This window comes from Streptomyces sp. NPDC087422 (assembly GCF_044744145.1).
Taxonomy (GTDB): Bacteria; Actinomycetota; Actinomycetes; order Streptomycetales; family Streptomycetaceae; genus Actinacidiphila.
In genome coordinates this window covers 1-57,671 of record NZ_JBIUXT010000004.1, presented here as the reverse complement: position 1 = coordinate 57,671, position 57,671 = coordinate 1, and the positions used below count along the sequence as shown (strand labels likewise).

The window sequence follows — 57,671 nt, the reverse complement described above, 5'->3', positions numbered from 1 at the left end:
GGACAAGCTGACCTTCCGCACGTCGCTGGTGCCGACCCTCAACCGGCGCAGCACGGACCTGGACGCCGTCCGCACCTGGTGCGGGACACAGGACTTCACGGCGAAGGGCGGCACGAAGTGAGCGGCGCCGCTTCGCGAAAGGGCGGCCGTACGCGGGCCGGTGCCGTGCTGGCCGCCTGCGCGATCGCCGGGGCGCTGGTGACCGGCTGCGGACACTCCGGCCGTACGTCCGCACCGGCGTCGTCGGCGGACACCTCGGCGGGCGCATCCGCGGGCGCGGGCAGCGACTCCTCCGCGCCCTCGGACTCCGAACTCGCCCGTATGCGCAAGCTGGTGGACGACGCGGATTCCGCCGCCGCGGCGGCGGAATCCGACGCGGCGGCCGACAAGTGACCCTGCCGCCGAGCTACTTGGCGTCCGCGTAGCACGCCACCGCGTGCGTCTCCAGCGGGAACGGCACCGGGGCGGAGCCGAAGACCAGGCGGCGGGCCTCGTCACCGGCCGCCGTCACCGCCGCCTCGACGGCGGGCGCGAGCTCGGTCGGGGCGTGCACGATCACCTCGTCGTGCTGGAAGAAGACCAGTTGGGGCTCCGGCCCGATCGCGGTCAGCCGGCGGCGCAGCGAGGCCAGCATGGCCAAGGCCCAGTCGGAGGCGCTGGCCTGGATGAGGAAATTGCGCGTGAAGCGGCCCCAGGACCGGGCCGCGCGGCGGTCGGGGGACGCACCGTCGCCGGGGTCGGCGCTCTCGTCGAGGAACCGGTCGGCGGACGGCGCGGGCGACGTACGGCCCAGCCGCGACCGTACGATCCCGCCCGCCTCGCCCGTTCTGGCCGCGGCCTCCACCAGGGCCAGGGCGGCGGGGAAACGGCGGCGCATCACCGCGAGGAGCTGACCCGCCTCGCCGCTGGTCTGCCCGTACATCGCGGCGAGCAGCGCGATCTTGGCGCGCGGCCGGTCGCCGCCGAAGGCGTTCCGCGCCAGGGCCGCGTACAGATCGCCCTCCGCGGCAGCCGCCGCGAGCCCGGCGTCACCGGACATCGCGGCCAGCACCCGCGGCTCCAGCTGCCCGGCGTCGGCGACCACCAGTCGGTGCCCGGGGTCGGCGACGACCGCGGAGCGCAGCAGCCGCGGGATCTGAAGGGCGCCGCCGCCACGTGTCGCCCACCGGCCCGACACCACGCCGCCCACCACGTATTCGGCGCGGAAGCGGCCGTCGCGCACCCAGCTCTCGCGCCAGGCCCAGCCGTGCGCGGCGTGAATCCGGGACAGTTCCTTGTAGCGCAGCAGCAGCCCGGCCGCCGGATGCCCGACCTCGCGCAGCTCGTGCGATCGGGTCGACGTCAGATGCACGCCGACGCGGGCGAAGGCGGGCAGCATCTGGGCAGGGGAGTCGGGGTTGACCGGACGTCCGAGCGCGTCCTGGATACGGGCGGCCAACTCGCCCAGCAGCGCGGGCCGTGCGCCACCCGCGGGGCGCGGGCCGAGCAGCCCGGTCAGCAGCTCGTCGTGCACCTCGGCGCTCCACGGCAGCCCGTCCCGGCCCATCTCGACCGCGGCGAGCGCGCCCGCGGACTCCGCCGCGCACAGCAGCCGGATCCGGTCGGGGTGCTCGCTCGCGGCGATCCGCCGCTGCTGCGCCGCGTGCACCTCGACCAGCGCGGCCAACGGGTCGAGATCCCGCGGGAGATGACGCCGGTCGGCGGCGAACAGCACCGGCTGGTCGTCCGCGCCGGGCTCCGGGGCGTCCTCGGGCTCGGGCAGCCCGTGCAGCCGCGCCCACGCCGCCCCCAGAGACCGGGGCCTGCGGTGCCTGCCCTCCTGCCCGAGCAGCAGCGACTCGACGAGCTTCACGTCATGGCAGCGCGCGGTGCGCACCGACCCCCGGTCGAGCAGCCACGGATACACCTCGTCGGTCGCCGCCCAGACCCAGCGCGGCGCCTGCTCGGCCTCCCGCCGCGCGACCTCAGCGGCCAGGTCCCGTACGACATCGACCTCCCCGACCGCCGTCCCGTCCTCCCCGAGCGCGCGCAGCCGCCCGCCCGACCCCACCGGGTCGGGCACGGCGGCGATCCGCGCGACGGCGGCGATGGCTGTACCCACCATCGGAGCCTAGACGCGACCACTGACAATGCCCTGGAGGGCGGGCCCGCGGACGGTGTCGCGCACGGGCCCGGCCGCGTTACCCCGGCGGGCCGACGACACGGCGGCGCAAGGGCCGCGCTCCGGCCCGGCGGCGAATCCTTCTCGCCGCGGGCCGGGGGCGCGGCCCCGGATGTCCCTCGCTGTCGCGTCGGTGGCGGGCGGGCCCGTCAGGAGCTCTGCTGGGCCTCCTCGACCGACTTGCGCACCTCGTCCATATCGAGGGCGCGGGCCTGCGCGATGACGTCCTCCAGGGCGGGCTCGGGCAGCGCTCCCGGCTGCGCGAAGACCGCGACCTTGTCACGGACGATCATCAGGGTCGGGATCGACTGGATCTGGAAGGCCGCGGCCAGCTCGGGCTGCGCCTCCGTGTCGACCTTCGCGAAGACCAGGTCCTGGTGCTTCTCGGACGACTTGTCGTAGACCGGTGCGAACATCCGGCACGGCCCGCACCAGGCGGCCCAGAAGTCGATGAGGACGAAATCGTGCGACGACACGACCTCGTCGAAATTCTCCTTGGTCAGCTCCACAGTGCTCATGCCCCCACAACGGGCGGCGCCCGCCGGAAATTCCTGCCGTCGCCGCGGGTGCCACGGACCCCGGAGAGTTCACTCATACGAGTGGTGCGGACGGGGTGTGCAGTGGCGTCCGACCCGTCGGAGTCGTTGGTCGGGCTATGGCAGCAACGCAGTGGATTCCGCAGGACGACGGCGCCGACGGCGCGGGCGACGGTCACCAGCCATGGCGCTATTCCCGTGCCGGAACGGTTCTGCAGAGCACGGAGGCACCGGTCTTCGCGGAACTCGCCGACCAGTGGCGGTCCGCGGGCCGCATGGTGCCGGGCCAGAAGGACACGGAGTGGGCCGAACTGGTCGGCCGCATCCCCCGTCTGACCGGCGTCTGACGACGGGTCCCGGTCCCGGCCCGGACTCCGGCCCCGGCCCAGGCTCCGGCCGAGGCCCGGGTCTCCGCTGAGGGCGGCGTCGGCGGTCATCCGCCCGTGAGAGGCGACCGCGCGCCGTCACGGCAGCGGCTGGGGCGGCGGCGGTCCCTGGTAGGTGCCGCTGGGGCGCATCCGCAGCGGGCGCTCCTGGTACTCCTCCAGGGCGTGCGCGATCCAGCCCGCCGTGCGCGCCACGGAGAAGACCGTCTCGCCCGCCTCCGCGGGCATCGCGGCGGAGACCGAGAGCACCGCGAGGGCCAGGTCGACGTTGGGGTGCAGCGGGGTGTGGCGGGCGGCCGTCGCCGCCAGGTCGCGGGCCGCGGCCAGGGCGTCGGAGGCGGCGGGCACCTGCCCGAGCAGGTGGAAGAGCAGCCGGGCGCGCGGGTCCTCGCCCTGGTAGAGGCGGTGCCCGAGGCCGGGGATCCGCTGACCGGCGCGCAGTTGCTCGGCGACGACGGGACCCGCGCCGCCGCGCTCCAGCACCTCGGCGAGCGTCCGGTGGGCCAGGGCGCTGGCCTGTCCGTGCAGCGGCCCGTCCAGCGCGCCGAGGCCGGCGGACACCACCGCGTAGGGGTGCGCGCGGGCCGAGGCGGCGACCCGCGCGGCCAGCGTCGAGGCGGCCAGGTCGTGGTCGACGAGCAGCGCGAGCGCCGCGTCCAGCACCCGCAGCGCCGCCTCGTCGGCGGGCCGCTCGGTCAGCCGCGACCACAGCCGCCAGGCCAGCCCGCCCTCTCCCGAATGCGGCCGGCCGAGCGGCGGCAGCGCGCCGACCAGGGTCGGGATCAGGCTGCGCGCCGTGCCCAGCACGGCCTCCTCCGACAGGTCGAAGCGCAGCGGATCCGCGGTGGCCGCCGCGATGACCGCGACCCGCAGCCGGTCCATCGGCCCGCAGCCCGCGGGCAGCGCGTCGCCCGCGCTGCGGGCCGCCTTCAGCAGCGGCTCGGGCGCGGTGAAGCGGACCCCGCGCCGCAGCACCCCGGTCCACAGCCACTCGGCGACCTCCTCGAAGCCGTACGCCGTGGCCAGCCCGGTCGCGTCGACCCCGCGGAAGTAGAGGCCGTCGTCCTCGATCAAAGTGACGCCGGTACGGATACGGACCCAGGCGCCGTTTCCGCCCCCGCCGCCCCCGCCGCCCCCGCCGCCCCCGCCGCCCCCGCCGCCCCCGCTGTCCGAGGGCCCGTCGGCACCGGCCGCCGCGGGCCGTGCGCGCCGGGCCAGGGCCTCGACCTCGTCCGGGTCGAAGGTGCTGCCCCTGCCGCCCTCGGCCCGTCGGCTGGCGAGCAGGCCGCGGCTGACATACGCGTACAGCGTCTCCGGCTTCACGCCGAGCCGCCGGGCGGCCTCCCGGGTGCTGATCCGGTCCGCCGGTTGATCCGTCATGGCCTCACCGTATCCATAGGGCTCAGCTCATTCACATTGATTCAATCAACATTGACAGAGTTTAAATCAATCATGGAGAGTCGAGTCAATACCCAAGGAGGACACGATGCCGACCACCGAGCAGAACGCCCCGATCGACGTACCCCGCGGTCTCAAGGGCGTGATCGTCACCGACACATCCGTCGGCGACGTCCGCGGGCTCGAAGGCTTCTACCACTACCGCGAGTACTCCGCCGTGGAGCTGGCCGAGAGCCGCGGCTTCGAGGACGTCTGGCACCTGATGTTCCACGGCGCGCTGCCCGACGCGGCCGAGCGCGCCGCGTTCACCGCGCGGACCGCCGCCCTGCGGCACCTGCCCGCCGACGTGGCGGACGCGCTCCCGGCCATCGCCCGCGCCAGCGCGCTGTCGGGACCGCTCGCGGGGCTGCGCACCGCGCTGTCGCTGACCGGCGCCTCGGCCGGATTCCGCCCGCTGTACGACCTCACGCCCGACCGCCGCCGCGCCGACGCGCTGGCCGCCTGCGCGGTGGTGCCCACCCTGCTCACCGCGCTGCACCGGCTCGCCCAGGGCCTGGAGCCGGTCGAGCCGCGCGACGACCTGCCGTACGCGGCGAATTACCTCTACATGCTGACCGGCGAGGAGCCGGAGCCCGTACGCGCCCGCGCCGTCGAGCGCTATCTGATCTCGACCGTCGACCACGGCTTCAACGCCTCGACGTTCACCGCCCGCGTGATCGCCTCGACGGGGGCGGACCTGGCCGCTTGTCTGGTGGGCGCGATCGGCGCGCTGTCCGGGCCGCTGCACGGCGGCGCGCCCAGCCGCGCGCTCGACACGCTCGACGCGATCGGCACGCCCGACCGGATCGACGGCTGGCTGCGGGAGCACATCGGTGCGGGCGAGCGGATCATGGGCTTCGGCCACCCCGTGTACCGCACCGAGGACCCGCGCTCGCGGATGCTCAAGGGCATCGCGCAGAGCTTCGGCGGCGACCTGGTGGACTTCGCGGTGGAGGTGGAGGCCCGCGCGGAGGCGCTGCTCGCCGAGCTGAAGCCCGGCCGCGAGCTGCACATCAACGTCGAGTTCTTCGCGGGCGTCGTGATGGAGCTCTGCGGGCTGCCGCGCGAGATGTTCACGCCCACCTTCGCCGCCGCCCGCGTCGTCGGCTGGAGCGCCAACATCCTGGAGCAGGCCGAGGACAGCAAGATCATCCGGCCGTCCGCGCGGTACGTCGGCCCGCCGCCGCCCGTGCCGGTGCCCGCCGCCTGAGCAGACCGGCGGGGATGGCGGTGCCTGTGGTGGAGTGCGCGACGGAACGCGTTGCGGCGTGCCCAAGCGGTGTGCCCAAGCGGTGTGTCCAAGCGGTGTGCGACATACCAACCAGTCGGTAATATCGGCGGAGCGGACACCGGGACACACCGGCGGACGCCAGGAAAGCACCCGCAGGGTGCGCCCCACCACGCTGAGGAGCCGACGTGCGCGCGATCCAGATCACCGAATTCGGCGGTCCCGAGGTGCTGCGGGAGACCGAGCTGCCCGACCCCGTGGCAGGCCCGGGCCAGCTCCTCGTGGACGTCGACTCCGCCGGGATCAACTACGCCGACACGCACACCGTCGAGGACTCCTACCTCTCGCGCTCCACGCTCCCGATGGTCCCCGGCGCCGAGGTGGTCGGCCGCACCGCGGAGGGCCGCCGGGTCGTCGCCCTCACCGACAACGGCGGCTACGCCCAGAAGGCCGTCGTCCAGGAGTACCTGGCCCACGACGTGCCCGACGAGGTCACCGACGGGCAGGTGCTCGCCCTGGTCGTCCAGGGCCTCACCGCCTGGCACCTGCTGCGCACCTCCGGACGCCTGGCCGAGGGCGAGAGCGTCGTGGTGCACGCGGCCGCCGGCGGTATGGGCTTGCTCGCCGTCCAGCTCGCCAAGACCTTCGGCGCGGGCCGGGTGATCGCCACCGCCTCGTCCGAGGACAAGCGGGACCTCGCGCTTGAACTCGGCGCCGACGTCGCCGTCGACTCCGGCCCCGAGAACCTGAAGGACCGTCTCGTCGAGGCGAACGGCGGCAAGAAGGTCGACATCGTGCTGGAGATGACCGGGGGCCCGGTCTTCGACGCCTCGCTCGCCGCGCTCGCGCCGTTCGGCCGCCTCGTCACGTACGGTCTGGCCTCCAGGACGCCCCCGACACCGGTCCAGGCCGCACAGCTCATGGCCCGCTCCCGCGCGGTCGTCGGCTTCTGGCTGACGCACTGCCTCGGCCGTCCGGGGATGTACCGCGAGCCGATGGCCGAGCTGCTGGAGATGACCGCGGCGGGCCGCCTCGTACCCCGGCTCGGCGGGATCTATCCGCTGTCCGAGGCGGTCAGGGCCCATGAGGAGCTGCGGGCCCGGCAAACCTTCGGCAAATTGGTGCTCGATGTGAGGGCCTGAGCGGAACCGACGGGCTCGTCGTAGTCGTTGAACAGGTGCACACTCGACAACGAGGTACGACGGACCGCCGCCAGTGGTCCGCGCCCCGCATGTCTCGGGAGGGGCCATGGACCGCAACCGCTTCGCGCCCGACCGGGGGCTGACCACGCGCATGGTGGTCACGATGTTCCTGATCGGTCTGCTCTATGTCGTCTTCGTCGGCGCGCTGCTGGCGCTGCTGCGCGGATCCTGGCCGCTGATCCTCGTGATCGCCGGAATTCTCTTCATCGCGCAGTTCTGGTTCAGCGACCGCATCGCCGCCTTCAGCATGGGCGCCAAGGAGGTCACGCCCGAACAGGCGCCGGAGCTGCACGGCGTCGTGGACCGCATCTGCGCGCTCGCCGACATGCCCAAGCCCAAGGTCGCCATCGCCGATTCCGACGTGCCGAACGCGTTCGCCACCGGTCGCAACAAGAAGAACACCACGGTGTGCGCCACGACCGGGCTGCTGCGCCGCCTGGAGCCGGACGAGCTGGAGGGCGTCATCGCCCACGAGTTGTCCCACGTCGCCCACAAGGACGTCGCGGTCATGACGATCGCCTCCTTCCTCGGCATCCTCGCCGGTGTCATCACCCGGATCGGTCTCTACGGCGGCTTCCGCCGGGCGCGCGACCCCGGCACCGCCGTGCTCGCCGTGGCGATCCCGCTGGTCAGCGCGGTCGTCTACGCCATCAGCTTCCTGCTCACCCGGATGCTGTCGCGCTACCGCGAGCTGTCCGCCGACCGCAGCGCCGCGCTGCTCACCGGCCGCCCCTCCTCGCTGGCCTCCGCGCTCACCAAGGTCACCGGGCAGATCGGCGCGATCCCCACCAAGGACCTCCGCAAGGCGGAGCCCTTCAACGCCTTCTACTTCGCGCCCGCGCTGAGCGCGAAGGGCGGAGGCTCCGCCTTCTCGAAGCTGCTGTCCACCCACCCCTCCCTTGAGCAGCGGCTGGAGCAACTCAGCCGCATCACTCTCGAACTGGACCGCCACTGATGGGTCTGCTGGACGTCATCCTCGGCCGCAGCAAGCCGGTCAAACCCGACCTCGATCAGCTCTTCGGCCTCACCTCGGCCGCCATCACCCTCGAAGCGGCGAGCGAGCTGCGGCCCACCGGCCTCGGCTCGGTCTGCTTCGCGGCCGTCGAGGGCGGCGCCTTCGCCGAGATCCAGCAGGACCTGCGGGCCCTGGTCGGCGCGGAGGCCAGCCAGGACTCGTACGGCTACACCTGGCTGCTGGCCCGCAAGGACCCCGCCGAGATGACCGACCTCGTCACCGATCTGCACGCGATCAACTCCGCCCTGGAGGAACGCGGCTTCGGCCCGCAACTGCTCTGCTCGCTGCTCGGTTTCAAGGACCCCGCGGGCCGCTCGGTGGCGCTGGTCTACCTCTACAAGCGCGGCTCCTTCTACCCCTTCGCCCCGCTGCCCGGCGAGAAGCGGGACAACGCGCTGGAACTCCAGGTCAGAGCCCTGGTCACCAATGACCTCCGGCTGGAGGACGACCTGTCGCGCTGGTTCCCCGTCTGGGGCGCGCCGGGCCTGTGACCGCTCCGTACGCCCTGTTTGCGGCGCGCCCGCCCTACGCTGGGTGCTAATCGAACCCTCTGGAAGGCACACACGCATGACGTCTTACGACCCCGCCGCGGTGAAGGTCAGCCCCGAGAAGTGGGTGGCCGACCAGGCCCGCCGCTACGAGGAGTCCAACGGCACCGAGGGCACCGACCTCAACGGCTCGCCCTGCCTGCTCCTCGACTACCAGGGCCGTCGCAGCGGCGCGTGGCTGCGTACCGTACTGATCTACGGCCGGGACGGCGACGACTACCTGATCGTCGCCTCCAAGGGCGGCGCCCCCGAGCACCCCCTGTGGTACCTGAGCGTCCGCGACAACCCCGAGGTCCACCTGCGGGTGCTCGGCGAGCGCTTCGCCGCCCGCGCCGAGACGCTGTCGCCGCAGGACAAGGCCCGGGTGTGGCCGCACCTGCTCGATGTGTACGCGCCGTACGCCGACTACCAGGAGAAGACCGACCGGGACATTCCCGTGGTGCGGCTCCGCCGGATCTGACGACATGTCGATCTGACGATCTGACGACGGGTAAGGGGCGACCACCCAGGTGGTCGCCCCTTACCCGTGCCGCCCGAGGGCTCGGCTCACCGAGCCGCCTCGCGCCGCCGGACGGCGAAGCTCAGGACCGCCAGCACCAGTTCGAGGCCGAGCAGGAACACCAGCCCCATCCGGAAGGCGTGCGGGTAACCGCCGGGCGCGCCGTCGCCGACCGCGCCGTAGAAGATGATGCCGATCAGGGCGATGCCGAGCGCGCCGCCGATCTGCTGCGTGGTGGCCACCACGCCGGAGGCCGAGCCGACGAGCCGGGGCGGGACGGTGGCCAGCGCGTCGTGGGTGAGCGGGGCGATCACCATGCCCATCCCGACGCCGTCCATGACGAGCCCCGGCACCAGCTCCCACAGGCTGCCGGTGGTCCCGGAGCGGTGCGCCGCCTCCCACAGCAGACCGAGCCCCGCGGCCATCGCCAGCGCTCCGGCCGGGACCGTACGGCCGCCGAGCCTGGCCGCGATGCGGTGCGCGTTCGTCGAGGTCAGCAGGTAGCCGCCGCCGATCGCCAGGAAGACCGTGCCCGAGTGCAGGGCGTTCAGGCCGCGGCCCGCCTGGAGGTACAGGGCGAGGATCAGGAAGAACGAGCCCTGCCCGCTCCAGAAGACGAACTGCGCGAGGGAGCCGGGACCGAAACCGCGCTGCCGGAACAGGTCCGTGTTCAGCACCGGGTCGCCGCCTCGGCGGCCGAGCCGGTCCTGGTGGCGGACGAAGACGGTGACGAGCACGGCGGACGCGGCCAGGCACAGCCAGGTCCACAGCGGCCAGCCCGCCGCACGCCCCTGGATCAGCGGCAGCACGAGCGCGACGACAGCGGCGGTGGACAGCGCCACGCCGGTGAGGTCCAGCCGGGGCCGTTGCGGCGCCCTCGACTCGGCCAGGGCGCGCGGCACCAGCGCCAGGGCGAGCAGCCCGACCGGGAGGTTGATCAGGAAGCAGGCCCGCCAGCCGAGGCCGAGCACGTCGGCCTTGATCAGCAGACCGCCGATGAGCTGCCCGAAGACCGCGCCGACGCCCATCGTCAGCCCGTACATGCTGAAGGCGCGGGCCTGCGCCTTGCCGGTGTAGGCGGTCTGGAGGATCGACAGCACCTGCGGGCTCATCAGCGCGGCCGACAGGCCCTGGAGGGCCCGCGCCGCCACCAGCGTCCCTGCGGTGGGCGCGAATCCGCACGCCGCCGAGGTGGCGGTGAACAGCGCGAGCCCGACAGTGAACATCCGTCTGCGGCCGAAGACGTCACCGAGCCGGCCCGCCGTGATCAGCCCGGTGGCCACGGCCAGGCCGAAGCCCGCCACCACCCACTGGATCGACGCGGTGCCCGCGTGCAGGTCGCTCTGCACGGAAGGGATCGCCACATTCACGATGAAGATGTCGAGCGCGATCATGAAGGTCGCGGCCAGCAGGAGCAGCAGGCCGAGGTCTGGCCGCTTGCTGACCGGCGAGCCGTCGCGGCTCGCGGGCGGGGACGCGGCGGTGGTGGCCGAGGCCATGACGGAACTCCTGTCGCAGGGGGACGGATGTCCGGGGCGATGACGGGGTACGGGTGCGGCTCAGTGGTGACGGGGTACGGGGTACGGGGTACGGGCGGGGCCCTGCGCGGGCCGCACCCGTACCCCGTGGAGCGGCGCTCAGGCGCCGGCCGGGACCTTGTCGAGGAAGCCCTGGACGCTGTGCACCAGGCCGTCCTCGCCGATCGCGGCCACGTCGAAGCCGACCACCAGCGACTCGCCGCCCGCCGGGCCCAGCTCCCACGTGAAGCGGGCGATGTGGTGGTGCGCGTCGACCGGGCCCAGGGTGAACACGAAGCCGGGGAACTGCGCCTGCACGGCGCCGACCACCGCGTCGAAGGCGTCCCGCCCGGTGACGTCGGCCAGCGGGTCGGTGTAGCGGCCGTCGGCGGCGAAGACCTCGTCGATCAGGCGGCGCCGGGCGGCCGGGTCGGTCTCGTTCCAGGCGGCGATGTAGCGCTGGACCAGGTACAGGGTGTCGCTCATGGCTGGTGTCTCCCTACGTTGTCCGGCGCCGGGTGGCGCCGTGTTCTCGCAGGTCAAGACGGTACGGACGGGACCGCGTCCGCGAATCAGTCATCGTTGGGTACTTGTGCGGCCGGTTGTACGTCACGACCGGTCGCCATGACGTACACCCCCCGCGGGCCGGGGTCCGAACCGGCGTCTCGCACCGCCTCCCGTAGGCGTCTCGGCCAATCCGTGGTGGCGTTGCGCACCGGCCGTGAGCGCCGGGAGTGCCGGGAGCACCGGCCTGCGGCACCGTCCCCCGGAGCAGCCCGCACGTTCGGCGCCGGTGCGCGGTCCGCGAAGGCGGGACCGCGCACCGGGGGGAAGAGGTCACCTCGTGGCGTCGAGCCGGACCTTCAGCGCGTCCAGCGTGTCCGCGATGCGCGGGGAGCCGCAGTGCCGGGACAGCCGGGCCGCCTCGCGGCCCAGCGTGCGCGCGCCCTCCAGGTCACCGGTCAGGGCGCGGGCGGTGGCGGCGCGCGCCGAGTACAGGCAGCGGTCGCGTACGTACGAGGCGTCCTGCATCGCCAGCGCCTGCTCCAACAGGGGCCTGGCCTCGTGCGCGTGGCCCAGGTCGAGCAGCGACTGACCGGTCTGCGCGGCCAGTTCGGCCGCGTCGAACCAGTAGAGCCACGACGGCCCCGACTCCCGCTCCGCCAGGTCCAGTTGGCGCTCCGCCTCGGAGACCGCGCGCCGTGAGGCGCCGTCGGCGCCGACCGCGGCGTGCGCCCGGCTCAGCCTGCTGGCGGCCAGCGCCCGGACGGCCGGGGGAGTGCCGCCCGCCGCCCGTACCCCCGCCTCCGCCGCGGCCACCGCGTCCCGCGGCTGACCCGCGATCACCGCGTGCAGCGCGAGGCCGCCCCACAGCGCGACGGCCAGAGGGCGGTCACCCGCGCTGTGGGCGAGCCGCAGACCGGTCAGATAGTGCCGCTGCGCCGCCCCGAGCCGGCCGGTGTCGGTGGCCGCCCAGCCGCCGAGCTGCGCCAGGTCGGCGGCGACCCGCAAGAGCCGTGTCCCGTGGGCCCGTTCGTGCTGCCCCCGGTGCAACAGGCCGCGCACCATGCGCAGATCGGCCTCGACCCGGTGCCGTACGGCCGCGCCGCCGAGCCGGTCGTCGAGCTTGCGCAGCCCCAGCACGCCGGCTTCGAGCCAGTCGATCACCGGGCCGTCCACGACGGCCGCGGCCACCGCTTTGTCGACGGCGTCGTCGCGGAACGCGGCCGCGGCGCTCGCCTGTCGCGGCACACGTCCCGAGCGGGTGCCGGGCACCGGTTCGTCCCACCGCTCGGCCATGGCGGCCGACGCCGACCCGCGTCCCGCCGCGGGCGAGGGCGACCCGCGTCCCGCCGCGGCCGAGGGCGAACCCGCCTTCTTGTCCACGGCACGTGAACCCATGGAACCCATCGCGCCCGCCGCGCCGCCCGAGCCCGCGGAACCGGTGGCGCCCGTCGTGCCCTCCGCGCCCGCCGCGTCCCAGTCCGCGATGGCGTCGAGCAGCGCCTGCTCGTCCGCGATGGGGAAGCCGCGCGGGTCGCTCGCGCCGTTGTCGAGCAGCGCGGTGAGCGCGGTGAAACTGCCCTCGACCGTCCACGGCAGCCCGTCCGGCATGCCGCCGTGCGCCGGGAGCCAGCGCGGCCAGGGCCTCAACTCCAGTTCCCTGGAGGGGATTCCGAGCGCGCGGGCCAGCGCGCGCTGGCTGTCGGCCTCCGGCACGACCCCCCAGTGCTCCCAGCGCCAGACCTTCTCGCGGCGGGCCGCCATCGGCACCCCGAGGATCCGCGCGTTGTCGGCTATGACCCGTGCCAGGTCCTGGTAGCTCCACCCGTGTCTTCGCCGTACATAGGCGAGCGGGTGGGTGGAGGCTGCCGCACTCTGTCGTTCCCCCGCGTCCGCACCGCTCACGCTCCCGCCGTCCATGTCACCTGGTCCCCACCGCGCGATGCCGACACACCTTGATCGGCCTCTCGAATATCAGGTGTCCGGCCGATCGCGCAGCCGAACCAGCGCATCCATCCCGATCCGTGTCCCAAACCCCCGTCACCATACGGGACTACAGCGAGACAACAGGTCCGGGCTTGATGCCACCCCGTGCCGACCGGTTGGCTGTGCGTGATCACATGACGTTACGCACGCCGTGGAGGGCTGCCCGCGGATGACCCCACCGCCGCCACCCTTCCGCTTCTCGCGTGGCAAGGACGACGTGGCTTTCGACCCCGCTCTCGGTGACGAGGAGCTGGTCGCGGCTCGTGCTGCCCTGGCCCACGGCCGCTGGGCGGAGACCCGTGACCTGCTGAGCCGTACCGGGGACAACTGGGACCGCCGAGGACATCGGCTGGTCGTCCTCGGCGAGGGCAAGAGCGCCGCCGCCTGGGCGGGCGAGTGGCAACTCGCCGAGCCCGAGAGCACGGACGCCGCCGCGCTGGCCGCGTTCGCGGCCGTCTTCCGCGCGGTCGCGGGCAAGCAGAGCGCCGAGTCGGCGCGCGAACTCTGCCTGCGCGCGGCCCGGATGACCCCGCGCGATCCGTCGCCGTGGCTCGCCCTGCTGGTGCTCGCCCGCCGCACCGGCACCGACGACGAGCAGGTGCGCGCCTTCGACCAGGCGCGCGGCCGGCACCGCGGCCACCACCACGCCCACCACCTGATGACGCAGTGCCTGGCGGAGCGTCAGAAGACCGACGGCGAGGACCCGTTCCACGAGGTGTACGAATTCGCCGAGTGGGCCGCGGACGAGGCGGGACGCGGATCGCCGCTGGCCGTACTGCCGTTGGTCGCGCTGGTGGAGCGCTACCGGGTGCTCGCGTCGGCCGACGTCCTGCCCGACGTCCCCAACGGCCTTCCGTACTGGGTCAGTCCGCGCGCCCGGCAGAGCGTGCGCATGGCCTTCGACTGGTGGCTCGAATGGCAGGGCTACGACCACTCGCGGTTGCTGCTCGACCTGAACTACCTTGCGTACGGCAAATTCCACGCGGGCGACACGGTGGAAGCCGCCGCCCTGTTCAACCGGATCGGGTCGGAGGCGACACGCACCCCGTGGTCGTATCCCGACCGCGACCCGAAGAAGGCGTTCCGCGCGGCGCGCAACTACGCGCTCGGCTTCGGTTCCGCCTAGGCCCCCACGGTCGTACTCACCCAGCAGGACACGCAGTTGGAACCACGCACGAAGAACCATGTTCGAAGACCGATCCAGTAAGACCCGAACCACGGACCACCGGAAGGACACCGCAGCATGCTGACGGGCAGTACAAGCGAGATCAGCACGTTCAAGGGCGAGCAACGCGCACTGCGCGCGGACCGGATCGGCGCACCGGCCCTCCTGCTCTCGGTCCTCGCCGCGACCGCGCCCCTGATGGTGGTGGCCGGTGTGGTGCCGACCACCTTCGCCACCATGGGTGTCGTCGGGGTGCCGCTGCTGTTCGTCATCGTCGGCCTCGTGCTGATCCTCTTCAGCTTCGGCTACGCCGAGATGAGCCGCCATGTGCACAACGCGGGCGCGCTGTACGCGTACATATCCAGGGGCCTGGGCGGCACCATGGGCGCCTGCGCCTCGTACGTCGCCCTGTTCGCGTACAGCATCATGCAGGTCGGTCTCTACGGGATCTTCGGCTACGAGATCTCCAGCCAGATCGCCCAGCACTGGAACCACAACGTGGCCTGGTGGATCCCGGCGCTCGGCGGAGTCGCGATCACCGCGATCTTCGGTGCGCTGAAGATCGACCTGAACGCGAAGACGCTCGGTGTGCTGCTGCTGGTCGAGACGCTGCTGACCGTCGTCTTCGACATCAGCTTCCTGTCCGACCCCGGCCCGCAGGGCGTCTCGGTGCACGCCTTCGACCCCAGCACGCTCAGCGGCGCGGGTCTGGGCACCGCCCTGTGCTTCACCATCGCCGGCTTCGTCGGCTTCGAACAGGCCCCGGTCTACGCCGAGGAGACCAGCGACGCCCAACGCGTCGTGTCCAAGGTGATGTTCACCGCGATCGGCTTCGCCACTCTCTTCTTCGCCTTCAGCGCCTGGGCGATCACCGTCGGCACCGGCCCCGACCACGTCGTGGGCGCCGCACAGGAGCAGGGTCCGAACCTGATCTTCTCGCTGAACCAGGCCCGGCTGGGCACCGCGTTCACCGACACCCTGAACATCTTCTTCATCACCGGCATCTTCGCCTCGATGCTGAGCTTCCACAACGTCGTCGCCCGCTACGCGTTCGCGATGGGCCGCGACGGTCTGCTGCCCTCGGCGGTCGGCCGTACCTCGAAGTCCAGCGGCGCCCCCGCCGTCGGCTCCTTCCTCCAGTCGATCGTCGCGCTGGCCGTCGTCGTGGCCTTCGCCGCCACCGACAACGGGAAGTTCGACCCGAAGTTCGGCCCGGACCCGACGGCCCCCGTGCTGCGCATGTTCACCTGGGCGGGCAACGTCGGCGCGCTCGGCATCGTGCTGCTGATGGCCACCGCGGCCATCGCCGTCATCGCCTTCTTCGTCAAGCGCGGCGCCGCCGGTGTGCAGGCATGGCGGCTGGTCACCTCGGCCGTCGCCGCTCTCGGGCTGCTGACCATCGCCGTCTACTCGGTGAAGGACTTCTCGGTGCTGCTGGGCGCCAACCCCGGCCACGGGCTGCGCTGGCTGCTGCCCGGCATCATCGCTCTGGCCGCCGCCATCGGACTGGTCTACGGTCTGATACTGCGCGCCAAGCGGCCCGAGGTGCACGCCAGGATCGGCCAGGGCAACGAGGCGTTCCAACTGGAGAAGGCCGCCGCGCAAGCGTCCTCCTGACCATCTCGCCAGGTCTCACCGCGACGGCCCGCCACACCCCACAGGGTGCGGCGGGCCGCCCGTTTTTTCCGGACCCATGTCCCGAACTCCCCGCCCCCGCAGCGTTCCTGTTTTGCCGTCAGGAGGCCCCATGACCGCGTCGGCCGCCACCACCACTCCGCATCCGCTCGACCCGCTGACCGCCGACGAGATCGACACGGCCCGCGCCGTACTGGAGGCGGAGGGCCTGGTGTCCGACGCCACCCGCTTCCCGCTCGTCCTGCCCGACGAGCCCGACCGGCACGCCGCGCTCGCCCACCGCGACGGCGACGCCTTCACCCGCCGGGTGCGTGTCACGCTGCTCGACTCCGCCACCGGCCGCGCCGCCGAGGCCCTGGTCGATGTCACCTCGCGCCTGCTGCTCGCCCACCGCGACCTGGACCCGGCCGCCGACGGCCAACCGCCGCTGCTGTTCGAGGAGTACGAGACCTGCGACGAGATCGTCAAGGCCGACCCCGCCTGGCGCGCGGCGATGGCCGAGCGCGGCGTCACCGACACCTCGCTGGTGATCGCGGCGCCGCTGGCCGCGGGCAACTTCGGCATCGCCTCCGAGACCGGCCGCCGCATGCTGCGCTCGCTGACCTTCCTGCGCTGCGACGAGAGCGACAACCCGTTCGCCCACCCGGTCGGCGGCCTGGTCGCGGAGGTCGACCTGATCGAGCGGCGCGTCGTACGCCTCATCGACACCGGCGCCGTCCCCACGCCCACCCAATGCGGGCGCTACGAGGCCGAGTTCAACGGACCGGCCCGCACCGACCTGCGCCCGCTGGAGATCGGCCAGCCGGAGGGACCGTCCTTCACGCTCGAAGGCCCGGTGCTGAGCTGGCAGAACTGGCGGCTGCGGCTGGACTTCAACGCCCGTGAGGGCTTGGTGCTGCACCGGATCACCCACCGCGACGGCGACCGCGACCGGCTCGTCCTGCACCGCGCCTCGATCGCCGAGATGGCCGTGCCGTACGCGGAGCCCGACGCGGCCCGCAACTGGGTCTGCTACCTGGACGCGGGCGAGTACCTGCTCGGCCGCAACGCCAACGCGCTGCGCCTGGGCTGCGACTGCCTCGGCGAGATCGCGTACGTGGACGCCGTGCTGGCCGACGACCTCGGCCGCCCCGAGACGCTGAGCAACGCGATCTGCGTCCACGAGGAGGACGCGGGGCTGCTGTGGAAGCACACCAACATCTTCGACAACTTCGCGGTGGACAGCCGCCGTTCGCGCCGCCTGGTGATCTCGTACATCGCCACCCTCGGCAACTACGACTACGGCTTCTACTGGTATCTCCACCAGGACGGCACGATCGCCTTCGAGGCCAAGGCCACCGGGCTCGTGCAGACGTCGGCCGCCGTGCCGGGGGAGAGCTCGCAGCACGCCACCGAGATCGCGCCGGGGCTGCTCGCGCCGTACCACCAGCATCTGTTCTGCGCCCGGCTCGACGTGGCGGTGGACGGCCCGGCCAACACGGTCGAGGAAGTGGACGTCGTACGGCTGCCGATGGGCCCGGACAATCCGAACGGCAACGCCTTCACCACGCGCGCCACCGTGGTGGCCGACAGCGGTGACGCGGGCCGGGTCGCCGACCCGGCGGCCGGGCGGCGCTGGCGGATCAGCAACCCCGGCTCGCTCAACCGGATGGGCCGCCCGGTCGCGTACACCCTGCTGCCCGACGCGGGACCGACGCTGCTCGCGCAGCCCGGCTCACCGGTCGCGGAGCGCGTCACGTACGCGACCAAGCACCTGTGGGTGACCCGCTACCGCCCCGAGCGGCACTATCCGGACGGCGACTACCCCAACCAGCACCGGGGCGGGGCCGGTGTCGGGCAGTGGTCGCGGCCGGGCGAGGCGCTGGAGGACACCGACCTCACGCTGTGGCACTCCTTCGGGCCGACGCATCTGCCGCGCCTGGAGGACTGGCCGGTGATGCCGGTGGACACCTGCGGTTTCACGCTGAGACCGACCGGCTTCTTCGACCGCAACCCCACGCTCGACCTGCCCCGGGAGAGCGGACGCGGCTCCGGCGGCCACTGCCACCTGTGACGCCGCACGCGACGGCGACCGCCGACGGCGGGACCAGCGGCGGGACCGGAGACGGAACCGAAGGCGGGACCGGAGACGGAACAGAAGGCGAGTGAACCGGCTGAGCGAGCGCTCAGTCAGCTCTTGCCAAGACTGGAACACGTTCCTAGCATCATTGATGTGACATCAGAATTGTCAAACCGGGGCGCGGCGCCCGACGGCCCGCTGGCGGGCGTGCGTGTCGTCGAACTGGCCGGGATCGGTCCGGGACCGTTCGCCGCGATGCTCCTCGCCGACCTCGGCGCCGATGTCGTACGGGTGGACCGGCCGGGCGGCGCGGGCCTCGGCGTCGCGCCCGAGCACGACCTCACCAACCGCAACAAGCGCTCGGTGCTGGTCGACCTCAAGGCGGACCGGGGACCCGCGACCGTGCTCGACCTGGCCGCGCGCGCCGACATCCTCATCGAGGGCTACCGGCCGGGCGTCGCCGAGCGGCTGGGCGTCGGCCCCGACGCGTGCCTGGCCCGCAATCCGCGGCTCGTCTACGGCCGGATGACCGGCTGGGGCCAGAGCGGCCCGCTCGCCGACACCGCGGGCCACGACATCGCCTACCTCGCCGTGACCGGCGCGCTCGGCATGACGGGACCGGCCGACGGACCGCCGGTCGCGCCCGCCAACCTCCTCGGCGACTACGCGGGCGGCTCCCTCTACCTGGTCACCGGCGTCCTCGCCGCCCTCCACCACGCCCGCGCGCACGGCGAGGGACAAGTCGTGGACGCCGCGATCGTCGACGGCGTCGCGCACCTCACCACGATGATCCACGCCATCCTCGCCACCGGCCGCTGGCAGGACAGGCGCGGCGCCAACCTCCTGGACGGCGGCACCCCCTTCTACGGCGTCTACGAGACCTCCGACGGCCGGTACATGGCGGTCGGCGCCCTGGAACAGCGCTTCTACGACGAATTCGTCCGGCTGCTGGAACTGGCGCCGCGGGACGCGGCCCTGCGCACGGAACCCGGCCGCTGGCACGACCTGCGCGCCGCCCTCGCGGCCCGCTTCCGCACCCGCACCCGCGACGAGTGGACACGCGTCTTCGACGGGACGGACGCGTGCGTGGCGCCCGTACTCTCGTTGGGTGAGGCCCCGCACCACCCGCACCTGGCCGCCCGCGGCACCTTCACCGAGGCGGCCGGGACCGTGCAGCCCGCGCCCGCGCCGCGCCTGTCCGCGACACCGGGCACCCTGCGCCGGCCGCCCGCGCCGCCCGGCGCGCACACCGCGGAGGTCGCCCGCGACTGGGACGCCCCCGCACTGCTGGACTGAGACCCGTACGGCAGCACCTCCCGGACACCGCGCCGGACCAGGACACCCCGCCCCACCCTCCAGAAAGGCACGACGTTGAGCACCGAGGCCTACGTCTACGACGCCGTACGCACCCCGCGCGGGCGCGGAAAGGCGAACGGATCCCTGCACGGCACCAAGCCGATCGACCTCGTCGTCGGCCTCATCCACGAACTGCGGCGCCGCTTCCCGACCCTGGACCCGGCCGCCGTCGACGACATCGTGCTCGGCGTCGTCAGCCCGATCGGCGACCAGGGCTCGGACATCGCGCGGATCGCGGCCATCGCCGCGGGCCTGCCCGACACCGTCGCGGGCGTCCAGGAGAACCGCTTCTGCGCCTCCGGGCTCGAAGCGGTCAACCTGGCGGCGGCCAAGGTGCGTTCCGGCTGGGAGGACCTGATCCTCGCGGGCGGCGTCGAGTCCATGTCGCGCGTCGCGATGGGCTCGGACGGCGGCGCCTGGGCCATGGACCCCATGACCTCGTACGAGACCGGCTTCGTGCCGCAGGGCGTCGGCGCCGACCTGATCGCCACCCTCGGCGGCTGGACCAGGCACGACGTGGACTCCTTCGCCGCGCTCTCCCAGGAACGCGCCGCGGAGGCGTGGAAGCAGGGCTACTTCGCCCGCTCCGTCGTGCCCGTGCTCGACCGCAACGGCCTCACCGTCCTGGACCACGACGAGTTCATCCGCCCCGGCACCACCCCTGAGACCCTCGCCAAGCTCAAGCCGTCCTTCGCCGACATCGGCGACCTGGGCGGCTTCGACGCCGTGGCGCTCCAGAAGTACCACTGGGTCGAGGCCATCGACCACGTCCACCACGCGGGCAACTCCTCCGGCATCGTGGACGGCGCCGCGCTCGTCGCCATCGGCAACCGCGAGATCGGCGAGCGCTACGGCCTCACCCCCCGCGCCCGGATCGTCTCGGCCGCCGTCTCCGGCTCCGAGCCGACCATCATGCTGACCGGCCCCGCCCCCGCCTCCCGCAAGGCCCTCGCCAAGGCCGGGCTGACCATCGACGACATCGACCTGATCGAGATGAACGAGGCGTTCGCCGCCGTCGTGCTGCGCTTCGCCTCCGACATGGGCGTCAGCATCGACAAGGTCAACGTCAACGGCGGCGCCATCGCGCTCGGCCACCCGCTCGGCGCGACCGGCGCGATGATCCTCGGCACCCTCATCGACGAACTGGAGCGCCGCGACCAGCGGTACGGGCTCGCCACCCTCTGCGTCGGCGGCGGCATGGGCGTCGCCACCGTCGTCGAACGTCTCTGACCCCTGCCCCCTCACGTGCCCCCTCACGGATCCAACGGAGCCCGAAGACCATGAGCGAGTCCACCACCATCCGCTGGGAGCAGGACACCGACGGCATCGTCACCCTGGTCCTGGACGACCCCGCGCAGTCCGCGAACACCATGAACGCGGCCTTCGCCGATTCCCTCGACGCCACCCTCGACCGCCTCGAAGCCGAACTCGACGGCGTGCGCGGCATCATCGTCACCTCCGCGAAGAAGACCTTCTTCGCGGGCGGCGACCTGCGCGACCTGATCCGCGCCACCCCGGAGAACGCGGCCGACGTCCTCGCCGGATCGCTGCGCATCAAGCGCCGCCTGCGCCGCCTGGAAACCCTCGGCAAGCCGGTCGTCGCGGCCATCAACGGAGCGGCGCTCGGCGGCGGTTACGAGATCGCGCTGGCCTGCCACCACCGCATCGCGCTCGACACGCCCGGCACCAAGATCGGCCTGCCCGAGGTGACGCTCGGCCTGCTGCCCGGCGGCGGCGGAGTCGTCCGCACCGTCCGGCTGCTCGGCATCGCCGACGCGCTGCTGAAGGTCCTGCTCCAAGGCCGGCAGTACGCGCCGCAGCGCGCTCTGGAGGCCGGTCTCATCCACGAGGTCGCCACCGACCGGGACGCCATGCTGGCGAGCGCGCGGGCGTACGTCCTGGCCCACCCCGACGCCCGGCAGCCCTGGGACACCCCCGGCTACAAGATTCCCGGCGGCACCCCGAAGAGTCCCGCCTTCGCGGCGAATCTGCCGGCCTTCCCCGCCAATCTGCGCAAGCAGCTCGCGGGCGCGCCCTACCCGGCGCCGCTGGCGATCCTGTCCGCCGCCGTCGAGGGCTCGCAGGTCGACATCGACACCGCCACCCTCATCGAGGCCCGCTACTTCACCGAGCTGGCCTGCGGCCGGACCTCGAAGAACATGATCCAGGCGTTCTTCTTCGACATGCAGGCCGTCAACTCCGGCGCCAGCCGCCCCGAGGGCTTCCCGGCCCGGCCGGTCACCAAGGTCGCCGTCCTCGGCGCGGGCATGATGGGCGCGGGCATCGCGTACTCCTGCGCGCGCGCCGGAATCGACGTCGTCCTCAAGGACGTCACCGCGGAGGCCGCCGAGCGCGGCAAGGCGTACTCCGTGACGCTGCTCGACAAGGCGCTGGCCAAGGGCCGCACCACCCCGCACAAGCGGGACGCGCTGCTCGCCCGGATCACCCCGACCGCCGACCCGGCGGACCTGGCGGGCTGTGACGCCGTCATCGAGGCGGTCTTCGAGGACGCCACGCTCAAGCACAAGGTCTTCCAGGAGATCGAGCACATCGTGGCGCCCGACGCGCTGCTCTGCTCCAACACCTCCACGCTGCCCATCTCGGCGCTCGCCGAAGGCGTGCGGCGGCAGGACGACTTCATCGGCCTGCACTTCTTCTCGCCGGTCGACAAGATGCCGCTGGTGGAGATCATCAGGGGCGAGCGGACCGGCGACGAGGCGCTGGCCCGCGCCTTCGACCTGGTGCGGCAGATCCGCAAGACGCCGATCGTCGTCAACGACTCGCGCGGCTTCTTCACCTCCCGCGTCATCGGCCACTTCATCAACGAGGGCGTCGCCATGGTCGGCGAGGGCGTCGCGGCGGCCTCCGTCGAACAGGCCGCGGCCCAGGCGGGCTACCCCGCCAAGGTGCTGTCGCTCCTCGACGAGCTGACGCTCACCCTGCCGCGCAAGATCCGCCGCGAGACGCGTACCGCGATCGAGGCGGAGGGCGGCCAGTGGCAGGAGCACCCGGCCGAGCGGGTCATCGACCGCATGGTGGACGAGTTCGAGCGGACCGGGCGCAGCGGCGGCGCGGGCTTCTACGACTACGCGGACGGCCGCCGTACCCGGCTGTGGCCCGGTCTTGCGGAGCATTTCGGTAAACCCGGCATCGAGATCCCGATGCGGGACATGCAGGAGCGGATGCTCTTCGCGGAGTCGCTGGACACGGTCCGGCTGCTCGAAGAGGGCGTCCTCACCTCGGTCGCCGACGCCAACATCGGCTCCATCCTCGGCATCGGCTTCCCCGCCTGGACCGGCGGCGTCCTTCAGTACATCAACGGCTACGAGGGCGGCGTCGCGGGCTTCACCGCCCGCGCGCGCGAACTGGCCGACACCTATGGCGAGCGTTTCGCACCGCCCGCGCTGCTGGTGGCGAAGGCCGAGAGCGGGGAGACGTTCACGGACGGGCGCTGAGGTGCAGGCGCTCAGGCGCTACGGGGAACGCTGCGGGTTCTGCTCGGGGTCCGGCTTCGGCGAGGGCACCGGCCAGGCCCGCAGCTCCTCCTTCAGCGACCGCTGAAAGGCGGTGACCAGCGCCTGTACGACCAGCGGCTGCATCTGGGCCGACAGCGACCGCATCCGCTCCGGGCGGTCCGGCTCCCCCACCTCGTCCAGGAAGATCCGGCCCAGCTCGTGGGCGGCGGCCCGCGCGTGCTCCAGCATCACCTCGCGCGCGGCCAGGACCGTCTCCACGGGGAAGGGCACGTCCAGCAGCCGCACCCCCAGGTGCAGGATGCCCGGATCCACCCGGAAGGCGTCGGGGTCGTCGGTGCGCTCCAGCACGTTCATGGCCGCGAGCCGGTCCAGGTCCGCGTCGTCCAGCGGGCGCCCCGCGCGGCGTTCGAGCCGCTCCCGGTCGATCTCCTGGCTGCCCTCCGGCAGCCAGGACGCCACCAGGGCGCGGTGGATCGCCAGGTCGTGGGCGCTGATGTCGGCGGGGAGCTGCTGGAGATAGCGCTCGATCGCCGCCAGGGTGAGGCCCTGGTGCCGCAACTCCTCGATCAGCGCCAGCCGGGACAGGTGCGCGGAGTCGTATCGGCCCACCCGGCGCGGACCGATGTCGGGCGGCGGGAGCAGGCTGCGGGCGCTGTAGAAGCGGACGGTGCGCACCGTCACCCCGGCGCGGGCGGCCAGCTCGTCGATGGTGAGAGCGGTCTGGGGCACCTGGACAGTATCGCTGTCGCACCAGTGCTGTGAAAGTCCTCGCACGCCGTACGGCGGACGCCTCCGCCCGGCCCCGAGCCTCGTACGCTGGCCCGCGTGCGCCTGTTCCCGCCGCCGCGCGCGGCCCTGCCGATCCTGCTCGCGTGCTCCTTGGCGTGCTGCCTGTCGTGCTCCGGCGGCGGCACGGCGGCCCCCGACCGTACGGCCCCCGACCGTACGGGCCACGCCTCGGGCTCCGCCGACGTCGGGGCGCCCGGCGTCGGCGACCGGCTCTTCCCGCGGGCGGGCAACGGCGGATACGACGTCACGCACTACGCCCTTGACCTCGCGTACGACCCCGGCTCAGGAAAGCTGCGCGGCACGGCGGTCGTCACCGCCACCGCCACCCAGCCGCTCGCGCGCTTCGACCTCGACCTGGCGGGGTTCACCGTCACCCGCGTGACCGTCGACGGGCGGAGCGCCGCCGTGGACCGCGCGGACAGCGAGCTGAGGGTCACGCCCCCGACGCCGCTGCGCGACGGCGCGCGCTTCGAGACGACCGTGACGTACGAAGGCGTCCCGCCGACCCTCACCGACCCGGACGGCTCGCACGAGGGCTGGTTCCGTACCGACGACGGCGCGCTCGCCCTGGGCGAACCGGTCGGCGCCATGGCCTGGTTCCCTTCGAACAACCATCCCTCGGACAAGGCCGCCTACGACATCACCGTCACCGTCCCCCACGGTCTCACCGCCGTGTCCAACGGCGAACTGGTCGACAGCGCCGACCGCGGCGGCGAGACCGCGTTCCACTGGCGCGCCAAGGAGCCGATGGCGACGTATCTGGCCACCGTCGCCATCGGGCACTTCGACATCACGCGGTCCCGTACCGGTGGCGGGGTGCCGGTCTACGTGGCAGTCGACCCGCGCTCCGACGACCCGACGACGGCGGCGGCACTGCGCCGTATCCCGGAGATCGTGGACTGGGAGAGCGGGCTGTTCGGGCCCTATCCCTTCTCGTCCGTCGGCGCGATCGTCGACCACCTGCCGAGCGGGCGGGTCGGGTACGCGCTGGAGGCCCAGACGAAGCCGGTCTTCCCCGGCGACGGCGAGCCGGGCGACCCCGCCGTGCCGCTGGACACCCTCGTCCACGAACTGTCCCACCAGTGGTTCGGCGACTCCGTCACGCCCGCCGCCTGGCAGGACATGTGGCTCAACGAGGGCTTCGCGACCTACGCCGAGTGGCTGTGGCAGGAGCACGAGGGCGGGCGCACCGTCGAGCGGAGCGCCGCAGCGGCCCTGGCCGACCCCGCCAACAGCGCCTTCCCGCCCGGCGCGCCGCCCGGCCCCGACCGCATCTCCGACGCCCCCGTGTACGGCGGCGGCGCCCTCGTCCTCTACCAACTCCGCGAAGCCCTCGGCCCGACCGCCTTCGCCACCCTCCTCCGCACCTGGCCCGCCGCCCGCCGCCACGGCAACGCCACCACCGCCGACTTCACCGCCTTCTGCCAACGCCTCACCCCCCACGACCTCACCCCGCTGTTCACCGCCTGGCTCCACACCACCCACCACCCGTCGTCGCTTTAAGCGCGGGCGCGTTGTCAGTGGTCGCGCTTACCGTGGCGGCATGGGGGAGATCACGTATGTGCGGGGAGACGCCACCGCACCACAGGGCAAGGGCGTCAAAGTCATCGCGCATGTCTGCAACGACCTGGGCGGCTGGGGCAAGGGCTTCGTCGTCGCCGTGTCGCGCCGCTGGCCGGAGCCCGAGGCCGCCTACCGGCGCTGGCACCGCGAGCGGGCGCGCAACGACTTCGGCCTCGGCGCACTCCAGTTGGTGCGGGTCGGCAGCTATGTGTGGGTGGCCAACCTGATCGGCCAGCGCGGCATGCGCACCGGCAGCAAGGGTGTGCCGGTGCGGTACGAGGCGATCGACGCCGCCCTGGCGGCGCTCGGCGACCGGGCGTTGGAGCTGGGCGCCTCCGTGCACATGCCGAGGATCGGCTGCGGTCTGGCAGGCGGGCGGTGGGCGCGGGTCGAGCCGCTGGTGACCGCGCGGCTCGTGGAACGCGGGGTGGCCGTCACGGTCTACGACCGTGACGGCTGAGCCGCCGGGGGTGCGGAAGGGGGGCGGCGGTGGGAAGTTCAGACGGCGGGGGAGCGCAGGGGGGCGCCCACGGAGTGCATGTGGGACAGGGCCTGGACGTAGGAGTCGATCAGGCCGGTCTCGGTGTAGGGGATGGACAGACGGCGGCAGTGGGCGCGCACCAGCGGCTGGGCGAGGCGCAGGTGCGGGCGGGGGAGGCTGGGGAAGAGGTGGTGTTCGACCTGGTAGTTGAGCCCGCCGAGGAACCAGTCGGTGAGCGGATTGCCGCGCACATTGCGGGAGGTGAGCACCTGACGGCGTAGATGACCCCAGCGCGAGCCCTCCTCGGGCATCTCCATGCCCTTGTGGTTGGGCGCGAAGGCACAGCCCAGGTGGAGCCCGAACAGCGCGTGGTGCACGAGGGCGAACACGACCGCCTGCCACACCGGCATCGCGAACAGCAGCAGCGCCGCGTAACCCGCCAGGTGGGCCACCAGCAGCGAGCCCTCGACCAGCCGTTGCCGCGGCTCCTGCCGCTTCAGCTCCTGGAGACTCGCCACCTTCAGGGCCAGCCCCTCCAGCAGCAGCATCGGGAAGAACAGCCGCGCCTGATGACGGGTCAGGAAGCGCGCGAAACCCTCCCGCTCGACCGCCTGCGCCTGCGTCCACACCAGCGCGCCGACCTCGACGTCCGGATCCTTGCCCACGTGGTTCGGATTGGCGTGGTGCCGATTGTGCTTGTCGGTCCACCAGCCCGCGCCCATGCCCAGCAGCAGGTTGCCGTGGACGAGCCCGATCAGCCGGTTCGTACGACGGCTCTCGGCGATCTGGTGGTGCCCGGCGTCGTGCCCGATGAACGCGGTACGCGCCCCCAGCACCGCCGCGGGCAGAGCGAGCGCCACCACCCACCACGAACCCGTCCCGCCGACCAGCACCACCGCCGACCACACCGCGGCGACGGCCACGAGATTCAGCGCGATCGACTTCGCGTAGTGGTCCACGCGCCGCCGCAGCAGCCCGGCCGCCTTGACCTCGCGCAGCAGCGGCGCGAAATCACTGCCCGATCCCGATCCCGATCCTGGTCCCGCCCCCGTACCGGCGTCCGCCCCCGTACCGGCGTCCGCCCCCGTACCGGCGGAGTCCGCGTCCGGGCCCGCCGTCCCGTCGGACCGCCGTCCCGGCGCGTCGATGATCGTGCTGGTCGCTGTAGCCATGGGCGCTCCTCGGGGTCCGGCGATGGCCGGTTCGACGTCCGGTGTCTGGCCTGACCGGCCACACCTCGACGCTATGGACTGCCACTGATCCCCGACCATGGCGCCATCACCCGGTTCCCCGGGGTGGCAGACCCCGGAAAAACCTGGGGATAACCCCACCTACGCGCTGCCAGGATGTCCGGCGTGACGACGAACAACACGCACGCGACCGACTGGGCGGTCGCGCCTGTACCCATCACCGGCCCCGAGGCGGCGACGCTGCTGCGCCGCTACTACACCGAGCTGGTCAGCCGCTTTTACGACCGTCCGACGGACGACGCCGAGGTCTCCGCCGTGCTCGCGGAGGAGCCCAGCGACGATCTCGTGCCACCCACCGGAGAATTCCTCGCCGTCCGGCTCGCCGGCGCTCCTGCCCGCGGCGTACCGGTCGGCTGTGTGGGCCTGCGCGTCCTCGACGCGCACACCATGGAGCTGACCCGGATGTATGTCGGCCCCGAAGCCCGCGGCCAGGGCGTCGCGGGCCTGCTCATCGGCGCCGCGGAAACCCTCGCCCGCGGCACCTTCCACGCGGACACGATCCGCCTGGACACGCGCGAGGACCTGGTGGAGGCCCGTGCGCTGTACGCCAAGCACGGCTACAGGGAGATCGCCCGCTACAACACGAGCCCATACGCGGACCACTGGTTCGAAAAGCGGCTGCGGTGAGCTGATTCGGCGGGGACAGGGCCTGGTGCGGGGGCCACTGTCAACAGCCTCACCGCACCCGCACAACGAGCCGGAACCGCGCATCGTTCCCGCCGCCCGCGGCCGGTCGCGGGCGGGTGACGTCTAACATGCTAGTGAACAGCCGAGCACACGAGGAGCGAGATCATCAGCGGTAACGGATCGGTCGAGCGCAGGATCGCCGAGGAACTGGGCGTACGCGAAGGGCAGGTGCGCTCCGCCGTCGAACTGCTCGACGGCGGAGCGACCGTGCCGTTCATCGCGCGGTACCGCAAGGAAGCCACCGGCACCCTGGACGACGCGCAACTGCGCGCTCTCGAGGAGCGGTTGCGCTACCTGCGCGAGCTGGACGAACGGCGCGCGGCCGTCCTGGAGTCCATCGAGTCCCAGGGCAAGCTGGACGACGCGCTGAAGGCGCAGATCATGGCCGCCGACTCCAAGGCGCGCCTGGAGGACATCTACCTGCCCTTCAAGCCCAAGCGCCGCACCAAGGCCCAGATCGCCCGCGAGGCGGGTCTGGAACCGCTGGCCGACCTGCTGCTGGCCGATCCGGAGACCGACCCGCAGGCCGAGGCCGCGAAGTACGTCTCCTCCGACAAGGGCGTGGAGGACCCGGCGGCGGCGCTCGAGGGCGCGCGCTCCATCCTCACCGAGCGCTTCTCCGAGGACGCCGACCTGGTCGGCGAGCTGCGCACCCGGATGTGGACGCGCGGCAGGCTCGTCGCGAAGGTGCGCGAGGGCAAGGAGGAGCCGGGCGCCAAATTCTCCGACTACTTCGACTTCGCCGAGCCCTTCACCAAGCTCCCCTCGCACCGCGTGCTGGCCATGCTCCGCGGCGAGAAGGAGGAGATCCTCGACCTCACCCTGGAGCCGGAGGAGCCCACCGAGGGACCGTCCAGCTTCGAGCGGCGGATCGCGCAGAACTTCGACATCGCCGACCGCGGACGCCCCGCCGACAAATGGCTCGGCGACACCGTGCGCTGGGCCTGGCGCACCCGCTTCCTGGTCCGCCTCGGGATCGACCTGCGCGTCCAGCTCCGCCAGGAGGCCGAGGACGAGGCGGTCCGGGTCTTCGCCGCGAATCTCCGCGACCTGCTCCTCGCCGCGCCCGCGGGCACCCGCGCCACCATGGGCCTGGACCCCGGCCTGCGCACGGGCGTCAAGGTCGCCGTGGTCGACGACACCGGCAAGGTGGTCGCCACCGACACGATCTACCCGCACGTGCCGCGCAACAAGTGGGACGAGTCGCTGGCCACCCTCGCCCGGCTCGCGAAGGCCCACCGCGTCGACCTGATCGCGATCGGCAACGGCACGGCCTCCCGCGAGACCGACAAGCTCGCCGCCGACCTGATCAAGCTGCACCCCGATCTGAAGCTCACCAAGGCCGTCGTCTCCGAGGCGGGCGCCTCGGTCTACTCCGCCTCGGCCTACGCCTCCGCCGAACTCCCCGAGCTCGACGTGTCCCTGCGCGGCGCCGTCTCCATCGCCCGCCGCCTCCAGGACCCGCTCGCCGAACTGGTGAAGATCGACCCGCGCTCGATCGGCGTCGGCCAGTACCAGCACGACCTGTCGGAGCTGAAGCTCTCCCGCTCCCTGGACGCGGTCGTCGAGGACTGCGTCAACGGCGTCGGCGTGGACGTCAACACCGCGTCCGTACCGCTGCTGCGCCGCGTCTCGGGCATCACCGAGGGCCTGGCGGGCAACATCGTCGCCCACCGCGACGCCAACGGCCCCTTCCGTACCCGCAAGGACCTCAAGGGGGTCGCGCGGCTCGGCCCGAAGGCGTACGAGCAGTGCGCGGGCTTCCTGCGGATCGTGGACGGCGACGACCCGCTGGACGCCTCCAGCGTGCACCCCGAGTCGTATCCGGTGGTGCGGCGGATCAGCGGCACCGCGAAGACCGACATCAAGTCGCTGATCGGCAACGGCCCGGTGCTGCGGACGCTGCGCCCGCAGGACTTCGTGGACGACTCCTTCGGTCTGCCGACCGTCACCGACATCCTCGCCGAGCTGGAGAAGCCGGGCCGCGACCCGCGTCCGGCCTTCAAGACCGCCACCTTCAAGGACGGCGTCGAGGAGATGAAGGACCTCAGGCCGGGGATGATCCTCGAAGGCGTCGTCACCAATGTCGCCGCCTTCGGCGCCTTCGTGGACGTCGGCGTCCACCAGGACGGCCTGGTCCATGTCTCCGCGCTCTCCGACACCTTCGTGTCCGACCCGCGCGAGGTCGTCAAGCCCGGTGACATCGTCCGCGTGAAGGTGCTGGACGTCGACCTGCCGCGCAAGCGGATCGCGCTGACGCTGCGCCTGGACGACGAGCCGGGCGCCGGGCGCCAACAGCGCGGCGGCGGGGCCGGTGGCGGCGGCGAGCGCCGCAGCGGACCGCCCCGGCAGGGCGGCGGCCAGGGCCAGAACCGACAGGGCGGCCAGGGCCAGAACCGACAGGGCGGCCAGGGTCAGAACCGGCAAGGCGGCGGCCAGGGCAGGCAGGGCCAGGGCGGCGGCCAGGGCCAGGGCGGCGGACGCCGCGGCGGCGGTCAACAGCCCGCGCCCGGCGGCGCGATGGCCGACGCCCTGCGCAGGGCGGGCCTGACCGGCAACAAGTAGCCGACGACGTACGACCGTTGAGGCGGCGGGGCCAGCACCTCCGCACACCCCCCTGCCGCCTCAGCCGTCCCAGGACCTTGCGTACGCCCCCTGTTGACGTGGCCTGGTCAGGCGCTAGCCTCTGGCGTGCTCTCCCTCACGCGGGCTGCCCGCTTCCAGTGGATATCCGTGGTGGTGGCGGTACTCGCCGCCCTGGCCGCCGTACTCACCGCTCCGTCCTCCGCGTACGCCGGTACCCCCGGCGGCGCAGGAGGCGGAACCGTACGGCACGGTCTCAGCCAACCCGACTACTCCTACGCCAACGCGATCCGCGAGGCCGTCTGGGTGGACACCGGTCTCGACGGTGACGGCGACGGCCGCACCGACCGGGTCGCGGTGGACATCGTCCGCCCCTCGGAGCCCGCCGCCGCCGGGCGCAAGGTCCCCGTGATCATGGACGCGAGCCCGTACTACTCCTGCTGCGGACGCGGCAACGAGAGCCAGCTCAAGACCTATGACGCCAACGGGAACATCGTCCAGGCCCCGCTGTTCTACGACAACTACTTCGTGCCCCGCGGCTACGCGACCGTCCTGGTCGACCTCGCGGGCACCGACCGCTCCGACGGCTGCGTGGACGTCGGCGGCCCCTCCGACGTGCGGTCCGCGAAGGCCGTCGTCGACTGGCTCAACGGCCGCGCCCGCGGCTACAGCGCCCGCTCCGGCGGCCGCGCGGTCTCCGCGGGCTGGACCAACGGCAACGTCGGCATGATCGGCAAGAGCTGGGACGGCACCATCGCCAACGGCGTCGCCGCCACCGGGGTGCGCGGCCTGAAGACCATCGTGCCGATCAGCTCCATCTCCTCCTGGTACGACTACTACTTCCACCAGGGCGCGGCGCTCCAGGACGGCCCCGAGTGGCTGTCGGACTACGTCGAGAGCGACAGCGCGCACGCCAACTGCGCCGCCGCCCAGCAGAAGATCATCGACGGCTCGCCGCGCAGCGGGGACTGGACGCCGTTCTGGACCGCGCGGGACTACGTGAAGGACGCGGGCAAGGTACGGGCCAGCGTCTTCGCCGTGCAGGGCATGCAGGACCTCAACGTCCGCACCAAGCACTTCGGCCAGTGGTGGCAGGCGCTCGCCGCGCACGGCGTCGAGCGCAAGGTGTGGCTGTCGCAGACCGGCCACGTCGACCCCTTCGACTACCGGCGCACCGACTGGGTCCCCACCCTCCAGCGCTGGTTCGACCACTATCTGCTGGGCGTCGACAACGGCATCCAGCGGCAGCCGATGGCCGACATCGAGCGCACCGTCGACCACTGGACCACCGACCGCGTGTGGCCGCCCGCCACGACCCGCACCACCTCGCTCAGCCTGAGCCAGACGGCCACCGACGGCCTGGGCACGCTCGGCACCCGGCACGCCGGGCCCGGCAGCACCGAGTCGTTCACCGACGACCCGAATCTGTGGGAGGAGGACTGGGCGGCGGCGGCCGACACCGCGACCGCGGCCAAGACCGTCTTCACCACCGGGACGCTCGCCAAGGACCTGCGGCTGTCCGGCGGCGGCACCTTCACCGTGACCGCCACCTCGTCCACCACCAGCGCGCACCTGTCGGCGGTCCTGGTCGACCTCGGGCCGGCCACCATCCGTGACTTCCTCGGCAACGGCGAGGGCATCGCCACCCTGGCCACCCGCTCCTGCTACGGGGAGAGCACCGCGGGCGACAGCGCCTGCTACCTCGACACCGCCGCCGACACCACGACCGTCGACCACACGGTCTTCAGCCGCGGCTGGGCCGACCTCGGGCACTACGCGTCGCTCTCCCACGGCGTGCCGCTCACCCCGGGCAAGCCGTACACCATGACCGTCCAGCTCGCGGCCACCGACCACGTCGTACCGGCGGGGCACCGGCTCGCGCTGATCGTCGCGGGCACCGACGGCGGCCTCATCCTGCCGCCCGACACGACCCCCAAGGTCACCGTCGACCTGTCGCACTCCGTGCTGAGGCTGCCGCTGGTCGGCGGTTCCGGCGCGCTGTCGACCCGTGCGGGCGCGGCGCCCCGCGGCAAGGCCGCGCTGACCGCCGCTCCGGCGCCCTCCGTGGCCCCGGCCGCCCGGCTGGGCTGACGCCCGGCCTGGTTCCCCCCGCGTCCCGGCGTTACGGTTACAGGGATACGGCCCTCGGGACGCGGGGGGAACCACGGTTGTCCGCGGCGCGTTCTCCTGGGTAGAAGCGGTGAGGGCGCGGCGCTTGCCGCCGTGAACGGAGGCGGGGAAATGTCGAATCGCGCGAAGATCGTCATCGGTGGCGTGGCGTTGGGTCTGTTCCTGTGGATCTGGATCCCCTTCTGGGCTGTCGTCCTGGTCATCGTGGGCGTGCCCGCGATCGCCTACTTCTCCCTCGACTCCTCGCAGCGGCGTCGGCTGCGGCGCGTGAGCCGTCGGCAAATAGGTCGCTGACCTGGTACGACCCCCGATAGTGTGCCGCTGCGACCAGGGCACCGAAGCCGGGCGAACACGTCCCGTTCCCGTGTCGCCGCGGCACGAGAGGGCCTGATCAGACGATGGCGACGGACATCCGGTCCACCCAGGACCTGCTCGACCACACCGGGGACCGGCTGAAGTATCTGTACTTCTGGGGCCACCGCCCGCAGCGCGACGGAAGCGTTGGTGCCGGCTGCCTCAGCCAGTGGTGGCCCGCGCCCTTCACCGTCGACGGCGTCACCTACGCGACCGCCGAGCACTGGATGATGGCGGGCAAGGCCCGGCTCTTCGACGACCCCGACGCCGAGCGGCGGGCTGTCGCGGCGGGCCACCCGAAGACCGCCAAGAGCGTCGGCCGCACCGTCCGCGGCTTCGACCAGGCCGTGTGGGAAGCGGAGCGCTTCGGCCTGGTCATCGAAGGCAATGTCCACAAATTCCGGCAGCACCCCGACCTGCTGGCCTATCTGCTCGGCACCGGGGGCCGCGTCCTGGTCGAGGCCAGTCCGATGGACCGGGTCTGGGGCATCGGACTGGCCGCCGACGACGAGCGCGCCGCGGACCCGGCCACCTGGCGCGGGCTGAATCTGCTGGGCTTCGCCTTGATGGAGGCGAGGGCCCGGCTGGCGGCGGAGGGCTAGTCCCGTGAACCCGGCCGGGGGGCCGGGGGCTGATCCCGTGAACCCGGACGGCGGCGGAGGGACCCTCCGCCGCCGGCCGGGCCGGTCGGGCTACTTCAGGTACGGGCCGTCCGTACCGATCTTGCCGGGCGCCGCGTTCTTGCCGCCCAGGTCGAGCACGTACACCCGCATGTCGCCCTTGCCGGGCGCCGCGACGGCCAGCGTCCCGTCCGTCACGGTCCGCACGTCACCCGAGACGGCGTCCACGTAACGGCCGTTGGGGACGCCGCTGAAGGACGCCGCGTCCGTCACCGTCACCAGCGCGAAGCTGTCGACGCCCGACGCGGTGTCGGTGTAACGGCGCTTGAACGACATGCCGCCGCCGTTCACCCCCTCGGTGCTGTACTGGCCCATCTGCAACGCCGGAATGGCGCGCCGGATCAGATTCAGCCGTTGGAGGTGTTTGACCAGAGGCTGCGCCAAAGTGGTGGCCACCGCCCCCGAGGCACTGTCGACCTTCCCGAACTCCGAGGCCGTCACCGTGCCCGCCACATGGTCGCCGTAGTACGCGCGCCCCGTCGTCGCCAGCGGGCAGCTCGGCCCGCAGTCGATCGTCTTCCCGGCCTGGAACTGGATCTCCGACCCGTAGTAGAGCGTCGGAATGCCGCGGAAGGTCCACATCAGCGCCATGTTCTCGGCCCACGCGTCCTGTCCGCCGGTGTAGCGCACCGACGACTTGTTGGGACCGTAGTCGTGGCTGTCGACATAGACGACGTTGTACGTGGCGTCGTTCGTCGAGTCGTCCGAGTCCTTGCCGTTGTTGAAGGCGTTGTGCGCGTCACCGAAATTCATGTGCATGCGCATGTCGATGATGTTCATCCCGGAGAATTTGCTGTGGTCCGGGGTGTGATACGCGTTCCCTTCCAGGAAGGCGTTCGCGGACGTCGGCTGGTTTCCGGTGCCGAGCTGCTCCTCGTAGTTGTACTGCTCGATCGACGCGGTGGCGTCGTCCGCGCTGTACTCCTTGCGCTCCTTCCAGGTGTAGAACTGCGCCGAGTGGTTGACCGATCCGCGGTTCCACTTGTCGTTGACGAAAGCGCCGACCTCACCGAAGACGAAGAAGTTCCGCGCCTTTTCGGGACCCCAGTCCTGGACCTCGCGCTGCTGGATCGCGGGGAGGAAACGCCGGTTCCAGGTGACGCGCGGAATGTGCACGGCGGTGTCCACGCGGAAGCCGTCCACCCCCATGTCGATGTACTTGTTGTACGCGCCGATCAGATAGTTCTGCACCTGCGCGTTCTCGGTGTTGAAGTCCGCGAGGTCGTCGGCGAGCCAGCAGGAACGCGAGTCCTCGCCCTCCCAGTTGCCGATCCAGCACTGGTGGTAGAGCGACGCGGGGAACATCTTCGACGTGGGGTTCGGCCACTGGCAGTTGTAGATCGTGTAGCCCTCAGGGCTCTTCTGCCCCGTTGGCTTGCCCCAGTTCAGGCACGTATTGCCGGACGGCTCGGCCGTGGACCACAGATCGCCGTTGTAGTACGACTTGCCGGTCTTGGGATCGATCGTCAGACCGTCGTACTCGAAGCCCTGCTCCTTCTCGTCGTAGTACCACGACCACTGCGAGTCCCTGACGCCGTAGACCGTCGGCACGAACAGCCCCTTGGCGCCCCACCGGGAACTGTGGTTGTAGACCACGTCCTGGTAGATCTTGATCCCCTTGGCGTGAGCCGCGTTGATCAGATCCTGATACGACGCCCCGGCCGATTCCAGGCGCGGGTCGACCCGGTAGAAGTCCCAGCCGTGGTAACCGTGGTAGTCGTAGTCGCTGCGGTTGAGCACCACGGGCGTGATCCAGATCGCCGAGAAACCGAGCGCCTTGATGTAGTCGAGCTTCCGCACCAGGCCCTTGAAGTCACCCCGGAACATCGGGTCGTTGTTGGCCGCGTTCCCCGACGCCACGTGCTGGTTGCCGCCGCGGTCGTTGCTCGTGTCGCCGTCGTAGAAGCGCGCGGTGAGCACGAAGTAGATCGGGTCCTTGCGCGGGTCGGTGCCGATCGGTGTGCCCGGAGTCGCGGGCGGCGGCGCGTGGCCGGTGGTCGCCCGAGCCGGAGCGGAGGCGGCGGAGATGTTGCCCGCTGCGTCCAGCGCCTGGACGGTGTACGTGTAGGCGGTGTCCGCCTCCAGGCCGGACTCGGAGAAGACCGTCGAGCCGACACTGGTGACGATCGTGCCCTTGGTGCCGCCGGTCCTGGTGACCCGGTAGCCCGTGACCCCGGTGTCGTCGGTCGACGGATTCCAGGTCACCACGATCGAGGTGTCGGTCGCGGTCGCCTTCACCGTGCCGGGGACGGTCGGCGGCGTCGTGTCGGGGACGACGGCCGCGCAGGGATCGGCCGCGTTGGCCGTGACCTTGGTGTCCTTGACGGTGCTGACGCCCTTGGACAGCGCGTAGTTGGCGCCGTTGTTGTTGTCCCAGGTGCCGTTGCCGTTGTTGAAGGTGGCGGCGAGCCCCGCGGCCGTGCCGAGGTCGACGGTCTTCTTCACCCAGCCGGTGCAGGCCGCCTCCATGCCGATGCCCGGCACGGTCGTCCACGCGCCGCCGGTCGGCGCGTAGTGCAGATTGACGGTGGTCCAGCCGACGGTCGCGGTGGAGTAGAAGACGGTGGCCGAGGTGCCGGACGGGCTGCCCGTCTCGCCGCCGCCCGGGTCCCCGCCGCTCGCGCACGGGTCGCTGTGGGCGATGGCGCCGTTGTTGACGGTGATGGTGCCAGTACCCAGGGCGTAGTTCTTGCCGCCGTTGTTGTCCCAGGTGCCCTGGCCGTTGTTGAAGGTCGCCTGCCAGCCGGTGGCCGCGCCGAGGTCGACGGTCTTCTTCACCCAGCCGGTGCAGGCGCTCTGCATGGCGACGCCGGGCACAGTCGTCCAGGTCCCGCCGTCGGGCGCCCAGTGCAGGTTGTACGACGACCAGTTGGTCGTCGCGGTGGAGTAGTAGACGGTTGCGGTGTTCGAGCCCGCCGCCGAGGCGGCGTGCGCGGAACCGGTGGACAGGGAGGGGAGCAGGGTCGCCAGGAGTCCCAAGACGACAGCCACCACGGCTGTCAGCGGACCTGGTCGATATCTGTGGCGCGAAGCGACGGTCACGTCGTGCTCCTCGGACGGGGCCGCGAGGGCGGCCGGTGGAGGAAGCCGTACGTCCGCGCGCCACGGAACAAACGGCCGGATAAATTGCGCAAGTTGCTGCAACAAGTTGCTGCGAGAACGGTCGTGAGATTACTGGGACATGTCATGGACGTAAAGAGGTCTGACGGGGTTGCGTTCCCGGGTCCCGCCGCGCCGCCGCGTAGGGTTCCCGAGACGGGCGGGTGACGTACCCGGCCGACCGGTCGTAGAACCGTACGGACCGGACCCGGACCCCGGCCTCGGACTCCGGCGGACCGTAAGCGGAAGGGGACCCACGGAAGATGACGGAGCGTCTGGTGGTCATCGGCGGTGACGCCGCCGGGATGTCGGCCGCGTCCCAGGCCCGCCGCCGCAGAGCGGCGGACGACCTGGAGATCGTCGCGTTCGAACGCGGACGGCACACCTCGTACTCCGCCTGCGGCATCCCGTACTGGATCGGCGGCGACACCGCGGGCCCCGACGCGCTGGTCGCGCGTACCGCCGAGGAGCACCGCGAGCGCGACATCGACCTGCGGATGGGCACCGAGGTGGTCGACATCGACCTCGCCGCCGGCCGGGTGCGGGCGCGGGACGCCGACGGCCGCGAGGAGTGGACCGGCTACGACCACCTCGTCGTCGCCACCGGCGCGGAACCCGTACGGCCGCCCGTCCCCGGCATCGACGCGCCGGGCGTGCACGGCGTGCAGACCCTGGACGACGGCGAGCGCGTCCTGGCCAGCCTCGGCGGGGTCGGCGTACGCCGCGCCGTGGTGGTCGGCGGCGGCTATATCGGCGTCGAGATGGCCGAGGCCCTGCTGAAGCACGGCCTCGACGTGACCCTCGTCGACCGCGCCGAGCAGCCGATGAGCACCCTCGACCCCGACATGGGACGCCTGGTGCGCGACGCGATGGAGGGACTCGGCGTCCGTGTCGTCTCCGGCGCGGCCGTCCGCGCGGTGCTCACCGGCGCCGACGGCCGGGCCCGCGCGGTCGCCACCGACGACGCCGAATACCCCGCCGACATCGTGATCCTGGGTATCGGCGTACGCCCCGGCACCGCGCTCGCCCGCGACGCGGGACTGCCGCTGGGCGCGCACGGCGGCCTGCTGACCGACCTGGCCATGCGCGTACGCGGCCAGGAGCGGGTCTGGGCGGGCGGCGACTGCGTGGAAGTCCTCAACCTCGTCTCCGGCGACCTCCAGCACATCGCCCTCGGCACCCACGCCAACAAGCACGGCCGCATCATCGGCACCAACATCGGCGGCGGCTACGCCACCTTCCCCGGGGTCGTCGGCACCGCCGTCAGCAAGGTCTGCGACGTCGAGATCGCCCGCACCGGCCTCAAGGAGTCCCAGGCGCGCCGCGCCGGACTCCGCTACGTGACCGCCGTCATCGAGTCCACCAGCAGGGCCGGCTACTACCCGGACGCCGACCCGATGACCGTCAAGATGCTCGCGGAACGCGGCACAGGGCGGCTGCTCGGCCTCCAGATCGTCGGCCGCGAAGGCGCCGCCAAGCGGGTCGACGTCGGGGCCGTCGCGCTCACCGCGCGGATGACGGTCGAGGACATGGTCGCGCTCGACCTCGGCTACGCGCCGCCGTTCTCACCCGTGTGGGACCCGGTGCTGGTCGCCGCGCGCAAGGCGGCGGACGCGGTGGCGGCGGACGTCAGAGCGGGCTGACGGCGGTTTTCGGCAGCAATATGCGGCGGTTTGCGCTTCCGGGCCCCTGGGGTGCCTTGCAGGGCTTTGCAGAGCTTGCGCGTCCTTGCGGGTTCCCGCGTGTCCTGATGGGCGTTCGCGGCTCTTCGCGCGGCTTCGAGGTCAGGACGGGGCCGCGGCCAGCTTGCTGAGGGCTTCCAGCAACGGCGGCAGGGCGGCGCCGCGGCCGACCGGCAGCACCTCGCCGGGCGCGTCGTCCAGCAGCACGAAGGCGATGTCGTCGGTCCTGCCCACCAGACTCCAGCCGGGTCCGTCCGCCCGCACCGCACCATATGCGGCCCGTACGCGGCCGGGTGGCGGCGGATTGCGTACGTACTCCTCCGCGCTTTCGAGGACGCGGCGGATGCCGGTGTGCGAGATGGCCGGCGGGGCGGCCGGGTTGTGGGGTTCGGCTTCCGTCCCGGTGCCGACGGCTGTTCCGGCGTCGGTGACCGTGCCTGCGTCCGTACCCGTATCCGTATCCCTGCTCGCGTCCGCCGCCGCGTCCTCGGCCGCCTCCTGAGCCGCTTCCGTCGGTACGTCGAGTTGGTCGCGCCACTCGAACCAGCGGACCGCGATCTCGTCGGCCCCGAGGCGCCGTTGCGGCGGACCCCAGACGGAGGTGTCGGGCGGGGAGAGCGGGACACGCCCGCCCTCGTCCGTCGGGTCGTGCGGGGCGGGGATGCCGGGCACGGCGACGGCGACCGGCAGCGGCCAGCCCGGCAGCGAGGCGGCCAGGCTGTTCTCGTCGGGCGCCAGGTCGTACTCGAGTCCGCAGTCCCAGGCTGCCAGCGCGCACGCCACCGTGGCGGTGTCCGTCGTCGCCACGGTCCAGCGCGCCCCGCCGCCGTCCTGCCCGAAGACCAGGCCGTAGCCGTCGGCCAGGGGTTCGAGCCCCAACTCGGCGCAAGCGGCCGGATAGTCGTCCCCCAGGACGCCCGGGAACTGCCCCGGCGTCAGCATCGCGGCCGTCAGCACGAACAGCGCGTCGTCGTCCTCCGGGTTCTCGGCCGCGGTCATCCGTCGTTCCCTCTCGCCTCGCCCGCCGTCTCTCGTCCGCGCACCTTAACCAGCGAGTAACCTCCGCGTCGAGAGGTCGCGATGGCCGGAAATCCGCTCGGGCGGTACGGCGCCGGACGGCCGGTTTCCCGACGGTCCGCACCTGGTGATCGCCCGGCGTCGGCCCGTTCCCGGCCGCGCGGTCAGCTCTTCGCGTCGAGTGCGGTCAACGTCGTTCGCAGCCAAGCCAGTTCGGCGCGGCTGGTGGCACGGGCGATGGTGAGCCAGCGGTGCGACAGACGGAATGCGGACCGCAGGGTGCGTACGTGCGGTGGACGGAGGCGGCGGGCGACGGGCCGGTCCGCGTCCATGTGCACGGACTGGGAGCGGCTTCGGGCGCGTACACCGCGCACATATCGGCGCATCCCGCGCTCGTGAACCGCCGTACGCTCTTCGTCGACCTGCCCGGCTTCGGCGTCAGCGACCGCCCCGCGGACTTCGGCTACTCGCTGGCGGAGCACGCCGACGCGCTGGCCGCGGTCCCGGACGCCGCCGATGTGCGCGCCGCAGCCCCGAGCAGGGTCAGGCGTGTCGGACGGCCACCGCCAGGTACCGCTCCGCGGAGTCGTCCAGCGATGCCAGTTCCCAGCCGGTCGCGGCCAGCAGAGGACGCAGTTGCGGCTCGGCGCGTACGTCGTCGGCGCGCAGTTCGTGCCCGCGGCGGGCGGCGAGGGCGGCGCGGCCGATCGGATGGAAGAGCGCCAACCGGCCGCCGGACCTGGTCACCCGGGCCAATTCGCGCAGTCCGGCCGCCGGGTCCGGCAGATGGTGCACGAGTCCGGCGGCGAAGACGGCGTCGAAAGCCGCGTCCCGCAACGGAAGCTCCTCGCCGGCCGCCTCGATCAGCGCTCCGTCCCGGTCCCGGCCGAGGGCGACGGCCTCCCGCAGCATCTCCGGGGTCAGATCGACACCGACCACCGTGCCCGCCGCACCGACGACGGCCCGCAGCAGCGGCAGCGCCCGCGCCGTACCGCAGCCCGCGTCCAGTGCCCGGCCGCCCGGCCGCAGCCCCAACTCGCCGACCGCCGCCGCGTAGACGGGGGTGTCGTCGGGGAACCGCTTCTCCCACCCCACGGCCTTCGCGGCGAAGAACTCCCTGACCTGGCGGCGCCCGCTCTCGAAACTGGCCATGCATCATGGTCGCATGATCACGTTCCGCTCCATCGGGCTCTTCTTGCTCGCCGCCGTCCTGGAGATCGGCGGTGCCTGGTTGATCTGGCAGGCGGTGCGCGAACACCGCGGCGTCGGCTGGGCGGGAGCCGGAATCGTCGCGCTCGGCCTCTACGGCTTCGTCGCCACACTCCAGCCCAACGCCGACTTCGGCCGGATCCTGGCGGCCTACGGCGGGGTCTTCGTGGCCGGATCTCTCCTGTGGGCGATGGCTCTCGACGGCTACCGTCCCGACCGATTCGACATCGTCGGAGCGGTCATCTGCCTGGTCGGAGTGGGTGTCATCATGTACGCGCCACGCGGCGGCTGATTTCCGCCGGTTGCCTCCTTTCACGGCTCCGGTCGGGCGCCGCCCGTCCCGAGAGGGGGTTGCCGAAGCGGGCCCGGCAGGACAGGCTCGTACCGCAGCGGAGACGGGAGGTAGGCAATGACGGTGGGCAAACCGCTCGCATGGCTGCTCGACGACCTGACGAAGCGGGTGCCGCACGTGAAGCACGCGCTCGTGCTCTCCAACGACGGGTTGGTCACGGGCGCCAGCGGCGATCTCGACCGGCCGACCGCGGAACACCTGGCCGCCGTGTCCTCGGGCTTCCACAGCCTGGCCAAGGGCGCGGGGCGGCAGTTCGCCGTCGGCGGCGTGCGTCAGACGATGGTCGAATTCGACGACGGCTTCCTCTTCGTCACCGCGGCGGGCGACGGCAGTTGCCTGTCCGTGCTCAGCGGCATGGAGGCCGATGTCGGCCAGGTCGCCTACGAGATGACGCTGCTCGTCCACCGCGTCGGCGAACACCTCGGCGTGGCTCCCCGGCAACCGGGCGCGGCACCTTCCTGAGCCGGGGCGTCCCGAAGTTATCCACAGGCTTCGAACGGGCTGTCGTCCGTACGCGATAGATTCGTCACTGTCAGTGATCGAAGTTCGCGGGGGAGTGACGACAGTGAAGACGACGAAGACGGCCAAGACCACGACGACAACGACGACAACGACGACAGCGACGACAACGCCGAATAAGAACGCGAAGGCGACGACGGGGACGGTGCCCGCCTCGACGCCGGGGACGGGTGCCTCGGCGGCTTCCGGGGCGAGAGCCGGAGCGGCCGGGACAAGGGCCGGGACGGCGGCGGCGACGAGCGCGGGTACGGCGACCGTCGAGACGCGGCAGGTGGCGTGGACGCCCGGCGGCGGGGCGGGACAAGGGCCGGGAGGCGGGCGGGCGGCGCCGGAGACGCTGACGCTGAACCGGGCGCGGGAGGAGCTGGGCCTGGACTTCACGCTCTTCGAGCTGGCGCTCCAACTCGGCGAGATCCGCACGGTCTCGCGCGGCAGCGGCCAGTGGCGGGTGCCCGTGGACGAGGTGACCCGGCTGCGGGACGCGGAAGGCCATCCGCAGGCGCTGCTCGACCGGCTCCGACTGGTGACCAGCACCGAGGGCGCGGCGATGATCGGGATCAGCCGGGACCGCCTCGTACGGCTGGCGAGGCTCGGGCTGATCCGCCCGGTGCGCTGGTACGTCAACCGGTACCGGGCGCTGGTGTGGGTGTATCTCGGCCATGAGCTGAGGGAGTTCGCCGCCGCGAGCCCCGCGATGCTGAAGGGGCGGCTGCCCGCGGGACTGCGTGACGCGCTGGACGCCGGGCAGGATCAGCGGGCCCTCGGCTGGCGGTCCCGCCGGGTCGCCCAGCTCGTACGGGACTGCCATGACGCCTGGGACGAGGCCGCCGTCTGGGCCGCGCTGCTCGGTCCCGAGGTGACCGACGACGCCGTGCCCGACCCCTTCGACCGGGCCCGCCTGCGCGGAATCCGTGCGGCGCTGCCGCCGGGCCGCCCGGGACCGCTCGCCTCACCCGAGCTGACGAGAAGCCTCACGACCGCCGACCATCCGGACGAGATCGCGCTGGCCCTGGTCGCCCTCGCGGACGCGCTGGGCCGCGCCCGGACCGAACAGCCCGCACCGCACCCGGCGTTCGCCCCAGCCGACCGTCCGCCGCTCGCGCTCCCGCCTGTGGAGCGGGTGCCGCGGCAGCCTGAACGACTTCAGGAGCCGGAGCCGGAGCCGGAGCCGGAGCCGGAGCTAGAGCCGGAGCTGGAGCCGGAGCCGAGTGAGCCAGGCGGTTCGCACACGGGAGGGAGGCCCGCGCCCGAGCGGGCCCGGCACGCGGCGCCGCACCGGAAGCGGGGCGCCGCCCGGCCGCCGGGCAGGCCGGTGGGGGAGGGCAGGCGCCCGCGACGCGGGCTGCTGGGACTGCTGCGCGGACGCGGGTCAGCCGCCGATCTTGCGGAACAGCCCTTCCTGCATCACCGAGACCAGCAGACGTCCCCGCCGGTCGAAGATCTGCCCCCGCGCCAGACCGCGGGCACCCGTCGCGACAGGTGACTCCTGCTGGTACAGGAACCACTCGTCGGCGCGGAACGGCCGGTGGAACCACATGGCGTGGTCGAGGGACGCCATGTCGAACCCCCGCGGTCCCCACAGCGGTTCGATCGGCACACGTACGGCGTCCAGCAGCATCATGTCGCTGGCGTAGGTGAGAGCGCAGGTGTGCACGAGCGGGTCGTCGCCGAGCTGCCCGACCGCGCGCATCCACACCGCGCTGCGCGGCTCGGCGCCCTCGATCTCCTCGGGCGTCCAGCGCAGCCGCTCCACATAGCGGATCTCGAAGGGCTGGCGGCGGGTCATCCGCTCCAGCGCCTCGGGGAGCACGTCCAGATGCGCACGCAGCTCTTCGCCGAGTCCCGGCAGGTCGTCGGGCTCGGGCACCTCGGGCATCGGCAGTTGGTGCTCGAATCCCGGTTCCGGCTGATGGAAGGAGGCGGTCAGGTTGAAGATCGTCCGGCCCTGTTGGATCGCCACCACCCGCCGGGTGGTGAAGGAACGGCCGTCACGGACCCGTTCGACCTGGTACACGATGGGCACGCCGGGCCGACCCGGCCGCAGGAAGTACGCGTGCAACGAGTGCACCGGCCGCCCGCCGTCGGTGGTGCGGCCCGCGGCGACCAGCGCCTGCCCGGCGACCTGGCCGCCGAAAACCCGCTGCAACCGCTCCTGCGGACTCTGCCCGCGGAAGATGTCCTGCTCGATCCGCTCCAGGTCGAGCAGATCCACCAGCCTCTCGGCCGGGTTCGTCATCGCGTCCCCTTCGTCGTGCACCGGATCACAGCTCGCCGACGTCGGTCAGCCGGATCACCGCGCGGCCCTCTTCGTCGGAGGCCGCGAGGTCGACCTCGGCGGAGATCCCCCAGCCGTGGTCACCGTTGGGGTCGGCGAAGGTCTGCCGGACCCGCCACAAGCCGTGCTCCGGCTGCTCCTCGATCTGCAACAGCTTCGGGCCGCGCGCGTCGGGACCGGTGCCGAGGTCGTCGTACTCGTCCCAGTACGCGTCCATCGCCTCCGCCCAGGTGTCGGCGTCCCACCCGGCCTCGGCGTCCAACTCGCCGAGCTGGTGGTACTTCTCCAGCGCCGCCAGCTCGACCCGGCGGAACATCGCGTTGCGCACCAGCACCCGGAAGGCGCGGGAGTTGGCGGTGACCGGCTTGACCTGGTCGGCCCGCTCCGCCGCCTGCTCGGCCGTCTCCACCTCCGGATTGGCGAGCTGCTCCCACTCGTCCAGCAGGCTGGAGTCGACCTGGCGCACCAACTCGCCCAGCCACGCCGTCAGATCCTGGAAGTCCTCCGACTTCAGGTCGTCGGGCACCGTGTGCTCCAGCGCCTTGTACGCGCCGGCCAGGTAGCGCAGCACGATGCCCTCGGTGCGGGCCAGCTCGTAGTAGGAGGTGAACTCGCCGAAGGTCATGGCGCGTTCGTACATGTCACGGACGATGGACTTGGGCGACAGCGGGTGGTCGCCGACCCACGGGTGGCTCTGGCGGTAGATGCCGTAGGCGTGCGACAGCAGCTCTTCGAGGGGCTTGGGATAGGAGACGTCCTGAAGACGCTCCATCCGCTCCTCGTACTCGACACCGTCCATCTTCATCTCGGCGACGGCCTCGCCACGGGCCTTGTTCTGCTGGGCCGCCAGGATCTGCCGCGGGTCGTCGAGGGTGGACTCCACCACCGAGACCATGTCCAGGGCGTAGGAGGGGGAGTCCTTGTCGAGCAGTTCGAAGGAGGCCAGGGCGAAGGTGGACAGCGGCTGGTTGAGGGCGAAGTCCTGCTGGAGTTCGACGGTCAGCCGGATGATGCGGCCCTCGGCGTCCGGCTCGGGGAGGCGTTCGACCACACCGCCGTCGACCAGCGAGCGGTAGATGGCGATGGCCCGGCGGATGTGCCGCAACTGATGGCGGCGGTCCTCGTGGTTGTCCTCCAGCAGGTGCCGCATCGCGTCGAAGGCGTTGCCGGGCCGGGCGATCACCGACAGCAGCATGGTGTGGGTGACGCGGAAGCGGGAGGTCAGCGGCTCCGGCTCGGCGGCGATCAGCTTCTCGAAGGTGAGATCCGACCAGTTGACGAAGCCCTCGGGCGGCTTCTTGCGGACCACCTTGCGGATCTTCTTCGGGTCGTCCCCGGCCTTGGCGAGCGCCTTCTTGTTCTCGATGACGTGCTCGGGCGCCTGCGCCACCACGAACCCGGCGGTGTCGAAACCGGCCCGCCCGGCGCGCCCCGCGATCTGGTGGAACTCCCGCGCCCGCAGCGTCCGCACCCGCGTGCCGTCGTACTTGGTGAGCGCGGTGAACAGCACGGTGCGAATCGGCACGTTGACGCCGACCCCGAGGGTGTCGGTGCCGCAGATGACCTTCAGCAGGCCCGCCTGGGCGAGCTTCTCCACCAGCCGCCGGTACTTGGGCAGCATCCCCGCGTGGTGGACGCCGATGCCGTGCTTGGCGAAGCGCGCGAGGTTGCGGCCGAAGGTGGTGGTGAAGCGGAAGTGCCCGATCAGATCGGAGATGGCGTCCTTCTCGGCCTTGGTGCACATGTTGATGCTCATCAGCGCCTGGGCCCGCTCGACGGCCGCCGCCTGCGTGAAGTGCACGATGTAGACCGGGGACTGCCGGGTCTCCAGCAGTTCGGTCAGCGTCTCCGTCAAAGGCGTCGTCACATACTCGTACGACAGCGGCACCGGCCGGGTCGCCGAGCGCACGACCGCCGTGGGGCGGCCGGTCCGGCGGGTCAGATCCTCCTCGAAGCGGGAGACGTCCCCCAGCGTCGCCGACATGAGCAGGAACTGCGCCTGGGGCAGTTCGAGGATCGGGATCTGCCAGGCCCAGCCCCGGTCCGGCTCCGCGTAGAAGTGGAACTCGTCCATCACGACCTGGCCGACATCGGCGCTCTTGCCGTCGCGCAGCGCGATGGAGGCGAGGACCTCGGCGGTACAGCAGATCACCGGCGCGTCCGGGTTGACCGAGGCGTCACCGGTCAGCATCCCGACGTTCTCGGTGCCGAACAGCTTGCACAGGTCGAAGAACTTCTCCGACACCAGCGCCTTGATCGGCGCGGTGTAGAAGGTGACCTCGTCCCGGGCCAGCGCGGCGAAGTGCGCACCGGCCGCGACCAGGCTCTTTCCCGATCCGGTGGGGGTGGAAAGGATCACGTTCGCACCAGAGACCACCTCGATGAGCGCCTCCTCCTGCGCCGGATAGAGAGTGATCCCCTGACCCTCGGCCCACGTCGAAAACGCTTCGAAGAGGGCATCGGGGTCCGGGGCGGGAGGCATCTGATCGATAAGGGTCACCCCACCATCTTGCCTGTACCGGCGGCGCGCGGCGGAACCGGAGCGGGCCGCGGTGATCATCAACGATATGGTGTGCCGTCAACGATGCGTCAACTCCGCCTGCGGGCGGCCTTGTAGGGGGCTGAGCACCACCATGATGGGACCTGCGCACTCACTCTCGGGAGCGGCGGCCTGGCTGGCCGTCGGAGCGGTCGCGGCGGGTGTGGATCATGCCATGCCCTGGCCGACGCTCGTCGTCGGTGCGCTGATCTGTGCTGGTGCCGCGCTCGCCCCCGACCTGGACCATCAGGCGGCGACGATCTCGCGCGCGTTCGGTCCGATCTCCCGCGTGCTGTGCAAGATCATCGAGCACCTGGCGCACGCCGTCTACAAGGCGACCCGGATGCAGGGCGACCCGCGACGGGCGGGCGGCCACCGCACCCTCACCCATACCTGGCTCTGGGCGGTCCTGGTCGGCGGCGGCTTCTCGGCCGGCGCGGTCTACGGCGGGCGCTGGGTGGTGCTGGTCATCTTGTTCATACACATGGTGCTCGCCGTCGAGGGACTGCTGTGGCGGCAGGCCCGGATGTCCAGTGATGTGCTGGTGTGGCTGCTCGGCGCCACCAGCGCCTGGGTGCTCGCCGACGTGCTCGACAATCCGGGCAACGGCAAGGACTGGCTGTTCACCGATCCCGGCCAGCATTACCTGTGGATCGGGCTGCCCATCGTGCTCGGCTCGCTCGTGCACTGCGTCGGTGACGCGCTGACCGTCTCCGGCTGCCCGATCCTGTGGCCGATCCCGATTGGCCGCCGCCGCTGGTACCCGATGGGACCGCCGAAGTTCATGCGCTTCCGGGCCGGGAGCTGGGTGGAGCTGAAGGTGCTCACCCCGGTCTTCTTCCTGGCGGGCGGCGGCTGCGCGCTCGGCGCGCTGGGCGTCTTCGGCTGACGCGGGACCCCTCGCACGCGAGCGGGGCCCGGCGGCAGTGCCGCCGGGCCCCGCGCCACATCACCGCGGTCAGCTGTGCCAGGACCGCCACAGCGCCGCGTAGGCACCGTCGGCGTCCACCAACTGGTGGTGGCTGCCCAGCTCGCTGATCCGGCCGTCCTCGACCACCGCGATCACATCCGCGTCGTGCGCGGTGTGCAGCCGGTGCGCGATGGCGATCACGGTACGGCCGTCCAGCACCCGGGACAGCGAGCGTTCCAGATGGCGGGCGGCGCGCGGGTCGAGCAGCGAGGTCGCCTCGTCCAGCACCAGGGTGTGCGGGTCGGCCAGCACCAGCCGGGCCAGCGCGAGCTGCTGCGCCTGCGCCGGGGTGAGCACCGCGCCGCCCGAGCCCACCTCGGTGTCGAGACCGTCCGCCAGATTGCGGCCCCAGTCCTCGGCGTCCACCGCGCGCAGCGCCGTCCACAGCTCGTCGTCGGTGGCACCGGTCCGGGCCAGCCGCAGATTGTCGCGGAGCGTGCCGACGAAGACGTGGTGCTCCTGATTGACCAGCGCCACATGCTCGCGCACCCGCTCGGCGGGCATCCGGGCCAGCTGGGCGCCGCCCAGCGTGACCTCGCCCGCACGCGGCGCGTAGATACCCGCCAGCAGCCGCCCGAGCGTGGACTTGCCCGCGCCTGACGGGCCCACCAGCGCCACCCGGGTACCCGGCGGCACCGTCAGGCTCACGCCGTGCAGCACGTCGCTGCCCGCCCGGTAGCCGAACCGCACCTGGTCGGCGGCCATCTCGCGGCCGTCGGGCGAGACCGTGTGGTCCGGCTCGTCCTCGGCCACCTCGCGCACCCCGACCAGCCGGGCCAGCGACACCTGGGCGACCTGCAACTCGTCGTACCAGCGCAGGATCATGTTCACCGGGTCGACGAGCATCTGCGCGTACAGCGCGCCCGTGGTCAGCTCGCCGACCGTCATCCAGCCGTTGAGGGCGAAGCTGCCGCCGATCATCAGCACCGCGACCACGATCAGCGCGTGCGTCATGTTGATCACCGGGAACAGCACGCTGCGCAGCCACATCGTGTAGCGCTCCCACGCCACCCACTGCCCGATCCGCTGCCGCGACAGCTTCTCGCGCCGGTCGCCGAGACCGTGCGCCTCGATGGTGCGGCCGGCGTCCACGGACTCCGCCAGCGCCGCCGCCACCGCCGCGTACCCCGCCGCCTCCGAGCGGTAGGCCCCCGGGGCGCGCCGGAAGTACCAGCGGCAGCCGACCAGCAGCAGCGGCAGCGCGACCAGCACCGACAGGGCGAGCGGCGGCGAGGTCACGGTCAGCGCGCCGAGCAGCAGCCCGGCCCAGACCACGGCGATGGCCAACTCGGGCACCGCCTCGCGCATCGCGTTCGACAGCCGGTCGATGTCCGTCGTGATCCGCGACAGCAGATCGCCCGTGCCCGCCCGCTCCAGCACACCCGGCGGCAGCGACACCGACCGTACGAGGAAGTCCTCGCGCAGATCGGCCAGCATCTCCTCGCCGAGGATCGCGCCGCGCAGCCGTACCAGCCGCACGAAGTACGCCTGCACCACGAGGGCGGCCAGGAACAGGCTGACAGCCCGCCCGAGATGGATGTCCCGGTCGCCCTTCGACAGGTCCTCGACCAGACCGCCGAGCAGGTAGGGCCCCACCATCGAGGCCAGCACCGACACGGTGTTGACGGTCACCAGCAGGGCGAAGGCACCGCGATGCCGCTTCGCCAGTTCGCGCACATAGCCGCGCACGGTCGCGGGGGAGCCCACCGGCAGCGTGGCGCTCTGCTGCGGCGCGGCCGGGTCGTACTCCGGCGGTCGCAGGCCGATCATGCGGATTCCTCCATCGATGTGTGGGGTACGGCCCCGGAGCCCGCGACGGACGCGGTGACGGGGCTGTGGCCGGGATCGCGGTCGTCGGACGGCTCGCTCTCGCGGGTCACCACCGCCCGGTAGCGCGGGTCGGTGCGCAGCAGTTCGTGGTGGTCTCCGACCGACGTCGCCGTGCCCTCGTCCACGAAGACCACCAGGTCGGCGCGGTCCAGCACGAGCGGGCTCGACGTGAGCACCACCGTCGTGCGGCCCGCCCGCAGTTCCTTGAGGCCGCGCGCGATCCTGGCCTCGGTGTGCGCGTCGACCGCCGAGGTCGGCTCGTCGAGCACCAGCACCTCGGGATCGGCGATCAGCGACCTGGCCAGTGCCAGGCGCTGCCGCTGGCCGCCGGACAGCGACCGGCCGCGCTCGGTGATCCGCGCCGACATCGGGTCGCCCGCCACCCCCGCGGGGTCGGCGGCGGACTGCGCGAGCGCGTCCAGCACGTCCGCGCACTGCGCGGCGGTGAGGGCCTGCTCCGCCGTGACCCGGCCGGAGGACGGCACACCCAGCAGTTCGGTCAGCGTTCCCGACAGCAGCACCGGGTCCTTGTCCTGGACGAGCACGGCCGCGCGGGCCGCCGCGAGCGGCAGCGCGTCCAGTGCCCGCCCGCCCAGCAGCGCCGACGCCTCGCCCTCGGCGCGGACCGGGCTGTGCCCGCCGAGCCGGTCGGCCAGTACGCCCGCCGCGTCCGGGTCGCCGCACACCACGGCGGTCAGCAGCCCGGCCGGAGCGCGCAGCCCCGACTCCGGGTCGTACATCTCCCCGACCAGAGCGCCCGCCTCCTCGGGAGCGACGCTCCCCTCGGAGAAGACGGCCGCGCCCCCGGCGGTCTCCCGGGTCAGCGCCAGTACGCGCGCGGCCCGCTTCGCCGAGGGCCGCGAGAAGGACCAGGCCATGGCGATCTCCTCGAAATTCCGCAGCGGGAACATCAGGAAGGCCACCGAGCCGTAGACGGTCACCAGCGCGCCGACCGAGATCCGGCCGTCCATCGCCAGCCGGGCGCCGTCCCAGGCGACGGCCACCAGCAGCAGCCCCGGCAACACCACCTGGACGGCACTGATCGCCGCCCACATCCGGGCGCTGTGCACGGCGGCGGTCCTGACCTGCTGGGACGCGCGACGGTAGCGGTCGAGGAACAGCTCCTCGCCGCCGATGCCGCGCAGCACCCGCAGCCCGGCGACGGTGTCGGAGGCCAGTTCCGTGGCCTTGCCCGCCTTCTCCCGCTGGAGGTCGGCCCGCTTGGTGGCGGCGGGAAGCAGCGGCAGTACGGCCAGCGCCAGCACCGGTACGGACGCGGCCACGATCACCCCGAGCGCGGGCTCGTAGACGACCAGCGCGACGGCCACGCCGACCGTGGCGACCAGAGCGGAGGTGAAGCGCGCCAGCGCCTCGACGAACCACCCGATCTTCTCCACGTCTCCGGTGCTGACCGCGACGACCTCGCCCGCAGCGACCCGGCGGGTGAGCAGCGAGCCCAGCTCGACCGTCTTACCGGCGAGCAACTGCTGGACCCGCGCCGCGACGCTGATCCAGTTCGTGACGGCCGTACGGTGCAGCATCGTGTCGCCGAGCGCGGTGAGCACGCCGAGCAGCAGCATCAGCCCGCCCGACAGCGCCAGCCGCGACCCCGAGCGGTCCACGACCGACTGCACGGCCATTCCGACGGCGGCGGGGAACGACGCGACGGCCGCCATGTGCAGGATGCCCCACGCGGTGGCGGCTGCCAGGCCCTTCCCCTCGCGGAACGACAGCCAGAGCAGGAAGCGGAATCCCGTCCGGGCGTCGGGGACGCCCGGATCGGACAGGGGGAGCTTACGGAGGGACGGCATGGTGTCCTGAGTTCGGTGCGGGTGTGAGCGAGTGTCGGCGGACGAGGCTACGGCCGCGGGTTGCGGATACGGCCGCCGGAGGTTCGCGCGAGATGTCGGCGGGCAGCCGCGTACCTGACGACTCCGCCCGTGCGGACATCCCGCCGGAATCCGGTCGGAGAGGAGCAAGGCTCGTCTTGCGGCCCGTACCGGGTCAACAGGTTTTCCGGTGAGCGACGGGAACGAGCCGAGGTCCGCGGAGGGGTGTTTCGGCAACAACTTGCAGCAAAACAGCGAAAGTTCTTCCGCCGACATCTTGACGTGTACGCACACACGGCGGGAAGCTCCTGGGCGGAACCCGAGGGCCCCGAGGACAACGGGGCCCGCACCCCCCACCCGGCGGCCAGGCGCGTGGCTGCCTTCGAGGGCAGAACTCTGCCCGTTCACCGAAGGAGCCGCCCATGAGATCCCGCGTCCTGAACGGCGCGCTGGCCGCGATCGTCGCCGCCGCCGGTCTGTTCGCCCTCTCCTCGCAACAGGCGGACGCCACGCCGCCCGGCAGCAAGGACGTCACTGCCACTCTCTTCCAGTGGAAGTTCGACTCCGTGGCGAAGGCCTGCACGGACACCCTCGGCCCCGCGGGCTACGGCTTCGTCGAGGTCTCCCCGGCCTCCGAGCAGATCCAGGGCGACCAGTGGTGGACCTCGTACCAGCCGGTCAGCTACAAGATCGCCGGGCGGCTCGGCAACGAGAGCTCGTTCCAGAACATGGTCAGCACCTGCCACAGCGCGGGCGTCAAGGTCGTCGCCGACGCGGTGATCAACCACATGACGTCGGGCTCGGGCACCGGCACGGGCGGTACGACGTACAGCAAGTACAACTACCCGGGCTACTACCAGAACCAGGACTTCCACACCTGCCGCAGTGACATCAACAACTACGGCGACCGCAACAACGTCCAGAACTGCGAGCTGGTCGGCCTCGCCGACCTCGACACCGGCAGCGACTACGTGCGCGGCACCATCGCCGCCTACCTCAACCACCTGATCGCGCTGGGCGTCGACGGCTTCCGGGTGGACGCCGCCAAGCACATGGCCGAGACCGACCTGGCCGCCATCAAGGCCAAGCTCAGCAATCCGGGCATCTACTGGGCCCAGGAGGCCATCTACGGCGCGGGCGAGGCCGTGCAGCCGAGCGAGTACGTCAACACCGGTGACGTGGACGCCTTCCAGGGCGCCTTCGACCTCAAGCGCATCTTCACCGGCGACAAGCTGGCCTCCCTCAGCAACTGGGGCGCGTCGTGGGGCGCGGGCTACCTGTCGAGCGACAAGGCCCGCACCTTCGTGGACAACTGGGACACCGAGCGCAACGGCTCGACCCTCAGCTACAAGAACGGCGCCACGTACACCCTCGCCAACGTCTACCTGCTGGCCTGGCCGTACGGCTCGCCCAACGTCTACTCCGGCTACGAGTTCTCCAACAACGACGCCGGCGCGCCCAACGGCGGCACCGTCAACGCCTGCTACAGCGACGGCTGGAAGTGCCAGCACGCCTGGCCGCAGATCGCCAACATGGTCGGCTTCCGCAACGCGGTCTCCGGCACCGCCGTCACCAACTGGTGGTCCAACGGCAACAACGCCATCGCGTTCGGCCGCGGCGGCAAGGGCTATGTGGCGATCAACCACGAGGGCGGCTCGCTCACCCAGACCTTCACCACCTCACTGCCCGCCGGCTCCTACTGCGACGTCCAGCACAGCGGCACCAGCTACACCGTCGGCTCCGACGGCAAGTTCACCGCCACCATCGGCTCCAACGACGCGGTCGCGCTGTACGTCGGCGCGCCCTGCGGCAGCGGCACGACGAACGGCGGCACGACGAACGGGGGCACGACCAACGGCGGCACCACGAACGGTGGCACCACGAGCGGCAGCACCGGGGGCAGCACCAACCCGTCGTCCGCCGCGTCCTTCGCGGTGAACGCCACCACGGTCTTCGGCCAGAACATCTACGTCGTCGGCGACAACTCCACCCTCGGCAACTGGAACACCGGCAGCGCCCTGCTGCTGTCGTCGGCGAGCTACCCGGTCTGGAAGCTCAACGTGGCGATGCCCGCGGGCACCTCGTTCCAGTACAAGTACATACGGAAGGACGGAAGCGGCAACGTGACGTGGGAATCCGGCGCCAACCGGACGGCGACGGTCCCGTCGAGCGGGGCGGTCACACTCAACGACACCTGGCGTAATTGATCTGCTCATCGACCGATTACCCCTCTGTGGTGAGGACCGGCACACTGTGGTGTTCCAATTCCTGACTACAGAGGGGACCCCCCACCCATGAGAGGCTTCCGGACGTTCCTGCTCCGCGGCAACGTCGTCGACCTCGCGGTCGGCATCGTCATCGGCGCGGCCTTCACCGCTCTGGTGACCGCCTTCGTCAAGGCGTTCCTGACGCCGCTCATCGGCCTGGCCTCCGGCGCCACGGGCAACTTCGCCACTCAGAAGTTCACGGTCTCCAGCGTGACCTTCCCCTACGGCGCCTTCATCGACGCGGTGATCAGCTTCGTGATCGTCGCCGCGGTGATCTACTTCCTGGTCGTCCTGCCGATGAACCGCATGCAGGAGAGGTTCTTCCCCAAGGCGGCGGCGGCCCCGGTCCGCGAGTGCCCCGAGTGCCTGACCGCGATACCGACCGCCGCCCGCCGGTGCAGCGCCTGCACCGCCGAGGTCGGGCCGCAGATCGGCGGCCAGACCGCCCCGGCGGACCTGGCCGAGTGAGCCCGCGGGCGCCGCTCAGCGCGACGGCCGGTGGCCGCCGCCGTGCGGCGCCTCCTCGTCGAGTACGGCCAGCAGCGCGGTGAGTGCCGCGCGCTGGCCGTCGTCGAGCGGGGCCAGCAGTTCGGCGGCGGCCGTACGGCGGGCCCCGCGCAGCTCCAGCAGCGCGGCGCCGCCCGCCTCGGTCAGCTCGATCCTGATCACCCGGCGATTGCTCGGATCGGGCACCCGCCGTACCAGCTCCAGCCCCTCCAGCGCGTCCACCAGGGTCGTCACGGCCCGCGGCACGACCTCCAGGCGCTGGGCGAGATCGGCCATCCGCGGCGGCTCGTCGCAGTGCGCGAGGGTGCGCAGCAGCCGCGCCTGGGCCGGGGTGATCCCCAGCGGCTCCATGAGGTGGCGCTGGGACTTGTGCAGGCGGCGGCTCAGCCGGATGAGCTGGTCGGCGAGCCGCCCGGTGATCTCGTCCGGCGCGGTCGTGGCGAGGCCGGCGGTCACCGGGCCCGGCGGCACGGCTGTCGTACGGGATTCCATGTGACGAGCGTATCAGGACCATGTCCATTGTGAGCATAGGTAACAATGACCTATACTCCCAATGTCAGCATCTGCCTGAACTCTCAAGGAGTCCTTTGCGCCCCGATCACGAACGAGAACTCGCCTCCCGGTGGACACCACCGAAGAAGAAGCCCGACACCCCCGTCGACATGCGTCGCATCCTGCGGCTCTTCCGTCCCTACCGTGGCCGCCTCGCCGTCGTCGGCGCCCTGGTCGGCCTCTCCTCCCTCGTCTCGGTCGCCTCGCCGTTCCTGCTGCGGGCGATCCTCGACACCGCGATACCGCAGGGCCGCACCGGCCTGCTGAGCCTGCTCGCCCTCGGCATGATCGCCACCGCCGTCGCCACCGGCGTCTTCGGCGTGCTCCAGACCCTGATCTCCACCACCGTCGGCCAGCGCGTCATGCACGACCTGCGCACCGCCGTCTACGAACGCCTCCAGCGCATGTCGCTGGCCTTCTTCACCCGCACCCGCACCGGCGAGGTGCAGTCCAGGATCGCCAACGACATCGGCGGCATGCAGGCCACCGTCACCTCGACAGCGACCTCCCTGGTCTCCAACCTCACGGCGGTCATCGCCTCCGTCATCGCGATGCTCGCCCTCGACTGGCGGCTGACCGTCGTCTCGCTGCTGCTGCTCCCGCTCTTCGTCTGGATCGCCCGCCGGGTCGGCCGCGAACGCAAGCGGATCGCCACCAACCGGCAGCGGCAGATGGCCTCGATGTCCGCGATCGTCACCGAGTCGCTGTCCGTCAGCGGCATCCTGCTCGGCCGCACCATGGGCCGCTCCGACTCCCTGACCCGCGACTTCTCGACCGAGTCCGAGCGCCTGGTCGACCTCGAAGTGCGCTCCAGCATGTCCGGCCGCTGGCGGATGTCCACCATCGGCATCGTCATGTCGGCGATGCCCGCACTGCTCTACTGGGCCGCCGGTCTGACCATGTCCAACGGCGCGCCCGCCGTATCCATCGGCACCCTCGTCGCCTTCGTCTCGCTCCAGCAGGGCCTCTTCCGCCCGTCCGTGTCGCTGCTGTCGACCGGCGTGGACGTCCAGACCTCGCTCGCGCTCTTCCAGCGCATCTTCGAATACCTCGACCTGCCCGTCGACATCACCGAGCGCCCCGACGCCCGGACCCTGGACCGGGTACGCGGCGACGTCCGCTTCGAGCACGTCGACTTCGCCTACGACCCCGAGTCCGGCGCGCCGACCCTGCGCGACATCGACATCACCGTCCCCGCGGGCAGCAGCCTCGCCGTCGTCGGCGCCACCGGCTCCGGCAAGAGCACCCTGAGCTACCTGGTGCCCCGGCTGTACGACGTGACCGGCGGCAAGGTGACGCTCGACGGCACCGACGTACGCGACCTCACCTTCGACACCCTCGCCGACGCGGTGGGCGTCGTCTCCCAGGAGACGTACCTCTTCCACGCCTCGGTCGCCGAGAACCTGCGCTTCGCCAAGCCCGAGGCCACCGACGACGAGATCCGCGCCGCCGCGAAGGCCGCCCAGATCCACGACCACATCTCCGGGCTGCCCGCCGGCTACGACACCCTCGTCGGCGAACGCGGCTACCGCTTCTCCGGCGGCGAGAAGCAGCGCCTGGCCATCGCCCGCACCATCCTCCGCGACCCGCCCGTCCTCATCCTGGACGAGGCCACCAGCGCGCTCGACACCCGGACCGAACACGACGTCCAGGAGGCGATCGACTCGCTGTCCGCGGGACGCACCACCATCACGATCGCCCACCGGCTGTCCACCGTGCGCGACGCCGACCAGATCGTGGTCCTCGACGCGGGCCGGATCATGGAGCGCGGCACGCATGACGAACTGCTCGCCCAGGACGGTCGCTACGCCGCGCTCGTACGGCGCGACTCGCAGCTCGCCACCACCGCCTCCTAACGCGGAAGAGGCCGCCGCCCCGACCTTACTCATGAGTAAGGTGAGAGCGCGGCGGGAATCGCCCGCCCGCTCAGGAGGTGCCCGGTGCCCGCACGTTCCACTCGACTGCTCGTCGGCCTGCTCGCCGGAGCCGGCGCCACCCACTTCCTCGCCCCCGGACCGTACGAGGCGATCGTGCCCGAGTCCCTTCCGGGCAGCCCCCGCGCCTGGACCCGCGCCAGCGGCGTCGCCGAACTCGCGCTGGCCGCCGCCGTCGCCCTCCCCGCGACCCGCCGCACCGGCGCCCTGGTCACCGCCGGATTCTTCGCCGCCGTCTTCCCCGCCAACGTCAAGATGGCCTACGACTGGCGGCATCGCCCCGCACCCCTGAAGGCCGCGGCCTACGCCCGGCTCCCCGTCCAGATTCCTCTGGTGGTGTGGGCGCTGAAGGTCAGCCGCTCGGCGGCGGACCCACGAGGATGACGTCCAGGGTGCGGGGGCCGTGGACGCCTTCGACGCGGTCGAGTTCGATGTCGCTGGTGGCGGAGGGGCCTGAGATCCAGGTCTGGGGCCGGGTGGCGTCCAGGCGAGGCAGAGCCAGGGGGACCGACGCGACCACCTGATCCGGTGCCCGCACGACGCAGATGTGGTGGTCGGGGACGAGCGTGAGAATCCGCCGCCCCTGGTCGTCGCCCGCGTCCAGCACGATGGTGCCGGTCTCGGCGACGGCCAGCGCGCAGCCGGTGATCACACTGTCGACCTCGTCCAACTGCGCCGCGGTCAGCGGCGGTACGTCGTCCAGCAACCGTGTCCCGCCGATCCCGGCCAGCCACTCCCTCGGGACCCCCGCCGGGACGACCGCCGTCCGCGCACCCCGCTCGACCAGCAGCCGCGCCACCGCGGGTGCCAGCCCCGCCTGATCCGTGCGGTGCACCTTCGCCCGGTAGTCGGCGAGGTTGTCCGCGAGCAGATCGGCGGTCTCCTCCGGGGTGCGGTCCGCGTGCACGGTGAGGTAGTCGCGTGCTGTGTACGTGGTGGCCGGTGCCGGGCTGTCCGACGTGGTGCCCAGGGCGTTGCGGATGCGGGTGAGGACGGTGTCGCGGGAGGTCACTGGCCGTTCTCCTCGGTCTGGGGGTGGTTGGCTGGTTGGTTTTTCTGCCACCAGTCGCGGAAGGTCTGTGGGGGGAGGGTGGGGAGGTCGCGGGTGGCGGTCCAGGCTTTGGCGGGTCCGGGGAGTCGTTGGGGGTGGAGGTGTCGGGTGCGGGTGGCGAGGCGCTGGCCCTGGCGCATGAGGGCGGGGTGGTCGAGTGTCCAGCGGGCGGCGCGCATGGTGGCGCGTTCGGCGGCGTGGCCTTTGGCGGGTTTGATGGTGACGCGTTGGCCGTTGTGGGTGGTGGTGGCGCCTTGGGCGACGCGTTCGCGGAGGTGGACGAGGACTTGGGGGATGTTGATGGCGACGGGGCAGACGTCGTAGCAGGCGCCGCAGAGGGTGGAGGCGTAGGGGAGGGAGGCGTCGAGTTCGGTGGTGGTGGTGCGGAGTTGGGGGGTGAGGATGGCGCCGATGGGGCCGGGGTAGGGGGAGCCGTAGGCGTGGCCGCCGGCGCGTTCGTAGACGGGGCAGACGTTGAGGCAGGCGGAGCAGCGGATGCAGCGCAGGGCCTGGCGGCCGGTGGTGTCGGCGAGGGTGTCGGTGCGGCCGTTGTCGATGAGGACGAGGTGGAAGTTTTCGGGGCCGTCGGTGTGGGTGGTGCCGGTCCACAGGGTGGTGTAGGGGTTCATGCGTTCGGCGGTGGAGGAGCGGGGGAGGGTCTGGAGGTAGATTTCCAGGTCCTGGAAGGTGGGGATGACCTTCTCGATGCCGACGACGGAGATCAGTGTTTCGGGGAGGGTGAGGCACATGCGGCCGTTGCCTTCGGATTCGACGACGACGAGGGTGCCGGTGTCGGCGATCATGAAGTTGGC

48 protein-coding genes (1 of these 48 running past the window's edge) are annotated in these 57,671 nt (G+C 72.0%); 30 read left to right on the top strand and 18 right to left on the bottom strand.

Features of this window, described 5'->3' with window-relative positions; translation table 11 throughout:
* A protein-coding gene (locus tag ACIO6U_RS13815; RefSeq protein WP_401718656.1) for a hypothetical protein crosses the window boundary here: on the top strand, positions 1–121 show its final stretch. Its footprint begins 380 nt before the window's first position; 121 of the gene's 501 nt are visible here — the last part of the coding sequence; its start codon lies beyond the left edge, outside the window; the stop codon is at positions 119–121.
* A complete protein-coding gene (locus ACIO6U_RS13810; protein WP_401718654.1) occupies positions 118–393 on the top strand; it encodes a hypothetical protein in 276 nt (91 codons plus the stop codon). Before ACIO6U_RS13815 ends, ACIO6U_RS13810 begins: the two co-directional genes overlap by 4 nt.
* 13 nt (positions 394–406) lie before the next feature.
* Here the strand turns inward: ACIO6U_RS13810 and ACIO6U_RS13805 are convergent, their stop codons facing one another.
* Both ACIO6U_RS13805 and trxA read right to left on the bottom strand, forming a co-directional pair.
* Positions 407–2,104 carry a bifunctional 3'-5' exonuclease/DNA polymerase gene (locus ACIO6U_RS13805; RefSeq protein ID WP_401718651.1) on the bottom strand — a complete coding sequence of 566 codons (1,698 nt, stop codon included), beginning with the start codon at positions 2,102–2,104 and terminating at the stop codon, positions 407–409.
* Between the two features lie 206 nt (positions 2,105–2,310).
* On the bottom strand, positions 2,311–2,679 hold the full coding sequence (gene trxA, locus ACIO6U_RS13800) for a thioredoxin (RefSeq protein WP_355346728.1): 369 nt from the start codon (positions 2,677–2,679) through the stop codon (positions 2,311–2,313).
* Positions 2,680–2,816: 137 nt separating this feature from the next.
* Between trxA and ACIO6U_RS13795 the strand changes: the two genes are divergently transcribed.
* A complete protein-coding gene (locus tag ACIO6U_RS13795; RefSeq protein WP_355346725.1) occupies positions 2,817–3,044 on the top strand; it encodes a hypothetical protein in 228 nt (75 codons plus the stop codon).
* A gap of 117 nt (positions 3,045–3,161) precedes the next feature.
* On the opposite strand, the gene ACIO6U_RS13790 is transcribed toward ACIO6U_RS13795, so the two are convergent.
* A complete protein-coding gene (locus tag ACIO6U_RS13790; RefSeq protein WP_401718649.1) occupies positions 3,162–4,463 on the bottom strand; it encodes a citrate/2-methylcitrate synthase in 1,302 nt (433 codons plus the stop codon).
* Between the two features lie 106 nt (positions 4,464–4,569).
* Here ACIO6U_RS13790 and ACIO6U_RS13785 point away from each other — a divergent pair, with 106 nt between their 5' ends.
* The 5 genes from ACIO6U_RS13785 (at position 4,570) to ACIO6U_RS13765 (ending at position 8,973) form a co-directional block, all read left to right on the top strand.
* Positions 4,570–5,730 carry a citrate synthase/methylcitrate synthase gene (locus tag ACIO6U_RS13785; protein WP_401718646.1) on the top strand — a complete coding sequence of 387 codons (1,161 nt, stop codon included), beginning with the start codon at positions 4,570–4,572 and terminating at the stop codon, positions 5,728–5,730.
* 206 nt (positions 5,731–5,936) lie between these two features.
* Positions 5,937–6,890, top strand: coding sequence for a zinc-binding alcohol dehydrogenase family protein (locus tag ACIO6U_RS13780; protein ID WP_401718643.1), 954 nt, complete (start codon positions 5,937–5,939; stop codon positions 6,888–6,890).
* Positions 6,891–6,996: 106 nt separating this feature from the next.
* On the top strand, positions 6,997–7,905 hold the full coding sequence (htpX, locus tag ACIO6U_RS13775; RefSeq protein ID WP_401718640.1) for a zinc metalloprotease HtpX: 909 nt from the start codon (positions 6,997–6,999) through the stop codon (positions 7,903–7,905).
* On the top strand, positions 7,905–8,456 hold the full coding sequence (locus ACIO6U_RS13770) for a hypothetical protein (RefSeq protein WP_355346710.1): 552 nt from the start codon (positions 7,905–7,907) through the stop codon (positions 8,454–8,456). The genes htpX and ACIO6U_RS13770 overlap by 1 nt, the downstream gene beginning before the upstream one ends.
* A gap of 76 nt (positions 8,457–8,532) precedes the next feature.
* On the top strand, positions 8,533–8,973 hold the full coding sequence (locus ACIO6U_RS13765) for a nitroreductase family deazaflavin-dependent oxidoreductase (RefSeq protein WP_355346707.1): 441 nt from the start codon (positions 8,533–8,535) through the stop codon (positions 8,971–8,973).
* A gap of 86 nt (positions 8,974–9,059) precedes the next feature.
* Here ACIO6U_RS13765 and ACIO6U_RS13760 read toward each other — a convergent pair whose 3' ends face one another.
* The 3 genes from ACIO6U_RS13760 to ACIO6U_RS13750 form a co-directional block, all read right to left on the bottom strand.
* Complete coding sequence (locus ACIO6U_RS13760; protein WP_401718637.1) at positions 9,060–10,511, bottom strand: MFS transporter; 1,452 nt, start codon at positions 10,509–10,511, stop codon at positions 9,060–9,062.
* Positions 10,512–10,649: 138 nt separating this feature from the next.
* Entirely contained in the window at positions 10,650–11,015 is a 366-nt protein-coding gene (locus ACIO6U_RS13755) for a nuclear transport factor 2 family protein (protein WP_355346701.1), read from the bottom strand.
* Positions 11,016–11,366: 351 nt separating this feature from the next.
* Entirely contained in the window at positions 11,367–12,938 is a 1,572-nt protein-coding gene (locus ACIO6U_RS13750) for a hypothetical protein (RefSeq protein WP_401718634.1), read from the bottom strand.
* Positions 12,939–13,188: 250 nt separating this feature from the next.
* Here ACIO6U_RS13750 and ACIO6U_RS13745 point away from each other — a divergent pair, with 250 nt between their 5' ends.
* The 6 genes from ACIO6U_RS13745 (at position 13,189) to ACIO6U_RS13720 (ending at position 22,689) form a co-directional block, all read left to right on the top strand.
* The gene (locus ACIO6U_RS13745) at positions 13,189–14,145 is read left to right on the top strand and encodes a hypothetical protein (RefSeq protein WP_355346695.1); all 957 of its coding nucleotides are present in this window, start codon (positions 13,189–13,191) and stop codon (positions 14,143–14,145) included.
* Between the two features lie 117 nt (positions 14,146–14,262).
* On the top strand, positions 14,263–15,801 hold the full coding sequence (locus tag ACIO6U_RS13740; RefSeq protein ID WP_355346692.1) for an APC family permease: 1,539 nt from the start codon (positions 14,263–14,265) through the stop codon (positions 15,799–15,801).
* A gap of 130 nt (positions 15,802–15,931) precedes the next feature.
* A complete protein-coding gene (locus ACIO6U_RS13735; protein WP_401308202.1) occupies positions 15,932–17,872 on the top strand; it encodes a primary-amine oxidase in 1,941 nt (646 codons plus the stop codon).
* Between the two features lie 159 nt (positions 17,873–18,031).
* Positions 18,032–19,174, top strand: a complete 1,143-nt coding sequence (locus ACIO6U_RS13730; protein WP_401718629.1) for a CaiB/BaiF CoA transferase family protein — start codon at positions 18,032–18,034, stop codon at positions 19,172–19,174.
* A 75-nt stretch (positions 19,175–19,249) separates the two neighbouring features.
* Complete coding sequence (locus ACIO6U_RS13725) at positions 19,250–20,464, top strand: acetyl-CoA C-acetyltransferase (protein WP_355346683.1); 1,215 nt, start codon at positions 19,250–19,252, stop codon at positions 20,462–20,464.
* 50 nt (positions 20,465–20,514) lie between these two features.
* The gene (locus tag ACIO6U_RS13720) at positions 20,515–22,689 is read left to right on the top strand and encodes a 3-hydroxyacyl-CoA dehydrogenase NAD-binding domain-containing protein (RefSeq protein WP_401718626.1); all 2,175 of its coding nucleotides are present in this window, start codon (positions 20,515–20,517) and stop codon (positions 22,687–22,689) included.
* A gap of 18 nt (positions 22,690–22,707) precedes the next feature.
* On the opposite strand, the gene ACIO6U_RS13715 is transcribed toward ACIO6U_RS13720, so the two are convergent.
* Positions 22,708–23,439 (bottom strand): MerR family transcriptional regulator, encoded by a 732-nt coding sequence (locus tag ACIO6U_RS13715; protein WP_401718623.1) that lies wholly within the window; start codon positions 23,437–23,439, stop codon positions 22,708–22,710.
* Between the two features lie 96 nt (positions 23,440–23,535).
* On the opposite strand from ACIO6U_RS13715, the gene ACIO6U_RS13710 reads away from it, so the two are divergent.
* Complete coding sequence (locus ACIO6U_RS13710) at positions 23,536–25,002, top strand: M1 family metallopeptidase (RefSeq protein WP_401718620.1); 1,467 nt, start codon at positions 23,536–23,538, stop codon at positions 25,000–25,002.
* A 40-nt stretch (positions 25,003–25,042) separates the two neighbouring features.
* Positions 25,043–25,522 carry a macro domain-containing protein gene (locus ACIO6U_RS13705; RefSeq protein WP_391045717.1) on the top strand — a complete coding sequence of 160 codons (480 nt, stop codon included), beginning with the start codon at positions 25,043–25,045 and terminating at the stop codon, positions 25,520–25,522.
* A 38-nt stretch (positions 25,523–25,560) separates the two neighbouring features.
* Here ACIO6U_RS13705 and ACIO6U_RS13700 read toward each other — a convergent pair whose 3' ends face one another.
* Positions 25,561–26,715, bottom strand: a complete 1,155-nt coding sequence (locus tag ACIO6U_RS13700; RefSeq protein WP_401718617.1) for a fatty acid desaturase family protein — start codon at positions 26,713–26,715, stop codon at positions 25,561–25,563.
* 183 nt (positions 26,716–26,898) lie between these two features.
* Here ACIO6U_RS13700 and ACIO6U_RS13695 point away from each other — a divergent pair, with 183 nt between their 5' ends.
* The 5 genes from ACIO6U_RS13695 (at position 26,899) to ACIO6U_RS13675 (ending at position 33,149) form a co-directional block, all read left to right on the top strand.
* Complete coding sequence (locus ACIO6U_RS13695) at positions 26,899–27,420, top strand: GNAT family N-acetyltransferase (RefSeq protein ID WP_401718614.1); 522 nt, start codon at positions 26,899–26,901, stop codon at positions 27,418–27,420.
* A 165-nt stretch (positions 27,421–27,585) separates the two neighbouring features.
* On the top strand, positions 27,586–30,045 hold the full coding sequence (locus tag ACIO6U_RS13690) for a Tex family protein (protein WP_401719717.1): 2,460 nt from the start codon (positions 27,586–27,588) through the stop codon (positions 30,043–30,045).
* 126 nt (positions 30,046–30,171) lie between these two features.
* Positions 30,172–32,154 carry a Xaa-Pro dipeptidyl-peptidase gene (locus ACIO6U_RS13685; protein ID WP_401718612.1) on the top strand — a complete coding sequence of 661 codons (1,983 nt, stop codon included), beginning with the start codon at positions 30,172–30,174 and terminating at the stop codon, positions 32,152–32,154.
* Between the two features lie 150 nt (positions 32,155–32,304).
* Entirely contained in the window at positions 32,305–32,487 is a 183-nt protein-coding gene (locus ACIO6U_RS13680) for a hypothetical protein (protein ID WP_188284361.1), read from the top strand.
* 104 nt (positions 32,488–32,591) lie between these two features.
* Positions 32,592–33,149: an NADAR family protein gene (locus tag ACIO6U_RS13675; RefSeq protein WP_355346657.1), complete on the top strand. Its 558-nt coding sequence runs from the start codon at positions 32,592–32,594 to the stop codon at positions 33,147–33,149.
* A gap of 90 nt (positions 33,150–33,239) precedes the next feature.
* Here the strand turns inward: ACIO6U_RS13675 and ACIO6U_RS13670 are convergent, their stop codons facing one another.
* Positions 33,240–36,230, bottom strand: a complete 2,991-nt coding sequence (locus tag ACIO6U_RS13670) for a carbohydrate binding domain-containing protein (protein WP_401719714.1) — start codon at positions 36,228–36,230, stop codon at positions 33,240–33,242.
* Positions 36,231–36,589: 359 nt separating this feature from the next.
* Here ACIO6U_RS13670 and ACIO6U_RS13665 point away from each other — a divergent pair, with 359 nt between their 5' ends.
* Complete coding sequence (locus ACIO6U_RS13665; protein ID WP_401718608.1) at positions 36,590–37,969, top strand: FAD-dependent oxidoreductase; 1,380 nt, start codon at positions 36,590–36,592, stop codon at positions 37,967–37,969.
* Between the two features lie 141 nt (positions 37,970–38,110).
* On the opposite strand, the gene ACIO6U_RS13660 is transcribed toward ACIO6U_RS13665, so the two are convergent.
* Positions 38,111–39,007: a hypothetical protein gene (locus tag ACIO6U_RS13660; protein WP_401718605.1), complete on the bottom strand. Its 897-nt coding sequence runs from the start codon at positions 39,005–39,007 to the stop codon at positions 38,111–38,113.
* Between the two features lie 561 nt (positions 39,008–39,568).
* Positions 39,569–40,177 (bottom strand): class I SAM-dependent methyltransferase, encoded by a 609-nt coding sequence (locus ACIO6U_RS13655; protein WP_401718602.1) that lies wholly within the window; start codon positions 40,175–40,177, stop codon positions 39,569–39,571.
* A gap of 13 nt (positions 40,178–40,190) precedes the next feature.
* On the opposite strand from ACIO6U_RS13655, the gene ACIO6U_RS13650 reads away from it, so the two are divergent.
* From ACIO6U_RS13650 to ACIO6U_RS13640, 3 genes are all read left to right on the top strand, one after another.
* Positions 40,191–40,526, top strand: a complete 336-nt coding sequence (locus tag ACIO6U_RS13650) for a YnfA family protein (protein ID WP_355346642.1) — start codon at positions 40,191–40,193, stop codon at positions 40,524–40,526.
* 117 nt (positions 40,527–40,643) lie between these two features.
* On the top strand, positions 40,644–41,048 hold the full coding sequence (locus ACIO6U_RS13645; RefSeq protein WP_188284368.1) for a roadblock/LC7 domain-containing protein: 405 nt from the start codon (positions 40,644–40,646) through the stop codon (positions 41,046–41,048).
* A 103-nt stretch (positions 41,049–41,151) separates the two neighbouring features.
* Complete coding sequence (locus tag ACIO6U_RS13640) at positions 41,152–42,588, top strand: DUF6397 family protein (RefSeq protein WP_401718599.1); 1,437 nt, start codon at positions 41,152–41,154, stop codon at positions 42,586–42,588.
* On the opposite strand, the gene ACIO6U_RS13635 is transcribed toward ACIO6U_RS13640, so the two are convergent.
* Together ACIO6U_RS13635 and ACIO6U_RS13630 are read right to left on the bottom strand one after the other, a co-directional pair.
* Complete coding sequence (locus ACIO6U_RS13635; protein ID WP_355346636.1) at positions 42,475–43,341, bottom strand: acyl-CoA thioesterase II; 867 nt, start codon at positions 43,339–43,341, stop codon at positions 42,475–42,477. The two genes, ACIO6U_RS13640 and ACIO6U_RS13635, sit on opposite strands and share 114 nt — an antisense overlap.
* 25 nt (positions 43,342–43,366) lie before the next feature.
* Positions 43,367–45,880 carry a DUF3516 domain-containing protein gene (locus ACIO6U_RS13630; RefSeq protein WP_391045692.1) on the bottom strand — a complete coding sequence of 838 codons (2,514 nt, stop codon included), beginning with the start codon at positions 45,878–45,880 and terminating at the stop codon, positions 43,367–43,369.
* A 133-nt stretch (positions 45,881–46,013) separates the two neighbouring features.
* On the opposite strand from ACIO6U_RS13630, the gene ACIO6U_RS13625 reads away from it, so the two are divergent.
* A complete protein-coding gene (locus ACIO6U_RS13625; protein WP_355346630.1) occupies positions 46,014–46,808 on the top strand; it encodes a metal-dependent hydrolase in 795 nt (264 codons plus the stop codon).
* 69 nt (positions 46,809–46,877) lie between these two features.
* On the opposite strand, the gene ACIO6U_RS13620 is transcribed toward ACIO6U_RS13625, so the two are convergent.
* On the bottom strand, positions 46,878–48,659 hold the full coding sequence (locus tag ACIO6U_RS13620) for an ABC transporter ATP-binding protein (protein ID WP_355346627.1): 1,782 nt from the start codon (positions 48,657–48,659) through the stop codon (positions 46,878–46,880).
* Positions 48,656–50,530 carry an ABC transporter transmembrane domain-containing protein gene (locus ACIO6U_RS13615; RefSeq protein WP_401718594.1) on the bottom strand — a complete coding sequence of 625 codons (1,875 nt, stop codon included), beginning with the start codon at positions 50,528–50,530 and terminating at the stop codon, positions 48,656–48,658. Before ACIO6U_RS13615 ends, ACIO6U_RS13620 begins: the two co-directional genes overlap by 4 nt.
* Positions 50,531–50,970: 440 nt before the next feature.
* Here ACIO6U_RS13615 and ACIO6U_RS13610 point away from each other — a divergent pair, with 440 nt between their 5' ends.
* Both ACIO6U_RS13610 and mscL read left to right on the top strand, forming a co-directional pair.
* Positions 50,971–52,755: a carbohydrate-binding module family 20 domain-containing protein gene (locus ACIO6U_RS13610; protein ID WP_401718591.1), complete on the top strand. Its 1,785-nt coding sequence runs from the start codon at positions 50,971–50,973 to the stop codon at positions 52,753–52,755.
* Between the two features lie 87 nt (positions 52,756–52,842).
* Complete coding sequence (mscL, locus tag ACIO6U_RS13605) at positions 52,843–53,283, top strand: large conductance mechanosensitive channel protein MscL (RefSeq protein WP_355346619.1); 441 nt, start codon at positions 52,843–52,845, stop codon at positions 53,281–53,283.
* 15 nt (positions 53,284–53,298) lie between these two features.
* On the opposite strand, the gene ACIO6U_RS13600 is transcribed toward mscL, so the two are convergent.
* On the bottom strand, positions 53,299–53,814 hold the full coding sequence (locus ACIO6U_RS13600; protein ID WP_355346616.1) for a MarR family transcriptional regulator: 516 nt from the start codon (positions 53,812–53,814) through the stop codon (positions 53,299–53,301).
* Between the two features lie 95 nt (positions 53,815–53,909).
* Here ACIO6U_RS13600 and ACIO6U_RS13595 point away from each other — a divergent pair, with 95 nt between their 5' ends.
* Together ACIO6U_RS13595 and ACIO6U_RS13590 are read left to right on the top strand one after the other, a co-directional pair.
* On the top strand, positions 53,910–55,730 hold the full coding sequence (locus ACIO6U_RS13595) for an ABC transporter ATP-binding protein (protein ID WP_401718587.1): 1,821 nt from the start codon (positions 53,910–53,912) through the stop codon (positions 55,728–55,730).
* A gap of 84 nt (positions 55,731–55,814) precedes the next feature.
* On the top strand, positions 55,815–56,192 hold the full coding sequence (locus tag ACIO6U_RS13590; RefSeq protein WP_355346613.1) for a hypothetical protein: 378 nt from the start codon (positions 55,815–55,817) through the stop codon (positions 56,190–56,192).
* Here the strand turns inward: ACIO6U_RS13590 and ACIO6U_RS13585 are convergent.
* Positions 56,161–56,820: a lactate utilization protein C gene (locus tag ACIO6U_RS13585; protein ID WP_401718584.1), complete on the bottom strand. Its 660-nt coding sequence runs from the start codon at positions 56,818–56,820 to the stop codon at positions 56,161–56,163. The two genes, ACIO6U_RS13590 and ACIO6U_RS13585, sit on opposite strands and share 32 nt — an antisense overlap.
* Positions 56,817–57,671, bottom strand: an 855-nt coding sequence (locus ACIO6U_RS13580; RefSeq protein ID WP_401718581.1) for an LUD domain-containing protein, incomplete at its 5' end; no start/stop codon positions are given. The genes ACIO6U_RS13585 and ACIO6U_RS13580, both read right to left, overlap by 4 nt.

What these genes read in the sequence shown, in the direction of transcription:
- ACIO6U_RS13785 (WP_401718646.1), top strand. Translation starts at nt 4,570, where the DNA reads ATGCCGACCACCGAGCAGAACGCCCCGATCGACGTACCCCGCGGTCTC.
- ACIO6U_RS13705 (WP_391045717.1), top strand. Translation starts at nt 25,043, where the DNA reads ATGGGGGAGATCACGTATGTGCGGGGAGACGCCACCGCACCACAGGGC.
- mscL (WP_355346619.1), top strand. Translation starts at nt 52,843, where the DNA reads ATGAGAGGCTTCCGGACGTTCCTGCTCCGCGGCAACGTCGTCGACCTC.
- ACIO6U_RS13650 (WP_355346642.1), top strand. Translation starts at nt 40,191, where the DNA reads ATGATCACGTTCCGCTCCATCGGGCTCTTCTTGCTCGCCGCCGTCCTG.
- ACIO6U_RS13760 (WP_401718637.1), bottom strand. Translation starts at nt 10,511, where the DNA reads ATGGCCTCGGCCACCACCGCCGCGTCCCCGCCCGCGAGCCGCGACGGC.
- ACIO6U_RS13600 (WP_355346616.1), bottom strand. Translation starts at nt 53,814, where the DNA reads ATGGAATCCCGTACGACAGCCGTGCCGCCGGGCCCGGTGACCGCCGGC.
- ACIO6U_RS13745 (WP_355346695.1), top strand. Translation starts at nt 13,189, where the DNA reads ATGACCCCACCGCCGCCACCCTTCCGCTTCTCGCGTGGCAAGGACGAC.
- ACIO6U_RS13620 (WP_355346627.1), bottom strand. Translation starts at nt 48,659, where the DNA reads ATGATCGGCCTGCGACCGCCGGAGTACGACCCGGCCGCGCCGCAGCAG.
- ACIO6U_RS13675 (WP_355346657.1), top strand. Translation starts at nt 32,592, where the DNA reads ATGGCGACGGACATCCGGTCCACCCAGGACCTGCTCGACCACACCGGG.
- ACIO6U_RS13625 (WP_355346630.1), top strand. Translation starts at nt 46,014, where the DNA reads ATGATGGGACCTGCGCACTCACTCTCGGGAGCGGCGGCCTGGCTGGCC.
- ACIO6U_RS13755 (WP_355346701.1), bottom strand. Translation starts at nt 11,015, where the DNA reads ATGAGCGACACCCTGTACCTGGTCCAGCGCTACATCGCCGCCTGGAAC.
- ACIO6U_RS13805 (WP_401718651.1), bottom strand. Translation starts at nt 2,104, where the DNA reads ATGGTGGGTACAGCCATCGCCGCCGTCGCGCGGATCGCCGCCGTGCCC.
- ACIO6U_RS13735 (WP_401308202.1), top strand. Translation starts at nt 15,932, where the DNA reads ATGACCGCGTCGGCCGCCACCACCACTCCGCATCCGCTCGACCCGCTG.
- ACIO6U_RS13645 (WP_188284368.1), top strand. Translation starts at nt 40,644, where the DNA reads ATGACGGTGGGCAAACCGCTCGCATGGCTGCTCGACGACCTGACGAAG.
- trxA (WP_355346728.1), bottom strand. Translation starts at nt 2,679, where the DNA reads ATGAGCACTGTGGAGCTGACCAAGGAGAATTTCGACGAGGTCGTGTCG.
- ACIO6U_RS13655 (WP_401718602.1), bottom strand. Translation starts at nt 40,177, where the DNA reads ATGGCCAGTTTCGAGAGCGGGCGCCGCCAGGTCAGGGAGTTCTTCGCC.
- htpX (WP_401718640.1), top strand. Translation starts at nt 6,997, where the DNA reads ATGGACCGCAACCGCTTCGCGCCCGACCGGGGGCTGACCACGCGCATG.
- ACIO6U_RS13765 (WP_355346707.1), top strand. Translation starts at nt 8,533, where the DNA reads ATGACGTCTTACGACCCCGCCGCGGTGAAGGTCAGCCCCGAGAAGTGG.
- ACIO6U_RS13680 (WP_188284361.1), top strand. Translation starts at nt 32,305, where the DNA reads ATGTCGAATCGCGCGAAGATCGTCATCGGTGGCGTGGCGTTGGGTCTG.
- ACIO6U_RS13660 (WP_401718605.1), bottom strand. Translation starts at nt 39,007, where the DNA reads ATGACCGCGGCCGAGAACCCGGAGGACGACGACGCGCTGTTCGTGCTG.
- ACIO6U_RS13700 (WP_401718617.1), bottom strand. Translation starts at nt 26,715, where the DNA reads ATGGCTACAGCGACCAGCACGATCATCGACGCGCCGGGACGGCGGTCC.
- ACIO6U_RS13615 (WP_401718594.1), bottom strand. Translation starts at nt 50,530, where the DNA reads ATGCCGTCCCTCCGTAAGCTCCCCCTGTCCGATCCGGGCGTCCCCGAC.
- ACIO6U_RS13740 (WP_355346692.1), top strand. Translation starts at nt 14,263, where the DNA reads ATGCTGACGGGCAGTACAAGCGAGATCAGCACGTTCAAGGGCGAGCAA.
- ACIO6U_RS13790 (WP_401718649.1), bottom strand. Translation starts at nt 4,463, where the DNA reads ATGACGGATCAACCGGCGGACCGGATCAGCACCCGGGAGGCCGCCCGG.
- ACIO6U_RS13795 (WP_355346725.1), top strand. Translation starts at nt 2,817, where the DNA reads ATGGCAGCAACGCAGTGGATTCCGCAGGACGACGGCGCCGACGGCGCG.
- ACIO6U_RS13770 (WP_355346710.1), top strand. Translation starts at nt 7,905, where the DNA reads ATGGGTCTGCTGGACGTCATCCTCGGCCGCAGCAAGCCGGTCAAACCC.
- ACIO6U_RS13665 (WP_401718608.1), top strand. Translation starts at nt 36,590, where the DNA reads ATGACGGAGCGTCTGGTGGTCATCGGCGGTGACGCCGCCGGGATGTCG.
- ACIO6U_RS13610 (WP_401718591.1), top strand. Translation starts at nt 50,971, where the DNA reads ATGAGATCCCGCGTCCTGAACGGCGCGCTGGCCGCGATCGTCGCCGCC.
- ACIO6U_RS13635 (WP_355346636.1), bottom strand. Translation starts at nt 43,341, where the DNA reads ATGACGAACCCGGCCGAGAGGCTGGTGGATCTGCTCGACCTGGAGCGG.
- ACIO6U_RS13720 (WP_401718626.1), top strand. Translation starts at nt 20,515, where the DNA reads ATGAGCGAGTCCACCACCATCCGCTGGGAGCAGGACACCGACGGCATC.